General features: G+C 72.4%; 53 protein-coding genes, 2 tRNA genes and 2 pseudogenes (1 of these 57 only partly in view). 36 read left to right on the top strand and 21 right to left on the bottom strand.

Annotated elements, in window-relative coordinates; genetic code table 11:
• The 4 genes from AC0666_RS04395 to AC0666_RS04380 all read left to right on the top strand — a co-directional run.
• A protein-coding gene (locus tag AC0666_RS04395) for a helix-turn-helix domain-containing protein (protein WP_478707066.1) crosses the window boundary here: on the top strand, positions 1–1,136 show its 3' portion. The gene continues 535 nt to the left of window position 1, outside the view; 1,136 of the gene's 1,671 nt are visible here — the last part of the coding sequence; the start codon falls outside the window, past its left edge; it ends in the stop codon at positions 1,134–1,136.
• A gap of 100 nt (positions 1,137–1,236) precedes the next feature.
• Entirely contained in the window at positions 1,237–2,394 is a 1,158-nt protein-coding gene (locus tag AC0666_RS04390; protein ID WP_361713498.1) for an acyl-CoA dehydrogenase family protein, read from the top strand.
• A gap of 19 nt (positions 2,395–2,413) precedes the next feature.
• A complete protein-coding gene (locus AC0666_RS04385; protein ID WP_478707065.1) occupies positions 2,414–3,295 on the top strand; it encodes an acyl-CoA thioesterase in 882 nt (293 codons plus the stop codon).
• Positions 3,296–3,363: 68 nt separating this feature from the next.
• Positions 3,364–3,849, top strand: a complete 486-nt coding sequence (locus AC0666_RS04380; RefSeq protein WP_478707064.1) for a hypothetical protein — start codon at positions 3,364–3,366, stop codon at positions 3,847–3,849.
• Here the strand turns inward: AC0666_RS04380 and AC0666_RS04375 are convergent.
• Entirely contained in the window at positions 3,815–4,288 is a 474-nt protein-coding gene (locus AC0666_RS04375; protein WP_468968137.1) for a MarR family winged helix-turn-helix transcriptional regulator, read from the bottom strand. The two genes, AC0666_RS04380 and AC0666_RS04375, sit on opposite strands and share 35 nt — an antisense overlap.
• 91 nt (positions 4,289–4,379) lie before the next feature.
• Between AC0666_RS04375 and AC0666_RS04370 the strand changes: the two genes are divergently transcribed.
• Entirely contained in the window at positions 4,380–5,228 is an 849-nt protein-coding gene (locus AC0666_RS04370) for an SDR family NAD(P)-dependent oxidoreductase (protein ID WP_478707063.1), read from the top strand.
• On the opposite strand, the gene AC0666_RS04365 is transcribed toward AC0666_RS04370, so the two are convergent.
• Both AC0666_RS04365 and AC0666_RS04360 read right to left on the bottom strand, forming a co-directional pair.
• Positions 5,225–6,031, bottom strand: coding sequence for a phosphatase (locus tag AC0666_RS04365; protein ID WP_468582880.1), 807 nt, complete (start codon positions 6,029–6,031; stop codon positions 5,225–5,227). The two genes, AC0666_RS04370 and AC0666_RS04365, sit on opposite strands and share 4 nt — an antisense overlap.
• A gap of 64 nt (positions 6,032–6,095) precedes the next feature.
• On the bottom strand, positions 6,096–6,674 hold the full coding sequence (locus AC0666_RS04360; protein ID WP_468582878.1) for an SACE_7040 family transcriptional regulator: 579 nt from the start codon (positions 6,672–6,674) through the stop codon (positions 6,096–6,098).
• Between the two features lie 108 nt (positions 6,675–6,782).
• Here AC0666_RS04360 and AC0666_RS04355 point away from each other — a divergent pair, with 108 nt between their 5' ends.
• The 10 genes from AC0666_RS04355 (at position 6,783) to AC0666_RS04310 (ending at position 20,051) form a co-directional block, all read left to right on the top strand.
• Entirely contained in the window at positions 6,783–8,399 is a 1,617-nt protein-coding gene (locus AC0666_RS04355; protein WP_468968143.1) for a carboxyl transferase domain-containing protein, read from the top strand.
• Between the two features lie 16 nt (positions 8,400–8,415).
• Positions 8,416–10,503, top strand: coding sequence for an acetyl/propionyl/methylcrotonyl-CoA carboxylase subunit alpha (locus tag AC0666_RS04350; protein ID WP_468968145.1), 2,088 nt, complete (start codon positions 8,416–8,418; stop codon positions 10,501–10,503).
• Positions 10,500–11,432, top strand: a complete 933-nt coding sequence (locus AC0666_RS04345; protein ID WP_478707062.1) for a hydroxymethylglutaryl-CoA lyase — start codon at positions 10,500–10,502, stop codon at positions 11,430–11,432. The genes AC0666_RS04350 and AC0666_RS04345 overlap by 4 nt, the downstream gene beginning before the upstream one ends.
• 7 nt (positions 11,433–11,439) lie before the next feature.
• Positions 11,440–12,600, top strand: coding sequence for an acyl-CoA dehydrogenase family protein (locus AC0666_RS04340; protein ID WP_468582870.1), 1,161 nt, complete (start codon positions 11,440–11,442; stop codon positions 12,598–12,600).
• 148 nt (positions 12,601–12,748) lie between these two features.
• Entirely contained in the window at positions 12,749–13,789 is a 1,041-nt protein-coding gene (locus AC0666_RS04335; protein ID WP_468968152.1) for an ABC transporter substrate-binding protein, read from the top strand.
• Between the two features lie 3 nt (positions 13,790–13,792).
• Positions 13,793–14,695 (top strand): siderophore-interacting protein, encoded by a 903-nt coding sequence (locus AC0666_RS04330; RefSeq protein ID WP_478707061.1) that lies wholly within the window; start codon positions 13,793–13,795, stop codon positions 14,693–14,695.
• A 140-nt stretch (positions 14,696–14,835) separates the two neighbouring features.
• Positions 14,836–16,344, top strand: coding sequence for a pyridoxal phosphate-dependent decarboxylase family protein (locus tag AC0666_RS04325; RefSeq protein ID WP_468968157.1), 1,509 nt, complete (start codon positions 14,836–14,838; stop codon positions 16,342–16,344).
• 73 nt (positions 16,345–16,417) lie between these two features.
• A complete protein-coding gene (locus tag AC0666_RS04320; protein ID WP_468968539.1) occupies positions 16,418–17,689 on the top strand; it encodes a lysine N(6)-hydroxylase/L-ornithine N(5)-oxygenase family protein in 1,272 nt (423 codons plus the stop codon).
• Complete coding sequence (locus tag AC0666_RS04315) at positions 17,686–18,273, top strand: GNAT family N-acetyltransferase (RefSeq protein ID WP_468968160.1); 588 nt, start codon at positions 17,686–17,688, stop codon at positions 18,271–18,273. The genes AC0666_RS04320 and AC0666_RS04315 overlap by 4 nt, the downstream gene beginning before the upstream one ends.
• Complete coding sequence (locus AC0666_RS04310; RefSeq protein WP_468968163.1) at positions 18,270–20,051, top strand: IucA/IucC family protein; 1,782 nt, start codon at positions 18,270–18,272, stop codon at positions 20,049–20,051. The genes AC0666_RS04315 and AC0666_RS04310 overlap by 4 nt, the downstream gene beginning before the upstream one ends.
• A gap of 4 nt (positions 20,052–20,055) precedes the next feature.
• Here AC0666_RS04310 and AC0666_RS04305 read toward each other — a convergent pair whose 3' ends face one another.
• Positions 20,056–21,639 carry a beta-N-acetylhexosaminidase gene (locus tag AC0666_RS04305; RefSeq protein ID WP_468968166.1) on the bottom strand — a complete coding sequence of 528 codons (1,584 nt, stop codon included), beginning with the start codon at positions 21,637–21,639 and terminating at the stop codon, positions 20,056–20,058.
• Positions 21,640–21,690: 51 nt separating this feature from the next.
• Here AC0666_RS04305 and AC0666_RS04300 point away from each other — a divergent pair, with 51 nt between their 5' ends.
• The 3 genes from AC0666_RS04300 to glmS all read left to right on the top strand — a co-directional run bounded on the left by AC0666_RS04300 (position 21,691) and on the right by glmS (position 24,850).
• Positions 21,691–22,587: a DUF4429 domain-containing protein gene (locus tag AC0666_RS04300; RefSeq protein WP_468968169.1), complete on the top strand. Its 897-nt coding sequence runs from the start codon at positions 21,691–21,693 to the stop codon at positions 22,585–22,587.
• 119 nt (positions 22,588–22,706) lie between these two features.
• A complete protein-coding gene (locus tag AC0666_RS04295) occupies positions 22,707–22,982 on the top strand; it encodes a hypothetical protein (RefSeq protein ID WP_356846763.1) in 276 nt (91 codons plus the stop codon).
• A 50-nt stretch (positions 22,983–23,032) separates the two neighbouring features.
• On the top strand, positions 23,033–24,850 hold the full coding sequence (glmS, locus tag AC0666_RS04290) for a glutamine--fructose-6-phosphate transaminase (isomerizing) (protein WP_468968173.1): 1,818 nt from the start codon (positions 23,033–23,035) through the stop codon (positions 24,848–24,850).
• A 126-nt stretch (positions 24,851–24,976) separates the two neighbouring features.
• On the opposite strand, the gene AC0666_RS04285 is transcribed toward glmS, so the two are convergent.
• Complete coding sequence (locus AC0666_RS04285) at positions 24,977–25,543, bottom strand: GPR1/FUN34/YaaH family transporter (protein ID WP_468582855.1); 567 nt, start codon at positions 25,541–25,543, stop codon at positions 24,977–24,979.
• Between the two features lie 99 nt (positions 25,544–25,642).
• Complete coding sequence (locus AC0666_RS04280; protein WP_356846768.1) at positions 25,643–26,173, bottom strand: universal stress protein; 531 nt, start codon at positions 26,171–26,173, stop codon at positions 25,643–25,645.
• Between the two features lie 445 nt (positions 26,174–26,618).
• On the opposite strand from AC0666_RS04280, the gene AC0666_RS04275 reads away from it, so the two are divergent.
• The 4 genes from AC0666_RS04275 (at position 26,619) to AC0666_RS04260 (ending at position 29,349) form a co-directional block, all read left to right on the top strand.
• Positions 26,619–26,951 (top strand): hypothetical protein, encoded by a 333-nt coding sequence (locus AC0666_RS04275; protein ID WP_468968178.1) that lies wholly within the window; start codon positions 26,619–26,621, stop codon positions 26,949–26,951.
• Between the two features lie 374 nt (positions 26,952–27,325).
• Positions 27,326–28,498 (top strand): helix-turn-helix domain-containing protein, encoded by a 1,173-nt coding sequence (locus AC0666_RS04270; RefSeq protein WP_468968180.1) that lies wholly within the window; start codon positions 27,326–27,328, stop codon positions 28,496–28,498.
• 68 nt (positions 28,499–28,566) lie between these two features.
• Complete coding sequence (gene orn, locus AC0666_RS04265) at positions 28,567–29,169, top strand: oligoribonuclease (RefSeq protein WP_468968183.1); 603 nt, start codon at positions 28,567–28,569, stop codon at positions 29,167–29,169.
• 107 nt (positions 29,170–29,276) lie between these two features.
• A tRNA-His gene (locus AC0666_RS04260) sits at positions 29,277–29,349 on the top strand.
• A 97-nt stretch (positions 29,350–29,446) separates the two neighbouring features.
• Here AC0666_RS04260 and AC0666_RS04255 read toward each other — a convergent pair.
• The 4 genes from AC0666_RS04255 to AC0666_RS04240 all read right to left on the bottom strand — a co-directional run bounded on the left by AC0666_RS04255 (position 29,447) and on the right by AC0666_RS04240 (position 34,017).
• The gene (locus AC0666_RS04255; RefSeq protein ID WP_478707060.1) at positions 29,447–31,276 is read right to left on the bottom strand and encodes a transglycosylase family protein; all 1,830 of its coding nucleotides are present in this window, start codon (positions 31,274–31,276) and stop codon (positions 29,447–29,449) included.
• A gap of 108 nt (positions 31,277–31,384) precedes the next feature.
• Positions 31,385–33,409, bottom strand: a complete 2,025-nt coding sequence (locus AC0666_RS04250) for a CHAP domain-containing protein (RefSeq protein WP_478707059.1) — start codon at positions 33,407–33,409, stop codon at positions 31,385–31,387.
• A 137-nt stretch (positions 33,410–33,546) separates the two neighbouring features.
• Positions 33,547–33,816, bottom strand: a complete 270-nt coding sequence (locus AC0666_RS04245; RefSeq protein WP_478707058.1) for a hypothetical protein — start codon at positions 33,814–33,816, stop codon at positions 33,547–33,549.
• Between the two features lie 6 nt (positions 33,817–33,822).
• Positions 33,823–34,017: a hypothetical protein gene (locus AC0666_RS04240; RefSeq protein ID WP_478707057.1), complete on the bottom strand. Its 195-nt coding sequence runs from the start codon at positions 34,015–34,017 to the stop codon at positions 33,823–33,825.
• A 271-nt stretch (positions 34,018–34,288) separates the two neighbouring features.
• On the opposite strand from AC0666_RS04240, the gene AC0666_RS04235 reads away from it, so the two are divergent.
• Positions 34,289–35,275 (top strand): helix-turn-helix transcriptional regulator, encoded by a 987-nt coding sequence (locus AC0666_RS04235; RefSeq protein ID WP_361723054.1) that lies wholly within the window; start codon positions 34,289–34,291, stop codon positions 35,273–35,275.
• 143 nt (positions 35,276–35,418) lie between these two features.
• Here the strand turns inward: AC0666_RS04235 and AC0666_RS04230 are convergent, their stop codons facing one another.
• The 6 genes from AC0666_RS04230 to AC0666_RS04205 all read right to left on the bottom strand — a co-directional run bounded on the left by AC0666_RS04230 (position 35,419) and on the right by AC0666_RS04205 (position 39,507).
• Positions 35,419–35,715: a hypothetical protein gene (locus tag AC0666_RS04230; protein WP_478707056.1), complete on the bottom strand. Its 297-nt coding sequence runs from the start codon at positions 35,713–35,715 to the stop codon at positions 35,419–35,421.
• An 82-nt stretch (positions 35,716–35,797) separates the two neighbouring features.
• Positions 35,798–36,466: an NADPH-dependent F420 reductase gene (locus tag AC0666_RS04225; protein ID WP_468968198.1), complete on the bottom strand. Its 669-nt coding sequence runs from the start codon at positions 36,464–36,466 to the stop codon at positions 35,798–35,800.
• A 61-nt stretch (positions 36,467–36,527) separates the two neighbouring features.
• Entirely contained in the window at positions 36,528–37,169 is a 642-nt protein-coding gene (locus AC0666_RS04220) for a disulfide bond formation protein B (protein WP_468968200.1), read from the bottom strand.
• An 11-nt stretch (positions 37,170–37,180) separates the two neighbouring features.
• On the bottom strand, positions 37,181–37,345 hold the full coding sequence (locus AC0666_RS04215; protein WP_468582846.1) for a DUF5993 family protein: 165 nt from the start codon (positions 37,343–37,345) through the stop codon (positions 37,181–37,183).
• A gap of 79 nt (positions 37,346–37,424) precedes the next feature.
• Complete coding sequence (locus tag AC0666_RS04210) at positions 37,425–38,807, bottom strand: sensor histidine kinase (RefSeq protein ID WP_361723039.1); 1,383 nt, start codon at positions 38,805–38,807, stop codon at positions 37,425–37,427.
• A 10-nt stretch (positions 38,808–38,817) separates the two neighbouring features.
• Positions 38,818–39,507, bottom strand: coding sequence for a response regulator transcription factor (locus tag AC0666_RS04205; protein ID WP_468968204.1), 690 nt, complete (start codon positions 39,505–39,507; stop codon positions 38,818–38,820).
• A 79-nt stretch (positions 39,508–39,586) separates the two neighbouring features.
• Between AC0666_RS04205 and AC0666_RS04200 the strand changes: the two genes are divergently transcribed.
• Positions 39,587–40,132: a hypothetical protein gene (locus tag AC0666_RS04200; RefSeq protein WP_468968207.1), complete on the top strand. Its 546-nt coding sequence runs from the start codon at positions 39,587–39,589 to the stop codon at positions 40,130–40,132.
• Positions 40,133–40,309: 177 nt separating this feature from the next.
• Here the strand turns inward: AC0666_RS04200 and AC0666_RS04195 are convergent, their stop codons facing one another.
• Positions 40,310–41,185 carry a spermidine synthase gene (locus AC0666_RS04195; RefSeq protein WP_468968209.1) on the bottom strand — a complete coding sequence of 292 codons (876 nt, stop codon included), beginning with the start codon at positions 41,183–41,185 and terminating at the stop codon, positions 40,310–40,312.
• A 34-nt stretch (positions 41,186–41,219) separates the two neighbouring features.
• Positions 41,220–41,657 carry a hypothetical protein gene (locus AC0666_RS04190; RefSeq protein ID WP_468968212.1) on the bottom strand — a complete coding sequence of 146 codons (438 nt, stop codon included), beginning with the start codon at positions 41,655–41,657 and terminating at the stop codon, positions 41,220–41,222.
• Positions 41,658–41,926: 269 nt separating this feature from the next.
• Here AC0666_RS04190 and AC0666_RS04185 point away from each other — a divergent pair, with 269 nt between their 5' ends.
• The gene (locus AC0666_RS04185) at positions 41,927–43,219 is read left to right on the top strand and encodes an NsdA family TPR-like regulatory protein (protein WP_468968214.1); all 1,293 of its coding nucleotides are present in this window, start codon (positions 41,927–41,929) and stop codon (positions 43,217–43,219) included.
• A 59-nt stretch (positions 43,220–43,278) separates the two neighbouring features.
• Here AC0666_RS04185 and AC0666_RS04180 read toward each other — a convergent pair whose 3' ends face one another.
• Positions 43,279–43,881 (bottom strand): histidine phosphatase family protein, encoded by a 603-nt coding sequence (locus AC0666_RS04180; RefSeq protein WP_468968217.1) that lies wholly within the window; start codon positions 43,879–43,881, stop codon positions 43,279–43,281.
• A gap of 124 nt (positions 43,882–44,005) precedes the next feature.
• On the opposite strand from AC0666_RS04180, the gene AC0666_RS04175 reads away from it, so the two are divergent.
• From AC0666_RS04175 to AC0666_RS04160, 4 genes are read left to right on the top strand one after another with little or no spacing between them, the layout of a single operon-like run.
• The gene (locus AC0666_RS04175) at positions 44,006–44,899 is read left to right on the top strand and encodes a phosphatase PAP2 family protein (protein ID WP_478707055.1); all 894 of its coding nucleotides are present in this window, start codon (positions 44,006–44,008) and stop codon (positions 44,897–44,899) included.
• The gene (locus AC0666_RS04170) at positions 44,838–45,986 is read left to right on the top strand and encodes a hypothetical protein (protein ID WP_478707054.1); all 1,149 of its coding nucleotides are present in this window, start codon (positions 44,838–44,840) and stop codon (positions 45,984–45,986) included. The genes AC0666_RS04175 and AC0666_RS04170 overlap by 62 nt, the downstream gene beginning before the upstream one ends.
• Complete coding sequence (locus tag AC0666_RS04165; protein ID WP_478707053.1) at positions 45,974–47,557, top strand: hypothetical protein; 1,584 nt, start codon at positions 45,974–45,976, stop codon at positions 47,555–47,557. Before AC0666_RS04170 ends, AC0666_RS04165 begins: the two co-directional genes overlap by 13 nt.
• The gene (locus tag AC0666_RS04160) at positions 47,554–48,888 is read left to right on the top strand and encodes an AAA domain-containing protein (RefSeq protein ID WP_468582835.1); all 1,335 of its coding nucleotides are present in this window, start codon (positions 47,554–47,556) and stop codon (positions 48,886–48,888) included. The genes AC0666_RS04165 and AC0666_RS04160 overlap by 4 nt, the downstream gene beginning before the upstream one ends.
• A 1-nt stretch (position 48,889) precedes the next feature.
• On the opposite strand, the gene AC0666_RS04155 is transcribed toward AC0666_RS04160, so the two are convergent.
• Positions 48,890–49,363 (bottom strand): MarR family winged helix-turn-helix transcriptional regulator, encoded by a 474-nt coding sequence (locus tag AC0666_RS04155; RefSeq protein WP_468582834.1) that lies wholly within the window; start codon positions 49,361–49,363, stop codon positions 48,890–48,892.
• Positions 49,364–49,432: 69 nt separating this feature from the next.
• On the opposite strand from AC0666_RS04155, the pseudogene AC0666_RS04150 reads away from it, so the two are divergent.
• From AC0666_RS04150 to AC0666_RS04130, 5 genes and pseudogenes are all read left to right on the top strand, one after another.
• Positions 49,433–49,819, top strand: a pseudogene (locus tag AC0666_RS04150) (NADPH-dependent FMN reductase); the annotation flags it as partial.
• 77 nt (positions 49,820–49,896) lie between these two features.
• Positions 49,897–50,064, top strand: coding sequence for a hypothetical protein (locus AC0666_RS04145; protein ID WP_478707052.1), 168 nt, complete (start codon positions 49,897–49,899; stop codon positions 50,062–50,064).
• A gap of 77 nt (positions 50,065–50,141) precedes the next feature.
• Positions 50,142–50,489, top strand: a complete 348-nt coding sequence (locus tag AC0666_RS04140; RefSeq protein ID WP_361723001.1) for a hypothetical protein — start codon at positions 50,142–50,144, stop codon at positions 50,487–50,489.
• Between the two features lie 177 nt (positions 50,490–50,666).
• Positions 50,667–51,240: pseudogene (locus AC0666_RS04135) on the top strand (bifunctional DNA primase/polymerase).
• Positions 51,231–51,304 (top strand) — tRNA-Lys (locus AC0666_RS04130). The pseudogene AC0666_RS04135 and the gene AC0666_RS04130 overlap by 10 nt, the downstream one beginning before the upstream one ends.
• Positions 51,305–51,371: 67 nt before the next feature.
• On the opposite strand, the gene AC0666_RS04125 is transcribed toward AC0666_RS04130, so the two are convergent.
• Positions 51,372–52,607 (bottom strand): M6 family metalloprotease domain-containing protein, encoded by a 1,236-nt coding sequence (locus AC0666_RS04125; protein WP_361722998.1) that lies wholly within the window; start codon positions 52,605–52,607, stop codon positions 51,372–51,374.
• A gap of 347 nt (positions 52,608–52,954) precedes the next feature.
• Between AC0666_RS04125 and AC0666_RS04120 the strand changes: the two genes are divergently transcribed.
• Positions 52,955–54,886, top strand: coding sequence for a putative bifunctional diguanylate cyclase/phosphodiesterase (locus tag AC0666_RS04120; protein ID WP_468968228.1), 1,932 nt, complete (start codon positions 52,955–52,957; stop codon positions 54,884–54,886).
• 112 nt (positions 54,887–54,998) lie between these two features.
• Positions 54,999–55,275, top strand: a 277-nt coding sequence (locus tag AC0666_RS04115) for an ALF repeat-containing protein (protein ID WP_478707051.1), incomplete at its 3' end; no start/stop codon positions are given.

Genomic DNA, 55,275 nt, shown 5'->3' with positions numbered 1-55,275 from the left:
CCCAGCAGTCGCTGGCCGCGGCCGCCGCCCGCCCGGACCCGGTCCCCGCGGTCCTGCGCCGTCTGGCCACGAGCCTGGGCGGCTGGGCGGCCCTGCTGCCACCGCCCCCCGACCCCGCGGCCGACGCACGTACGGCACCGCGCGCCGCGGGGACGACCGGCACCACCGCCGCACCGGGCGCGGGGGAAGCCGCCGCAGCTGCCCCAGCCGCCGGGACACCGGGCGCCGCCGGGACGCCGGGGGCGCCCGGGGCCCCGGGGCCCGGCACGCGGGTCTCCGGCTCTGCCGGGCCCGAGCCCTCCGAGGAGGTGCTCGGGGCGCTCGTCGCGCTCGCCGGGCGGGTGGCCCCCGGGGCCGCCGCCACGGCCACCGCCGCCGTCGGCGGAACCCAGCTCAGCGCCTACGCCCTCGGCGGCGGGCACGTGCTCGGGGTCGTCGCGCCGGAGCGGGCGCCCGGCGACCACACCATCGCCTCCGTGGCGGCCGTACTGCTGACCCTGCTCACCGCGCGCCGGGCGGCCGGGACCGGTGAGGCGGCGGCCCTGACCCGGCTCCTGCTGGACGGGGACCCGGCCGGGGCCCTCGTCCCCGGCCCCTGGCGCGTCGTCCACGCCCGCGGCTCCGGTGACCCGCAGACCCTGGCGGCGGCCCTCGGCACCGTACTGCTGGACCCGGAGGGGCCGACGGCTCGCCTCCTCACCGAGCGGGAGCCCGCCCCGCAGCCCGGCTGGCGCCTCGGGGTCAGCGCACCGGCCGCACCGGCGGAGCTGCGCACCGCCCAGGCGCAGGCCCGGCGGGCCCTGGAACGGGCGGAGGCGGCCCGGACCCCGCTGGTCCGCCACACCGCGGACGGCCTGTCCGGGCTCCTGGACCCCGCGGAGGCCCGCGCGCACGCCGAAGCGCTCCTCGCACCGCTGAACCCGGCGCACGCGCAGACCCTGCGCGCCTGGCTGGCCCACCACGGCAGCTGGGACCGCACGGCCGCCACCCTCGGCATCCACCGCAACACCGTCCGCCAGCGCATCGCCCGCGCTGCGGCGCTCCTGGCCCGCGACCTCGATGACCCGGACACCCGCATGGAACTGTGGTTCGCGCTACGTACTCTGGACACCGAGGACAACCCGCCAGTAACTTAGTCTGAGCAAGCGCTTAGAGTTCGCCCTCCGCTGAGCGGCGACGGCGCGCAACCATGACCGCGAGAGCGGCGGCGGTTCAGCCGCAGAGGGGAGTCCGGCCGTGCGCCGTACCGTTTTCAACGAGGACCACGAGGCATTCCGCGAGACCATCCGCGCCTTCATCGAGGCCGAGGTCGTCCCCGTCTACGACGAGTGGTTCGCCGCCGGCCAGGCGCCGCGCGACTTCTACTACAAGCTCGGCGAGCTGGGCGTCTTCGGCATCAACGTGCCGGAGGAGTTCGGCGGCGCGGGCCTGGACACCCACAAGTTCGAGGCCGTCCTCTACGAGGAGACCTCCCGCGCGGGCGTCAACTTCGGCGGCTCCGGCGTGCACGTGCTGCTCGCCCTCCCCTACATCAAGATGCTCGCCACCGACGAGCAGAAGAAGCGCTACCTGCCGCAGTTCGTCAGCGGTGAGGAGATGTGGGCCCTCGCCATGACCGAGCCGGGCACCGGCTCCGACGTCGCGGGCATGAAGACCACCGCCAAGCTCTCCGAGGACGGCACGCACTACGTCCTCAACGGCTCCAAGACCTTCATCACCGGTGGCGTACACGCCGACCGTGTGATCGTCTGCGCCCGCACCTCCGCCCCGCGCGAGGACGACCGCCGCTTCGGCATCTCCCTGTTCGCCGTGGACACCAAGTCCGAGGGCTACTCCATAGGCCGCAAGCTCGACAAGCTGGGCCTGCGCACCTCCGACACCGCCGAGCTGGCGTTCGTCGACGTCAAGGTCCCGGTCGAGGACCTGCTCGGCGAGGAGGGCAAGGGCTTCTACTACCTCGGCCACAACCTGGCCTCCGAGCGCTGGGGCATCGCCTTCGGTGCCTACGCCCAGGCCGCCGCGGCCGTCCGGTTCGCCCAGCAGTACGTCACGGACCGCACCGTCTTCGGCAAGCCCGTCGCGCACTTCCAGAACACCAAGTTCGAGCTGGCCGCCTGCCAGGCCGAGGTGGACGCCGCCCAGGCCGTCGCCGACCGCGCCCTGGAGGCCCTGGACGCCGGCGAGCTGACCCCGGCCGAGGCCGCCTCGGCGAAGCTGTTCTGCACCGAGGTCGCGCACCGCGTCATCGACCGCTGCCTCCAGCTCCACGGCGGCTACGGCTACATGAACGAGTACCCCATCGCCCGCCTGTACGCCGACAACCGCGTCAACCGCATCTACGGCGGCACCAGCGAGATCATGAAGTCCATCATCGCCAAGTCGATGGGCCTGTAAGGAATTCAGTCTCAGTCCCATGAACGAGGCACTGACGACTCTCCTCGATCTGCTCGACCTGGAGCAGATCGAGGAGGACATCTTCCGCGGTACCAGCCGTCCTTCGCTGGTACCGCGGGTCTTCGGCGGTCAGGTCGCGGCCCAGGCGTTGGTCGCGGCCGGCCGTACCGTGCCCGAGGACCGCAGTGCGCATTCGCTGCACTCGTACTTCCTGCGCGCCGGCGACCCGGGCGCGCCCATCGTGTACTCGGTCGACCGGATCCGCGACGGGCGCTCCTTCACCACCCGGCGGGTCGTCGCCGTCCAGCACGGCCAGCCGATCTTCCACCTCTCCGCCTCCTTCCAGGTGTACGAGGAGGGGCTGGACCACCAGGTCGCCATGCCGGCCGCGCCGGACCCGGAGACCCTGCCGACGGCCGCCGAGTCGCTGCCCGCGTACCGGGAGGTCTTCCGGGACCCGGGCACGGTCGAGCGGCTGACGGAGGCACGCGGCGCGGTGGACCTGCGGTACGCGACGACCCCGCCGTGGGGCAGCGTGGGCGTGCCCCGGGAGCCCCATTCCCAGGTGTGGTTCCGCACGGCCGACAAGCTGGAGAGCGACGACGCGCTGCTCCACACCTGTCTGGCGACCTACGTCTCGGACATGACCCTGCTCGACTCGGTGCTGCTCGCGCACGGCCGGGGCGGCTGGGCCGTCGGCGACGTGGTGGGCGCCTCGCTGGACCACGCGATGTGGTTCCACCGGCCGTTCCGCGCCGACGAATGGCTGCTGTACGACCAGGAGTCGCCCTCGGCCGCCGCCGGGCGCGGCCTCGGCCAGGCCCGGATCTGGACCCAGGACGGCCGGCTGGCCGTCACGGTCATCCAGGAGGGCGTGGTCCGCGTACCGCGCGGGCGGTAACGCGCGGCGGCGCGTGGGGTGGGCCACAGGGCGGAACCGCCGGGCACGGCCGCGCGTCGCCAACTTGCATGATCCTTCTGCTTCTCGCCTTCGCCCTGCTCTCGCCGTTCGCCGGGATGCTGCTCCTCGGCCGGCTGGCGGTGCAGGTGGGGCGCGTCGTAGGGCGCCGCTCCGCCGGGGACCTGCTTGGTGGCGGCACGTTCCTGCTGGTCGCCCTCATCGCCCTGTGCGCCGCGGGATCGGCGTACGTCTGGGGCCTCTCGGCCGGTGTCTACGTGCTCGATCCCGAGGAGGTGTGCGGCTACGCCCAGTGGGGTGAGCACGAGAGCGTGGTGGTCTGGGAATCGCGGTTCCCGCTCTCGGTCCACTGCGCCGACCACCCCGGGGACCCGGGCGGGCGCCAGCTGATCCCGGGCTGGGTGAACCCGGCCGTCATCACCGCGGCCGCCACGGCCGTGGGCTTCGCGCTGGCGGCCCCGCTGGCCCCCTGGCTGCGCCGCAGGGCCTCGGCGGGCCGGGCTACGCCTGCCGCTCCGGCCGCGGAACGGCCTTGAGCTTGGCCCAGATCCCTTCCAGAGCCTCGATGTCCGCGTCGTCGAGCACGTCGTCGAAGACCTCGGCGAGGGCCTCGCGCCGGGTGGCGTCGGCCTCCGCGAAGGCGCGGCGGCCGGCGTCGGTGAGCGCGATCCCCACCGACCGGGCGTCCGTCGGGGACGGTATCCGCTCGACCAGCCCCCGGCCCCGGAGCGAGTCGACCACCCGGGACACCTGGCTGCGGCTGAGCAGCGTCATGGCGCCGAGCTCCGAGGCGGCGACCGGCTCCTCCTGGAAATGCAGCCAGAGCATGACCTCGAACCACGAGAGCGGGAGGTCGTGGCGGCGCGCGAGGGCCTGGTCGACCCGGGCGGTGAGCGTGGATCCGGCCCAGACGAGACCGTAGAAGGCATGGTCACGGGCGGTGAGACTGCCCAGGGAGAGTGCGTTGCGCGCCATGGGAGCAGCGTACCGGGACGAGGCGAATGTTGCGTGCGCACGCACGGAAATGTAATGTGTGCGTGCACACGCACTGAGATGGAGATACCCCATGACCACGAAGACCGTCCTCATCACCGGCACCTCCTCGGGCATCGGCCTGGCAGCCGCGGTCGCCGCCGCCCGGGCCGGCTGGCACACCGTCGCCACCATGCGCGACACCTCCCGCGCCGACGCCCTGCTGAAGGCCGCCGCCGAAGCAGGCGTCGCGGACCTCGTCCAGGTCAAGCGCCTGGACGTGACCGACGCGGAATCCGCGGCCGCCTGTGTGGCCGAGGTCGTCGCCGAGCACGGGCGTCTGGACGCGGTCGTGAACAACGCGGGCGCCGGCTTCGTGGGGACCATCGAGCAGCACGGCATGGAGCAGGTCCGCTCCGTGATGGAGGTCAACTTCTTCGGCGTGGTCGAACTCACCCGGGTCGCGCTGCCGCACCTGCGCGCCTCGGGCGGCCGGGTCATCACGGTGACGAGCGTCGGCGGGGTGGTCGGCCAGCCGTTCAACGAGGCCTACTGCGCGGCCAAGTTCGCCGTCGAGGGCTTCATGGAGTCCCTGGCACCGGTGGCCGCGTCCACCGGTGTCCAGGTGGCCGTCGTCGAACCTGGCGCCGTCGCCAGCGAGTTCGTGAACAACGTCCGGCTCGACGTGCCGGCCATGCTCGCCGAGGCCGGCCCGTACGCCCCGGCACTCCAGGGCTACGTCGACCACGCCATGCAGGCCTTCGGCGCAGACACCGCCCAGACTTCGGAGCAGGCGGCGGCGCCCGTCATCGAGGCGCTGACCGCCGAGACCATGCCGTTCCGGATCCAGACCTCCGAGTGGGCCCGCGACTTCGCCGCTGCCAAGCTCACCGACCTGGACGGCTCGGCCGTCCAGGCGATGACCACCGCCTGGCTGCGCTAGAGCAGGTCGGCGGCCGCCAGCAGGTACGCGACCATCGGGTCGTACCCGCGCGGGTCGCGGACGTGGTCGTCCAGCGGGACCGCCACCTGGAGGGTGCCTTCGGCCTCACCGAGGAACAGGGCCGGGTCGTTGCAGTCCGCGTACCCCACCGCGTCCAGGCCCCGCTGCGCCGCGCACCCCGCCCAGCCGTGGTCGGCCACCACCAGGTCCGGCAGCGGGCGCCCCGCCGCGGCCAGCCCGTCCAGGATCGCGGCCATCGGCTCCGGGGAGTGGGTGTGCCACAGGGTCGCGCCCCGCTCCAGCACCGCGACGTCCGCGACCTGCCACACCGCGCCCTCGTCGGCCACCAGCCCCGGCGGGATGACCACGATCTCGCAGCCCGCCGCGCGCAGGGCGCCCGCCGTGGCCCGATGGACGTCCAGCAGCCCGCCCGGGTGGCCGGTGGCCAGCAGCACGCTCTGCCGGTCCAGTGCCGCCTTGCGCAGCCGTGCCGCCATCCGGTCGAGCGCGTCGACCGTGAGTTCCGGGTCGATGGTGTCCTGGCCGTACCGGTGCGCGGCGTCGTCGACGACACCGCACCGCTCCGCCATCACCGCGAGCACGTCCTGCTCGTCCGTCCAGCGGTCGCCCAGCTCCAGGCCGAGCCAGTAGTGCCGGTCGCCGTTGGCGAGCTTGCGGTAGTGCGCGAGGTTGTTCTCGCGCGGGGTGGCGACCTGTCCCGCGATCCGGCTGCGGACGAGATGGTCGACGAGTTCGGCGCGGCTGGGGACGGGCTGCTCTATCGGCTTCGGCATGCGCCCCATTCTGCCGCCGCGCACGCGGAGCCGCGCCGTCCACCCCGGCCGGTGGCCCGGGCGTGTCACCGGGTCATCCCGACAGCGCCCCGAAGGCGCCGTGCGCAAGACGCCTGAGCAGCGACTCCGTCGCCTCCCGGCCCAACGCCGCCAGGTGCGGGGTGGAGTTCAGCAGGCCGAAGACGGCGTGTACGGCCACGCGCACCTCCGCCTCGCCGACCTCGGGGTGCAGTTCCCGTACGACCGCCACCCAGAGCTCGACGTACTGCCGCTGGAGCTGGCGCACGAGCTTGCGGTCGGCCTCCCGCAGCCGGTCCAGCTCCCGGTCGTGCAGGGTGATCAGCGCCCGGTCGTCCAGGGCGAAGTCGATGTGGCCGTCGATCAGCGAGGCGAGCACCGCGGACGGGTCCCCCGCCGCCTCCTCCACGCGCCGGCGGCCGCCCGTCAGCAGCCGTTCGCTGATCCCCACCAGCAGCTCGGCGAGCATGGCGTCCTTGCCTGCGAAATGCCGGTACAGGCCGGGGCCGCTGATGCCCACCGCGGCCCCTATCTCGTCGACGCCGACCCCGTGGAATCCGCGTTCGGCGAAGAGGCGAGCGGCCTCGTTGAGGATCTGCTCGCGACGGGTCGGGGCGGCCGCTCTGGTGCTCATGGGAATCCATTCTAGACAGGGCCGTTAGCGCTCGTTAACCTAGGCTGCATCAGTGTTAACGCTCATTAACCGCGTTGACCGCGTGGACCGAGCAAGGGAGCTCGACCGATGCAGCAGGCACCAGTGCTGACGAGCGCCGCGGACCCGGCGTCCGAGGCCTGGCGGACCAACGAGGCCGCCCACCGCGAGCTCGTCGAGGGGCTGCGCGCCCGGCTCGGCGCGGCCCGCCTCGGAGGCGGCGAGAAGGCCCGCGCCCGCCACACCGCCCGCGGGAAGCTGCTCCCCCGCGACCGCGTGGACACCCTCCTCGACCCCGGGTCGCCCTTCCTGGAGCTGGCCCCGCTGGCCGCCGAGGGGATGTACGGGGGCGCCGCCCCGGCCGCCGGGGTCATCGCCGGCATCGGCCGGGTCAGCGGGCGCGAGTGCGTGATCGTCGCGAACGACGCGACCGTCAAGGGCGGCACGTACTACCCGATGACCGTCAAGAAGCACCTGCGCGCCCAGGAGGTGGCCCTGGAGAACCGTCTCCCCTGCCTCTACCTGGTCGACTCGGGCGGCGCGTTCCTCCCGATGCAGGACGAGGTCTTCCCCGACCGCGAGCACTTCGGCCGCATCTTCTACAACCAGGCGCGGATGTCCGGCGCCGGCATCCCGCAGATCGCCGCCGTCCTCGGTTCCTGCACGGCGGGCGGGGCGTACGTCCCGGCGATGAGCGACGAGGCCGTCATCGTCCGCGGCCAGGGCACGATCTTCCTCGGCGGCCCGCCGCTGGTGAAGGCCGCCACCGGCGAGGTCGTCACGGCCGAGGAGCTCGGTGGCGGCGAGGTCCACTCCCGGGTCTCCGGCGTGACCGACCACCTCGCGGAGGACGACGCGCACGCGCTGCGGATCGTCCGGAACATCGTGGCGACCCTGCCCGAGCGCGGGGCCCTGCCGTGGTCGGTCGAGGCTCCGGAGGAGCCGAAGGTGGACCCGTACGGCCTGTACGGCGCGGTCCCGGTCGACTCCCGCACCCCGTACGACGCCCGGGAGATCATCGCCCGTGTCGTGGACGGCTCCCGATTCCAGGAGTTCAAGGCGGAGTTCGGGCAGACCCTGGTCACCGGCTTCGCCCGGATCCACGGCCACCCCGTCGGGATCGTCGCCAACAACGGCATCCTGTTCTCCGAGTCGGCGCAGAAGGGCGCGCACTTCATCGAGCTGTGCGACCAGCGCGGCATTCCGCTGGTCTTTCTCCAGAACATCTCCGGCTTCATGGTCGGCCGGGACTACGAGGCCGGCGGCATCGCCAAGCACGGCGCGAAGATGGTCACGGCGGTGGCGTGCACCCGCGTCCCGAAGCTGACGGTGGTGGTCGGCGGCTCGTACGGGGCGGGCAACTACTCGATGTGCGGCCGGGCGTACTCGCCGCGGTTCATGTGGATGTGGCCCAACGCCAAGATCTCGGTGATGGGCGGCGAGCAGGCCGCGTCCGTCCTGGCGACGGTCAAGCGCGACCAGATCGAGGGCGCGGGCCAGGAATGGCCGCTTGAGGACGAGGAGTCCTTCAAGGCCCCGGTCCGCGCGCAGTACGAGGAGCAGGGCAACGCCTATTACGCCACGGCCCGGCTGTGGGACGACGGCGTCATCGACCCGGTGGAGACCCGGCAGGTGCTGGGACTGGCCCTGACCGCGTGCGCGAACGCCCCGCTGGGCGACCCCGCTTTCGGCATCTTCCGTATGTGACGTGAGGACCTCTTCGATGTTCAGCACTGTTCTGGTCGCCAACCGGGGCGAGATCGCGGTCCGGGTCATCCGCACGCTGCGGGAGCTCGGTGTGCGGTCGGTGGCCGTCTTCAGCGACGCGGACGCGGACGCCCGTCACGTACGGGAGGCCGACACGGCCGTCCGGATCGGCCCGGCGGCCGCCGCCGAGAGCTACCTGTCGGTGGAGCGGCTGCTCGACGCGGCCCGCCGCACGGGGGCCGAGGCGGTCCACCCGGGGTACGGGTTCCTCGCGGAGAACGCGGCCTTCGCGGCGGCCTGCGCGGAGGCGGGCCTGGCCTTCATCGGGCCGCCGGCCTCGGCCATCTCCCTGATGGGCGACAAGATCCGCGCCAAGGAGACCGTCCGCGCCGCCGGTGTCCCGGTGGTGCCCGGCTCCTCCGGCAGCGGCCTGTCGGACGCCGATCTGGTCGCGGCGGCCGAGAAGATCGGCATGCCGGTGCTGCTGAAGCCCTCCGCGGGCGGCGGCGGCAAGGGCATGCGCCTGGTCCGGGACGCGGCCGTGCTGGCGGAGGAGATCGCGGCGGCCCGGCGCGAGGCCCGCTCCTCCTTCGGCGACGACACCCTGCTCGTGGAGCGGTGGGTGGACCGGCCGCGGCACATCGAGATCCAGGTGCTGGCGGACGCGCACGGCAACGTGGTCCACCTCGGGGAGCGCGAGTGCTCGCTCCAGCGGCGCCACCAGAAGGTCATCGAGGAGGCCCCCTCGGTCCTCCTGACGCCGGAGCTGCGGGCGTCCATGGGCGCGGCGGCCGTGGAGGCGGCCCGCTCGTGCGGCTATGTCGGCGCGGGCACGGTGGAGTTCATCGTGCCGGGCGGGGACCCGTCCTCGTACTACTTCATGGAGATGAACACCCGGCTCCAGGTGGAGCACCCGGTCACGGAGCTGATCACCGGCCTGGACCTGGTGGAGCAGCAGCTGCGGGTGGCGGCGGGCGAGCCGCTCGGCTTCGACCAGTCCGGGGTCCGGCTCACCGGGCACGCCATCGAGGCCCGCGTCTGCGCGGAGGACCCGGCGCGCGGGTTCCTGCCGTCCGGCGGTACGGTCCTGGCGCTGTCGGAGCCGTCGGGCGGTGCGGTGCGCACCGACTCGGGCCTGGTGTCGGGGGTGGACACGGGGTCGACGTACGACCCGATGCTGTCGAAGGTGATCGCCTACGGGCCCGACCGGGCCAGTGCCCTGCGGGTGCTCCGGGGGGCGCTCGCCGACACGGTGATCCTCGGCGTCCAGACCAATGCGGGGTTCCTGCGCAGGCTGCTGGCACACCCGGACGTGGTGTCCGGGGACCTGGACACCGGGCTGGTGGAGCGGGACCTGGCCACGCTCCTGCCCGACGGCGTCCCGCCGGAGGTGTACGCGGCGGCGGCCCTGCTGTCGCTCGCCCACCCCGCCCCTTCCGGAAAGGGGCCGGCCGGGCAGGCCGGATGGGTCGACCCGTTCGACACCGCCAGCGGCTGGCGTCTCGGCGGCACGCCCGCCTGGACGGTCCACCACTTCCGCCTCCCGGGCCTCGACCCGGTCGAGGTCCGCACCCGCGCACGCGGCTCGGAGCAGGAGTTGCTCCTCGCCGACCCCGCCGGGGCGGAATCAGCCTCGCCGGCGATGGGGGCGCGGGGCCTGGGGCAGAGCCCCGGCGCACCGGCGCGCGGCCGGATCGTGGCCCGCACCACCCACGACCTCACCATCGAACTCGACGGCATCACCCACCGGTTCAGCCACGCCGCCTCCCCGGAGGGGGTCTGGCTCGGGCGCGACGCCGACTCCTGGCACGTGCAGCACCACGACCCCGTCGCCGCGGCGCTCACCGGCGCCGGCCGGTCGGGCGCCGACACCCTCGCCGCGCCCATGCCCGGCACCGTCACCGTCGTCAAGGTGGCCGTCGGCGACAAGGTGACCGCCGGGCAGAGCCTGCTCGTGGTCGAGGCCATGAAGATGGAGCACGTCATCTCCGCCCCGCACGCCGGCACCGTCACCGAGCTGGACGTCTCCCCCGGCACCACCGTCGCCATGGACCAGGTCCTGGCCGTCGTCACCCCGGACGAAGAAGAGGAGGAGGCGGCATGATCGGCCTGCCCATGACCGTCCCGGCCCCCGGCCTGCCCGCCCGCGTACGGATCCACGAGGTCGGTGCCCGCGACGGCCTGCAGAACGAGAAGACGGCGGTTCCCACCGCCGTCAAGGCGGAGTTCATCCACCGCCTCGCGGCGGCGGGCCTGGACACCGTGGAGGCCACCAGCTTCGTGCACCCCAAGTGGGTGCCCCAGCTGGCGGACGCGGAGCAGCTGTTCCCGCTGCTCTCCGACGTGGACGCGGCCCTGCCCGTGCTGGTCCCCAACGAGCGCGGGCTCGACCGGGCGCTCACCCTCGGGGCCACCCGGATCGCCGTCTTCGGCTCGGCGACCGAGACCTTCGCCTCCCGCAACCTCAACCGCACCGTCGACGAGTCCCTGGCCATGTTCGAGCCCGTCGTGGCGCGGGCCAAGGAGGGCGGAGCGCACGTGCGCGGCTACCTCTCCATGTGCTTCGGGGACCCCTGGGAGGGCGCGGTCCCGGTCCCCCAGGTGGTCCGCGTCGCCAAGGCCCTGCTCGACCTGGGCTGCGACGAGCTCAGTCTCGGCGACACCATCGGCGTCGCGACCCCGGGCCATGTCCGGGTGCTGCTGGAGGCGCTGGGCGAGGAGGGCGTCGCCGTCGACCGGATCGGCGTCCACTTCCACGACACCTACGGGCAGGCCCTCTCCAACACCCTCGTCGCGCTGCAGTGCGGCGTGACCACCGTCGACGCGTCCGCAGGCGGCCTCGGCGGGTGCCCGTACGCCAAGAGCGCCACCGGCAACCTCGCCACCGAGGACCTGGTGTGGATGCTCGACGGCCTCGGCATCGAGACCGGGGTCGACCTGGCCGCCCTCACCGCCACGAGCGTGTGGATGGCCGAACAGCTGGGGCGGCCCAGCCCCTCCCGTACCGTCCGCGCCCTCTCCCACAAGGAGTAAGAACACCATGGCCCTCGACCACCGGCTCACCCCCGAGCACGAGGAACTCCGCCGCACCGTCGAGGAGTTCGCGCACGACGTCATCGCTCCCAAGATCGGCGACCTGTACGAGCGGCACGAGTTCCCGTACGAGATCGTCCGCGAGATGGGCCGGATGGGCCTGTTCGGGCTGCCCTTCCCCGAGGAGTACGGCGGCATGGGCGGGGACTACCTCGCCCTCGGCATCGCCCTGGAGGAGCTGGCCCGCGTCGACTCCTCGGTCGCCATCACCCTGGAGGCCGGCGTCTCCCTGGGCGCCATGCCCATCTACCTCTTCGGCTCCGAGGAGCAGAAGCAGGAGTGGCTGCCGAAGATGTGCTCGGGCGAGGTGCTGGGCGCCTTCGGCCTGACCGAGCCGGGCGCGGGCAGCGACGCGGGAGGCACCCGCACCACCGCCGTGCGCGAGGGCGACGAGTGGGTGATCAACGGCTCCAAGTGCTTCATCACCAACTCCGGTACCGACATCACGGGTCTGGTCACCGTCACGGCGGTGACCGGCCGCAAGCCCGACGGCCGTCCGGAGATCTCCTCGATCATCGTCCCGTCCGGCACCCCCGGGTTCACGGTGGCCGCCCCGTACTCCAAGGTCGGCTGGAACTCCTCGGACACCCGCGAGCTGGCCTTCGACAACGTCCGGGTGCCGCTCGCCAACCTGGTGGGCGAGGAGGGCCGCGGCTACGCCCAGTTCCTGCGGATCCTCGACGAGGGCCGCATCGCCATCTCGGCGCTCGCCACGGGTCTCGCGCAGGGCTGTGTGGACGAGTCGGTGAAGTACGCCAAGGAGCGGCACGCCTTCGGCAAGGCGATCGGCGACAACCAGGCCATCCAGTTCAAGCTGGCGGACATGGAGATGCGCGCCCACATGGCCCGCATCGGCTGGCGCGACGCCGCCTCCCGGCTCGTGGCGGGGGAGCCGTTCAAGAAGGAGGCCGCCATCGCGAAGCTGTACTCCTCGACCGTGGCGGTGGACAACGCGCGCGACGCCACGCAGATCCACGGCGGCTACGGGTTCATGAACGAGTACCCCGTGGCCCGGATGTGGCGCGACTCCAAGATCCTGGAGATCGGCGAGGGCACGAGCGAGGTGCAGCGCATGCTCATCGCGCGCGAGCTGGGCTTCGCCGGCTAGCCGCGTCCCCGCACCACCGGAGGGGACCCTGACGCGTTGTGAGTTAGGGTCCCCTTATCGCCTTCAGGGAAGGTTAGGCTAACCTTCCTCGCGAACGGCCCCCGGCGCACGCCCGTGGCCGCCGGCTCGCACGAAAGCGGACTTCGACATGCCCACGTCCCGTATCTCACCCCTCTCCCGCCGCGGACTCCTCGCAGCCGGCGGCGCCCTCGGCCTCGTCGCGGCGCTGGCCGCGTGCGGCGGCTCCGACTCCGCGAAGGACGGGCCGGGCGACACCGACAAGGGCACCGCCGCCTCGGGCGCCTGGACCTTCAAGGACGACCTCGGCAAGGAGATCAGCCTCAAGGCCAAGCCGAAGAACGTCGTGGCCTTCACCGGCACCGCCGCCGCGCTGTACGACTACGGAATCCCCGTCAAGGGCGTGTTCGGCCCGACGAAGACCGCCGACGGCAAGCCCGACGTCCAGGCCGGCTCGCTGGACGTCTCGAAGGTCGAGATCCTCGGCAACGCCTACGACGAGTTCAACGTCGAGAAGTACGCGGCCCTGCAACCCGAACTGCTGGTCACCAACACCTGGGACGGCACCTACTGGTACGTCCCGCAGGCATCACGGGAAAAGATCCTCAAGCTGGCTCCGGCCGCCGCGATCTCGGTGGGCGGCGACGCCTCCCTCGACAAGGCCCTGGAGCGCACGGCCGACCTGGCCAAGTCCCTCGGCGCCGACCTGAACAGCAAGAAGACGGCCGACGCGAAGGCCCGCTTCGAGGCCGCCGCCGGCAAGGTGCGCGAGGCCACCAAGGCCAACCCGGGCGTGAAGGTGCTCGTCGGCTCCGGCTCCGCCGACCTGTTCTACGTCTCCACCCCGAAGACCTCCGCCGACCTCAAGTACTTCGAGCAGCTCGGCGTCCAGTTCGTCATCCCGGAGAAGCTGGACCAGGGCGGTTTCTACGAGAGCCTGAGCTGGGAGAACGCCGGCAAGTACCCGGCCGACCTCATCCTGCTCGACAACCGCACCGGCACCCTCCAGCCGCAGGACCTCAAGGCCAAGCCCACCTGGAACGAACTGCCCGCGGTCAAGGCCGGCCAGGTCGCCCCGCGCGTGACCGAGCCGATCTACTCGTACGACAAGTGCGCCCAGATCCTGGAGGACCTCGCGAAGTCCATCCAGAACGCCAAGAAGGCCGGCTGACCCGTGACCGTGGCCGACTTCCGCTTCTTCACCCTCGAAGTGGTCCGCACCCTCCGGGTCGGACACTCCTTCCTGCGGGTCACGTTCGGCGGCGAGTCCCTCGCGGGCTTCCGCTCGGGCGGCTACGACCAGAGCCTGTCGCTGTTCCTGCCGCCCCCGCACCGGGAACACACCCGGCTCCCGTCCACCGACGAGGACACCTGGTTCGCGGCCTGGCGGGCGATGCCCGACGAGGAACGCCCGGTGATGCGCTCGTACACCGTCCGCGAGCAGCGGGGTACGGGGACGGACACCGTCGAGCTCGACATCGACTTCGTCCGGCACGGAACCGGGACGTCCGCCGCCGGCGCGGCGGGCTCCCCCGCCTCTTCCTGGGCCGGGCGCGCCCTCCCCGGCCACCGGATCCAGGCGATCGGTCCGGCCGTCGCGCAGAACAAGTCCGTACGCTTCCAGCCGCCTGCCGGGACCGACGCGCTGGTGATGTACGCCGACGAGACCGCCCTCCCGGCGGCCGCCGCGATCCTCGAACGCCTCCCGGAGGGCAGGCGGGTCACCGCCTGGTTCGAGGTACCGCACCCGGACGACCGGCTCGCCCTGCGGACCCCTGCCGACGCGGACATCACCTGGATCGTGCGGGAGGAGGGCGCGGGCCGTGAGCGTACCGAGCGACTGCTGGAGGTGGTCCGGGCGGCGGAACTGCCCGCCGCCGAAGCGCCCTACGCCTGGGTGGCGGGCGAGGCGGGGACGATCCGCGCCGTACGCCGCCACCTCGTGAAGGAACGTTCCCTCGACCGGCGCGCCGTGCGATTCACCGGCTACTGGCGGCTCGGCGCGAGCGAGGAGGAGCTCCTCGCGGAGGCCTACGCGGGGCGGGCGCCCAGCGAGGAGCCGACCGCCGAACTGTAGCAACGCTGCTCGTTTTCAGAAGAGTTCAGAAGGGCCCCGGCTTCCAGCCGGGGCCCTTCCTCTGGTTGGCCAAGAAGTTAGGTTAGGCTAACCTAAATAACAACTTCCCCAACCACCCGCCCCCTGCCGGAGGAACGTTGATGCGCTCGCATCTGCTGAATGAGTCGACCGCGGACCTCTACCGGCGCTCCGTCACCGAAGGCGTCGAGCGCGTCGCCGCCAAACTCGCCTCCACCCGGCGGCCCCACACCGGCCGCTCCGTCGACGCACTCGCCCCGGTCATCGACGGGATCGACCTGGACCGGCCGCTCGCCGACCCGGCCGCCGTCCTCGACGAGCTGGAAGAGGTCTACCTGCGCGACGCGGTGTACTTCCACCACCCCCGCTACCTCGGCCACCTCAACTGCCCGGTGGTCATCCCCGCCGTGCTGGGCGAGGCCGTCCTCTCGGCCGTCAACTCCTCGCTGGACACCTGGGACCAGTCCATCGGCGGCACGCTCATCGAGCGCCGCCTGATCGACTGGACCGCCGAGCGCATCGGCCTCGGTCCCGCCGCGGACGGCGTCTTCACCTCGGGCGGCAGCCAGTCCAACCTCCACGCGCTGCTCCTGGCCCGCGACGAGGCCTGCCGGTCCGTCGTGCAGAACAGCCCGCGGGCCCTGCTCAAGTCCGAAGTCCTCCCGAAGCTGCGCATCTTCACCTCCGAGGCCGGCCACTTCAGCGTGCAGAAGTCGGCCGCCCTGCTCGGCCTCGGCCACGAGGCGGTCATCGCCGTTCCGGTGGACCGCAACCGCCGCATGGACACCGCGGTCCTGGCCCTGGAACTGGAGAGCTGCGCCCGCGAGGGCCTCGTCCCGATGGCCGTCGTGGCCACCGCCGGTACCACCGACTTCGGGTCCATAGACCCGCTTCCCGAGATCGCCCGCCTGGCCGCCGAACACTCCGCCTGGATGCACGTGGACGCCGCGTACGGCTGCGGACTGCTGGTCTCCCCCACCCGCCGGCACCTCCTCGACGGCATCGAGCGCGCCGACTCGGTGACCGTGGACTACCACAAGTCCTTCTTCCAGCCGGTCAGCTCCAGCGCCGTACTGGTCCGCGACCGCGACACGCTGAAGCACGCCACGTACCACGCGGACTACCTCAACCCTCGCCGGATGGCCGAGGAGAGGATTCCCAACCAGGTCGACAAGTCCCTCCAGACCACCCGCCGCTTCGACGCGCTCAAGCTGTGGATGACCCTGCGCGTGATGGGCGCCGACGGCATCGGATCCCTCTTCGACGAGGTCGTCGACCTGGCCGCGGCGGGCTGGGAGGTCATCGCCGCCGACCCGCGCTTCGAGGTGGTCGTCAGACCGCAGCTGTCCACCCTGGTCTTCCGCTACTCCCCCGGCCACCTCCGGGAGGGACCCCCGGCCGCGGGAGACGTCCGGGCGGACCTGGTCGACGAGGCGAACCTGCACGCCCGCAAGGCCCTGTTCGCCTCGGGCGAGGCCGTCGTCGCGGGCACCCGGGTGGACGGGCGCCAGTACCTGAAGTTCACCCTGCTCAACCCGCAGACCACGACGGCCGACATCGCGGCAGTCCTCGACCTCCTCGCGTCCCACGCCGAGCAGTACCTGGGAGAATCCCTTGCAGTCATCTCGTGAGCCCCGTGCTCTCCGTGAGCCTCGTGGCCCTCGCACGCGTGAGCCCCGTGAGCCCCACCGGCCCCACGACTTCATCGGTATCGGCCTCGGCCCCTTCAATCTGGGGCTCGCCTGCCTGACCGCGCCGATCGGCGAACTCGACGGCCTCTTCATCGAGACGAAGCCGCACTTCGAGTGGCACGCCGGGATGTTCCTGGACGGCGCCCACCTCCAGACGCCGTTCATGTCGGACCTGGTCACGCTGGCCGACCCGACCTCGTCCTTCTCCTTCCTCAACTACCTGAAGGACCGGGACCGGCTGTACCCCTTCTACATCCGGGAGAACTTCTACCCGCTGCGCACCGAGTACGACGACTACTGCCGGTGGGCCGCCGACCGCCTCGACAACGTCCTGTACTCCACCTCCGTCACCGAGGTCACCTACGACGAGCGGGCCGGCCTGTACGAGGTCCACACCGACCGCGGCGGGACGCACCTCGCCCGCCACCTGGTCCTGGGCACCGGCACCCCGCCCTTCGTTCCCGAGGCCTGCGCCGGCCTGCCCGGCGACTTCACGCACACCAGCGGCTACATGCACCACAAGGCGGAGCTGCAGAAGAAGAAGTCGATCACGCTGGTCGGTTCGGGCCAGAGCGCCGCCGAGATCTACTACGACCTGCTCGGTGAGATCGACGTCCACGGCTACCGGCTCAACTGGATCACCCGATCCCCCCGCTTCTTCCCGCTCGAATACACCAAGCTGACGCTGGAGATGACCTCACCGGAGTACGTGGACTACTTCCACGCGCTGCCCGAGCACACCCGCCACCGCCTGGAGACGCAGCAGAAGAGCCTCTTCAAGGGCATTGACGGCGAGCTGATCAACGCCATCTTCGACCTGCTCTACCAGAAGAAGGTCTCCTTGCCGGGCCCCGTCCCGACCACCCTGCTGACCAACACCTCGCTCAACTCGGCGGCGTACGACACCACGGCCGGCGCCTACACCCTGGGGCTGCGCCAGGAGGAGCAGGAGCGCGACTTCTCCCTCACGACCGAGGGCCTGGTCCTCGCGACGGGCTACGCGTACACCCTCCCGGACTTCCTCGCCCCGGTCCGCGACCGCCTCCGTTTCGACGGCCGCGGCCGTCCCGACGCGGCCCGCAACTACAGCATCGACGTGACCGGCCGCGGGGTCTTCCTGCAGAACGGCACGGTCCACAACCACTCCGTCACCTCGCCCGACCTGGGCATGGCCGCGTACCGCAACGCGTACATCATCGGCGAGCTCCTCGGCCGGGAGTACTACAAGGTCGAGAAGTCCATCGCGTTCCAGCAGTTCGGGGCCCCGGAAGGGATCAGCGCATGAGCACCACCGACATCCTCTTCAGCCGGACGGACCCGGCCCTGGGGACCTTCTCCCTCCGCTCCCTGGACCCCCTCGCCGACGCGGAGCTGCTCCACGGCTGGGTCACCCACCCCAAGGCCGCGTTCTGGCTGATGCAGGGCGCCACGCTCCCGGACGTCGAGCGCGCGTACATGAAGATCGCCGCGTCCGAGCACCACGACGCCTTCATCGGCCTCCACGAGGGGGAACCGGCCTTCCTGATGGAGCGCTACGACCCGGGCCGGCTGGAACTGGTCGGCCTGTACGACGCCCGGCCCGGCGACGTCGGCATGCACTTCCTGGTCGCGCCGAGCGACCGGCCCCTCGGCGGCTTCACCCGCGCGGTGATCACGACGGTGATGGCCGCCCTGTTCGCGGACGCGGCCACGCAGCGCGTCGTGGTCGAACCGGACGTCGGCAACACGGCGGTCCATGCGCTCAACGAGGCGGTGGGCTTCGTGGCGGACGGCCCGATCCGCAAGCCGGAGAAGGAGGCCCTGCTGAGCTTCTGCACCCGCGCCGGCTTCGAGGCCGCCACCGGCATCACGACGGGAGCCCCGGCATGAGCCTCGCCGACGCCGTCTCCCATCTCTCCCCCGAGCCGTGGGCCCGGGCCAACCGCGCCCTGGTCCGCAAGGCCGTGGCGGAGTTCTCCCACGAGCGCCTGCTGACCCCGGAACCGCTGGGCGAGGACCGCTGGGTGGTCCGGAGCGACGACGCCTCGGTGGAGTACCGCTTCTCCGCGCGCCTCCACGCCCTGGAGCACTGGTCGGTGGACGCGTCCTCGATCACCCGGCACCGGGACGGCACCGAGCTCCCGCTGGACGCCCTGGACTTCGTCATCGAGCTGCGCGAGACGCTGGGGCTGAGCCCCGAGGTCCTGCCGGTGTACCTGGAGGAGATCTCCTCCACCCTGGCGGGCGCGGGCTTCACGTACACGAAGCCGCAGGTGTCGGCGGCCGTCCTCGCGAAGTCCTCGTTCCAGGACATCGAGACGGGTATGACGCAGGGCCACCCCTGCTTCGTCGCCAACAACGGCCGCCTCGGCTTCGGCCTGCACGAGTACCTCTCGTACGCCCCCGAGGCGGCGAGCCCGGTCCACCTGGTGTGGGTGGCGGCCCGCAAGGACGTGTCCACCTTCACGGCGGGCTCGGGCCTGGACCACGACGCCTTCATGCGGGCGGAGCTGGGCGAGGAGACCCTCGCGGCCTTCGAGGCCCGCATGTCCGGCCTCGGCCTGGACCTGGCGGACTACCACCTCCTGCCGGTGCACCCCTGGCAGTGGTGGAACAAGACCACGGTCACCTTCGCCTCCGAGATCGCGAACCGCCGCCTGGTCCTGCTCGGCGAGGGCGCGGACTCCCACCTCGCCCAGCAGTCCATCCGCACCTTCTTCAACACCAGCGCCCCCGCGAAGCACTACGTCAAGACGGCGATCTCGGTGCTGAACATGGGCTTCATGCGGGGGCTCTCGGCCGCCTACATGGAGGCCACCCCGGCGATCAACGACTGGCTCCACCAGCTCGTCGGGTCCGACCCCGTCCTGCGGTCGGTCGACTTCTCGATCATCCGCGAGCGCGCGGCGATCGGCTATCACCACCGCCAGTACGAGCGTGCCACCGACCGGCACTCCCCGTACCGCAAGATGCTGGCGGCCCTGTGGCGCGAATCCCCTGTGGCCTCCCTGCGCCCCGGCGAACGCCTGGCCACCATGGCCTCCCTCCTCCACGTCGACGCGGAGGGCCGGTCCTTCGTCGGCGCGCTGATCGAGGAGTCGGGCCTGCCCCCGCGGGAGTGGCTGCGCGCGTACCTGCGCGCCTACCTGGTCCCGCTCCTGCACTGCTTCTACCGGTACGACCTCGCGTACATGCCGCACGGCGAGAACACGATCCTGGTCATCGAGAACGGGGTCGTGAAGCGGGCGGTCTTCAAGGACATCGCCGAGGAGATCGTGGTCATGGACCCGGACGCGGTCCTGCCGCCCGCGGTGGAACGCATCCGGGCGGACGTCCCGGAGGAGATGAAGCTGCTGTCGATCTTCACGGACGTCTTCGACTGCTTCTTCCGCTTCCTCGGCCCGATCCTCGCCGCGGAGGGTCTGTGCGAGGAGTCGGTGTTCTGGCAGGCGGTGGCGGACTGCGCCCACGCCTACCAGGAGTCGGTGCCCGAGCTGGCGGACCGCTTCGCCCGGTACGACCTCTTCGCCGAGGAGTTCCGGCTGTCCTGCCTCAACCGCCTCCAGCTGCGCAACAACCGGCAGATGGTCGACCTCACCGACCCCTCGGCGGCCCTCCAACTGGTGGGCACCCTCAAAAACCCCGTCGCGCCCTTCGCCCGGCGGTGACGGCTCACCCCCAGGGCACGTCCGGGGAGCGGTAGTACGTGGTGTCCTGGGCGTCCAGGCGGGGGGCCTGGACGGCCAGGCGCTGGCGGTAGGAGGGCCAGTCCACGGGGCCCGGGGACCAGCCGAGTTCGGCCAGGCCGAGGATCCGCGGGAAGGCCATGAACTCCAGGTCCGGGCGGGTCGCGATGGTCTCCGTCCACAGGGGTGCCTCCACCCCCAGGACCGCGGACTGCGGGACTCCGGACGCGGCCAGGTAGGTGCCGGGGTTCCAGTCGTAGGCGCGCTTGACCGGGACGTAGCCCGCCCAGGCCAGGCCCGGCTTGGTGGTGGTGTCGTACTTCATGTCCAGGTACAGCCGGTCCGCCGGGGAGAGGATCAGCGGGTGGCCCGTCTTCGCCGCGGCGGCCACCGCCGCCTTCTCCGCGGCCGGGGTCCGGTCGTGGCCCCAGTACTGGAGGACCGCGCCCTGCGCCGGGCGGGCCGCGGCCAGCTGGTGCCAGGCCACCACCGTCTTGCCGTGGCGGCCCACGACCTCCTGGGCGCGGTCCATGAATGCCGCGTAGTCCGCCGCCGGGGTGGAGTGCGCCTCGTCGCCGCCGATGTGGAGGTAGCGGCCCGGCGTCATCTCGGCGAGTTCGCCGAGCACCTCGTCGATGAACTCGTACGTCCGCTCCTTGCCGACGCACAGCGAGCTGAAGCCGACCTTGGTCCCGGTGTAGCGCTCGGGCGCCTTGCCGTCGCAGTTGAGTTCCGCGTAGGAGGCCAGGGCGGCGTTCACGTGCCCCGGCATGTCGATCTCCGGGACCACGTCCACGTAGCGCCGGCCGGCGTAGGCGACCAGGTCCCGGTACTGGTCCTTCGTCCAGTACCCGCCCGGGCCCCCGCCGACCTCGCTGCCACCCCCGTACTCCGCCAGCCGCGGCCAGCCGTCGACGGCGATCCGCCAGCCCTGGTCGTCGGTGAGGTGGAGGTGGAGCGTGTTGACCTTGTAGGCGGAGATCTGGTCGACGTACCGCTTCACCTGCTCCACCGTGAAGTAGTGGCGGGCGATGTCGAGCATGGCCCCGCGGTACGCGAAGCGGGGCGCGTCGGTGATCTCCCCGCCCGGCACCGTCCCCGGCCCGGTCACCGGGAGCAGCTGGCGCAGGCTCTGGCCGGCGTGGAAGAGGCCCGCCGGGGTCCGGGCGGTGAGGGTGACCCCGCGCGGGTCGGAGTGCAGCCGGTAGCCCTCCTCGCCGACCCCCTCGGCCCCCTCGTCGAGCAGCAGCCGCACCCCGTCGCCCTCGGAGCCGCCGACCACCGGGAGCGGCAGCCCGCTGGAGGCCCGGAGCTGTTCCGCGAGGAGCTCGCCGACTCCCCGCACCTCCTCGTCGCCGCCCGGGCCGGTACGGATGACCGTGCCCGCCCCGAAGAGGTAGCCGGCGCCCTCGGCGCGGGCGGAGGCGGGCGCCGGCAGGAGCCGTTCGTAGGGGGCGAGGACGGCGGGGCGCACGGTCCCGGGTCTGGCGTCGTCGCCGGGGGCGGGGGCGCAGGAGACGGCCGCGCCGAGGAAGAGGAGGGTTCCGAGCGTGCGTCGCAGGACTCTCATGGCCCAGGTATAGGCCAACTGGCCTTCCAGGAGCGGTGCGAGAATCGCTGGATGGCGGAAATCATCCAGAAGGACGGCACATGGACCTTCGAGGGCGACGTGGTGCGGATCGTGCCCGGCCGCGACAAGGGGGTGGGGCTGTTGCGCCAGACCCTGGGCGAGGTGGTCGTACCGCTGCGGGCGCTCGCCGGGGTCTCCTACGAACCGGGCCGCAAGGCGGGCCGGCTGAGACTGCGGCTGCGTGACGGTGCGGACCCCCTGCTCCAGGTGACGGGCGGGCGGCTGCCGGAGGCCTCCGACCCGTACCGGCTGACCGTGGAGGCGGACCGGAGCGGGGTGGCGGAGTACTTCGTGGACGAGGTGCGGAACGCCCTGCTGCTGGAGCAGGTGGCCCCCGGCCCGGTCGACGCGTACCTGCTGCCCGGCCCGGCCGTGCCGATCACGGTCGGCGCGGGGGACGGGACGGTGGCCTTCGACGGCGACCGGGTGGTCCTGGACTGGAACTGGACGACGGAGGAGGCCAAGAGCTCGGGGGGCCCGCGCGAGTTCCGGGTCGCGGACGTGGAGGCGGTCGAATGGTCCCCGTCGAAGGGGCTGGAGAACGGCTGGATCCGCTTCACCCTGGCGGGTGCCCCGCCGGCTCCGGCGCCGAAGTACGACCCGCACACGGTGGAGCTGTTCGGTTTCAAGAAGGACCCGCTGATGGCGCTGGTCGCGGCGGCCGTGGCGGTGCGGATGCCGCATCCGGCCACCCCGCCCGAGCCCGCGCCGGTCATGGCGGTGGCGCCGGTGGCGGAGCTTGCGGCCGCGCCTCCCGGGCCGGCGGCCGCCGAGGACCACGACGCGCTGCTGCGTCGGCTGCGGGAGCTCGGCGAGCTGCACCAGACGGGCATCCTCACGGCTGACGAGTTCACCGCGGCCAAGCAGGCCGTTTTGCGCCGCTTCTGACCGCTTTTGCACCCTTTTCCAACCGGATGAAAGGATTCCCCTGGTCCAGACCAGAGCGATCCTGCCCGGAATCGGGCAGGATCTTTGCTTTCCCAGGGGAGTCCGGTCAGTATCTACGGGTGCTCGATCGCCGCCCGTCCCATGACGACCTCGTCGACCACCTGGTGCGCAGCACCTCGCTGCAGCGCGGCGAGGCCGCCCGGGTGGTGCTCGACGTACTCGCGTACTTCGACGAGACGACCGAGGAATTCGTCCGCCGCCGGCACCGGGAGCTCCAGTCCGGCGGCGCGGTCAACGCGGAGATCTTCGAGCGCATCGCGGCCGAGCTGCCGCACCGTGCCGTGGCACCGCCACAGCTGTCTCTGCGGCAGCTGCGCCGCATCGTCTACGGCTGAGCACCGGCGCGACCGGCACGGCAACCGAACCTCAGGAGGGGCAACACTTTATGTGCGGAATCGTGGGATACATCGGCAAGCGTGACGTGGCACCGCTGCTGCTGGAGGGCCTGCAGCGGCTGGAGTACCGCGGATACGACTCCGCGGGCATCGTCGTCAACAGCCCGAAGTCCGCGGCGCTGAAGGTCGTCAAGGCCAAGGGCCGCGTCCGCGACCTGGAATCCCGCGTGCCCAAGCGCTTCGCCGGCACCACCGGCATCGCCCACACCCGCTGGGCCACCCACGGCGCCCCGAGCGACATCAACTCCCACCCGCACCTCGACGCCGACAACAAGGTCGCGGTCGTCCACAACGGCATCGTCGACAACGCCGCCGAGCTCCGCACCAAGCTGGAGGCGGAGGGTGTGGTCTTCCTCTCGGAGACCGACACCGAGGTCATCGTCCACCTGATCGCGCGCTCCGTGGCCGACACGCTGGAGGAGAAGGTCCGCGAGGCCGTCAAGGCGATCGAGGGCACCTACGGCATCGCCGTCATGCACGCGGACTTCCCCGACCGCATCGTCGTCGCCCGCAACGGCTCCCCCGTCGTGCTCGGCATCGGCGAGAAGGAGATGTTCGTCGCCTCGGACGTCGCCGCGCTCGTCGCCCACACCCGCCAGGTCGTCACCCTCGACGACGGCGAGATGGCCACCCTGAAGGCCGACGACTTCCGCACCTACACCACCAGCGGTGCCACCACCACCGCCACCCCGGAGACCGTGGAGTGGGAGGCCGCCTCCTACGACATGGGCGGCCACGACACTTACATGCACAAGGAGATCTCCGAGCAGCCCGACGCGGTCGACCGCGTGCTGCGCGGCCGGATCGACGACCGCTTCAACACCGTCCACCTGGGCGGCCTGAACCTGGACCCCCGCGAGGCGCGCGGCATCCGCCGCGTCAAGATCCTCGGCTGCGGCACCTCGTACCACGCGGGCCTGATCGGCGCCGGCCTCATCGAGAGCATGGCCCGCATCCCCGCGGACGCCGAGCCGGCCTCCGAGTTCCGCTACCGGAACCCGGTCGTGGACCCCGACACCCTCTACATCGCGGTCTCCCAGTCCGGTGAGACCTACGACGTGCTGGCCGCCGTGCAGGAGCTCAAGCGCAAGGGCGCCCGCGTCCTCGGCGTGGTCAACGTGGTCGGCTCCGCGATCGCCCGGGAGGCGGACGGCGGCGTGTACGTGCACGCCGGCCCCGAGGTCTGCGTCGTCTCCACCAAGTGCTTCACCAACACGGTCGTGGCCTTCGCGCTGCTCGCCGTGCACCTCGGCCGCATCCGCGACCTGTCGGTGACCGACGGAAAGCGGATCATCGAGGGCCTGCGCAGGCTGCCCGCCCAGATCGAGGAGATCCTCAAGGGCGAGGAGGACATCAAGCAGCTGGCGGCCGAGTACGCCGAGGCCAAGTCGATGATGTTCATCGGCCGGGTCCGCGGCTACCCGGTGGCCCTGGAGGCCTCGCTGAAGCTGAAGGAGATCTCCTACATCCACGCCGAGGCCTACCCGGCCTCCGAGCTCAAGCACGGCCCGCTGGCGCTCATCGAGCCGGCGATGCCCACGGTCGCGATCGTCCCGGACGACGACCTGCTGGAGAAGAACCGCGCGGCGCTGGAGGAGATCAAGGCCCGCAGCGGCCGGATCCTGGCGGTCGCCCACCGCGAGCAGGAGAAGGCGGACCACACCATCCTCGTGCCCAAGAACGAGGACGAGCTGGACCCGATCCTGATGGGCATCCCGCTCCAGCTGCTGGCGTACCACACGGCCCTGGCCCTGGGCCGGGACATCGACAAGCCGCGCAACCTGGCGAAGTCCGTCACCGTCGAGTAGTCGGCAGGCCGGTCGCCGACCAGGCATGAGCGGACCCCCGGGCGCCCTGCGCCCGGGGGTCCTGCCGTACTGCGGTATTGCCGTACCGCAGTACTGCCGTACCGCGGTGCCGTACCGCGGGTGCGCTCAGCTCGCGGCGACCGCGCCCCTGCGGGACCTGCCGAGCGCCATCGGCCAGTGCGCGAGGGCCGCGGTGGCCCCGTACCAGGCCAGCAGGCCGGACACGGCGGCGACCCAGCCGCCGGCCTTGGCCAGTACGCCGCTGTCGGCGAACGAGGCGATGGCCAGCAGGAGGAGGGACAGGGTCAGCAGGGCGTACATGCCCTGGCCGAAGACACCGCTCGCGGCGGCGAGGGTGAGGGTCAGCGCGAGCATCGCGAAGAGCACCAGGAACGTTCCGGCGGCCTCGTCGGAGACCGACGCGCCCGCGCCCTTGGCCCACGTGAACCAGAAGATGCCGAGGCCCGCGAACGCGGTGCCGTTGAACCCGTTGCCGCCGCGGTACTCCAGGAGGCCGAGGAGGAAGAGGGCTGCGCCGCCGACGTACATCGCGAGCGACACGGAGCCGGCAGCGGACACGCCGTCGATGATGCCGGTGTGGCCGATACCGAATGCGAGAAGGGTGAGACCCAGGGCTATGTGCCCGAGGGTCGAAGTAGAGGCTGTGCTTCCCGCAGAGACACCATTGTCCACGGCGGGCTCCCTTCGATCTGCAGTTGTTTGCTGCGTCCCAGCAGCACTTATCTACCCTTTACATGGGGGTTCACAACCGCACAACCGGCATACAGCGGGTTACGGAATGACAACAACGGGTCGCTGGGCCCGCTTGGCCAGCCGCCCCGCCACCGAGCCGAAGATCCGGCCGACGATCCCGTGCGTGGAGCCGACCACGATGGCGTCCGCCGAGTACTCCCGGCCGACCTCCTCCAGCTCGTGGCAGATGTCCCCGCCCCGCTCGACCAGGATCCAGGGCACCTCGGCGAGGTAGTCGGCGCAGGCGAGTTCCAGCCCCAGCACCTCGGTGCGGTGGTCCGGCACGTCCACGAAGACGGGCGGCTCGCAGCCCGCCCACACGGTGGTGGGCAGCCGGTTCGCCACGTGCACGATGATCAGGCCCGATCCGGACCGGCGGGCCATCCCGATCGCGTACGCGAGGGCGCGCTCACTGGACGTGGAGCCGTCGAAGCCCACCACGACCCCGTGCCGGAAGGCCGGGTCGCAGGCGTGGCGCGTCTGTTCCACCGCGCGCAGGTCGCTCGACGCGTGGTCGGCGAGGGGTTTGCGCTTGCGGTCCGCTGGTTCGGGGAATTCGTGACCGGCCATGGATGTCTCGGCGAAGAGGTCCTCGGGCGAAGGGACAAGGCGAGGGGGCGGCGATGGGCGAAAACGACGACTCAGGGTGACGGAGCTCTGTCCGGGAAGCATCTTCCCAAGCCCGTTACCCCCAGGGTACGGCGACACTCCTGTCCTGCACAGGGCTTGCCGCCCTTGGAGAGCGTCCCAGGGAGCATGCCGGAGCGAGGGCTCCTTGGCAATGGCCGCTGCTCCCTACAGCCAGTGACGAGCCGCCCGGTTCGCCACCCGTGAGCGCAGTGACCGAGGCCCTGCGCACGCCGTTGGACAGGCGTCCGACCGTCCAGGAAGAGCCCGCAGGGAGCACGCCGTGCCCGGCCATCCGGTTCACCCCGTCCAGCCCGCCCAGTCCGCTCGGTCCGTCCACCGCGTCGACACGACACCGCATTTCACGCCCTCCCCCCTTCACCCGTCCGTGCCATCCGCCCGGCGCCCGCATGACGACCCCGCGGGTGACGTGGTGCGCTGGGCGGCCTTCAGCTGCCTGCTGGTCCCGGTGGTGCTCGTCATCTACGGGACCTCCTTCGGCGGGGCCGTCGTCGCGACCCTCGGGCTGGCCGCCGTCACCGCGGTGTGCCGGGCGTTGCTGCGCCGCTCCGAGAAGGCCGAGCGGGCCGCCGCCATGGTCCTGGCCGGGGGCCGGCCGGGGGCCCGCCGGCGCCGCCGCCGTTCGCGCGGCGGGAGCGCATCCGGGGGCGGCGGACACCGGGGCCGCTCCGGTCCCGGCGGCATCTCCCCTCAGGACTGACTTATTCGCACACCCACACCCGCACGTTTTCAGCCAACTTCCCGGCAGGGTGCCGGTCTTGCCGGAATGTCCCCCCAACCCCCCCACCACCAGCGACGACGAAGCCAGGGGGGCGCCACGACCCTATGGGTACTGGCCACGGCCGGAGCGCGAGCTTCCCACTTCGGTAGCGGAGTGGAACGCTTCCTGATCGAATGCTTTTCGCCAAGTTGCCAAGTCGACATAGCGCTGCGTGCTGAACTTGTCACGCCGACACCACGGGACGCAGTAGATTCGATCATGTATTTACGGCGGGGGATCCACGTGCAAGGCCGAGGGGAAACGTGCAGGTGCGACCAGACCAAGGAGTCGCGACACCCAAGGGGGGCTTAGCCATGAGCCAGGATTCCACCGCCGTCGTCACGGACGCCGGCCGGAAGCTCGCGGGGCGTCGCCGCAGGGAGATCGTCGCGGTGCTGCTGTTCAGCGGCGGCCCGATCTTCGAGAGCTCCATTCCACTCTCCGTGTTCGGCATCGACCGGCAGGACGCGGGAGTTCCACGCTATCGACTGCTCGTGTGCGCCGGGGAGGACGGTCCGCTGCGGACCACCGGCGGGCTTGAGCTGACCGCGCCGTACGGGTTGGAGGCGATCGCCCGGGCAGGCACGGTCGTCGTGCCCGCATGGCGCTCCATCACATCGCCGCCGCCTCCGGAGGCCCTCGACGCCCTGCGTCAGGCCCACGAGGAGGGCGCCCGGATCGTCGGGCTGTGCACGGGGGCCTTCGTGCTCGCCGCCGCCGGCCTGCTGGACGGCCGGCCCGCGACGACGCACTGGATGTACGCGCCGACGCTGGCCAAGCGGTATCCGTCCGTCCATGTCGATCCGCGCGAGCTGTTCGTCGACGACGGTGACGTCCTCACCTCGGCGGGAACCGCGGCCGGAATCGACCTGTGCCTGCACATCGTGCGCACGGACCACGGCAGCGAGGCGGCCGGCGCGCTGGCCCGCAGGCTGGTGGTCCCGCCGCGCCGCACGGGCGGGCAGGAGCGCTACCTCGACCGGTCGCTGCCGGAGGAGATCGGCGCCGACCCGCTGGCCGAGGTCGTCGCCTGGGCGCTGGAGCACCTCCACGAGCAGTTCGACGTGGAGACCCTCGCCGCCCGCGCCTACATGAGCCGGCGCACCTTCGACCGGCGCTTCCGCTCGCTGACCGGCAGCGCGCCGCTCCAGTGGCTGATCACCCAGCGGGTGCTCCAGGCACAGCGGCTGCTGGAAACCTCCGACTACTCGGTCGACGAGGTCGCCGGGCGCTGCGGGTTCCGCTCGCCGGTGGCCCTGCGCGGGCACTTCCGACGGCAGCTGGGGTCCTCCCCGGCCGCGTACCGCTCCGCCTACCGGGCCCGTCGGCCGCAGTCCGAGGTGGCGCAGGTGGCGGAGGTCTCCGGCGGGCCGGTGCCGCACCAGCGCACTCCGCAGCCCCAGCGGGCGGCGGCGGCGCTCGCCGCGGCCGGACCGACGGTGACGGAGCTGTACGCCCCGGGCCGCGTCCTGCGCGAGCACGCGTAGCCGTAACCGGCAAGGTCCGCCTCCTCGGTCGTCACCGAGGGGGCGGACCTTCCGCATAAGGTGGACGCATGAACGATCGCATGGTGTGGATCGACTGCGAGATGACCGGGCTCTCGTTGACGGACGACGCACTTATCGAGGTGGCCGCGCTGGTCACCGACTCGGAGCTCAACGTGCTCGGCGAAGGCGTGGACCTGGTGATCCGCCCGCCGGAAGCGGCCCTGGAGACCATGCCCGACGTGGTGCGCGAGATGCACACGGCCTCCGGCCTGCTCGACGAGCTGGCCGACGGGATCACCCTGGCGGATGCCGAGGCGCAGGTCCTGGCGTACGTACGGGAACACGTGAAGGAGCCGCGCAAGGCTCCGCTGTGCGGGAACTCGGTCGGCACCGACCGCGGCTTCCTGCTGCGCGACATGCCCGCCCTGGAGAGCCACCTGCACTACCGGATCGTGGACGTGTCCTCGGTCAAGGAGCTGGCCCGCCGCTGGTACCCGAGGGCCTACTTCAACAGCCCGCCGAAGAACGGCAACCACCGGGCGCTCGCGGACATCAAGGAGTCCATCGCCGAGCTGCGCTACTACCGGGAGGCGGTCTTCGTGCCCCAGCCCGGACCCGACTCGGACACGGCCCGGGCGATCGCGGCCAAGTACACCCTGCCCGCCGAGTAGGACCCGGCCGGGCCCCTCCGGAGACGGGGCGGCGGAAAGGGAGGAGCGAGCACCCTCTCGGACCCTGTACCCTTTTCTTCGGCCGGTCGGTTTCCCGACCGGACATGGTGGGTGTAGCTCAGTTGGTAGAGCACCTGGTTGTGGTCCAGGTGGCCGCGGGTTCGAGTCCCGTCACTCACCCTGAAAGAGGGCCCCGGTCCGCGTGAGCGGACCGGGGCCCTCTGCTTTCCGACACCCGAGGCAGTAACGCCTGGGGTGCGACCGTGCCCCTTACGGGTCAGGCGAGGTCGCTGCGGAACCAGTTCCAGGAGCCGGTGCTCTCCCATTTCTTCAGCGGGGCCGCAAAGCCGCTGCCGTTGCTGGTGAAGGACCACAGGCCGGTGCGGCTGGTGCCGTCGCCCTGCTGTCCGTAGTTGTAGAGCACACCGACGTCGGTCCTGCCGTCCCCGTCGAAGTCGCCGGCGGTGACCTTGCTCGCGTCGGCGTTCCAGCTGTTGCTGCCGGAGTCCCACTTCTTGACGGGGCCGCTGAAGCCGGCGCCGGTGCTGGTCATCGTCCACAGGGCGGTGTGGTTGGTGCCACCCGCGTCCTGCCCGTTGTCGTACAGCACGCCGACGTCGGCCTTGCCGTCACCGTTGAAGTCGCCGGCGACGGGCTTGGAGCGGTCCCAGTTCCAGGAGCCGGTGGACCGGTCGTCGTTGTCCCACTTCTTGACCGGGCCGTTGAAGCCGGCACCGGTGCTGGTGAAGGTCCACAGCGCGGTGATGTTCGTGCCGTCGGCCTGCCGGCCGTTGTTGTAGAGCACGCCGACGTCGGCCTTGCCGTCACCGGTGAAGTCCCCGGCCACCACCTTGGAGCGGTCCCAGTTCCAGGAGCCGGTGGTCCGGTCGTCGTTGTCCCACTTCTTGACCGGCGCGTTGAAACCGGAGCCCGTGCTGGTGAAGGTCCACAGCGCGGTGATGTTCGTGCCGTCGGCCTGCCGGCCGTTGTTGTAGAGCACGCCCACGTCGGTCTTGCCGTCGCCGTCGAAGTCACCCGAGGTCAGCTTGGAACGGTTCCAGTTCCAGGAGCCTGTGCTCTCCCACTTCCGGACCGGGTTCGCGAAGCCGCTGCCGGTGCTGGTGAACGTCCACAGCGCGGTGTGGTTGGTGCCGTCCGCGTCCTGGCCGTTGTTGTACAGCACGCCGATGTCCGACTTGCCGTCCCCGTTGAAGTCACCCGTCGTCACCTTCGAGCGGTCCCAGTTCCACGAACCGACCCCGGCGCTCACGTTGTCCCACACCTTCACCGGCGCATTGAAGCCGGCCCCGGTGCTGGTGAAGGTCCACAGCGCCGAGTGGAAGACCCCGCCGTCCTCCTGGCCGTAGTCGTACAGCACACCGACGTCGGCCTTGCCGTCGCCGTTGAAGTCGCCCGAGGCCTGGGTGGCCGTGGACCGGTTGGCGGTGAAGAAGGAGACCCCGGCCGAAGCGGGCCCGGTCTGGCCGGCGTCGTTCACGGCCTTCACGGTGAGCGTGTGCGGGCCGTCGGCCAGACCCGCGGTGTCGAGGGTGACCGTGTACGAGGGGCCGGCGCCGGTGTCCGTGCCCACCGCCGTGCCGTCCACGTAGAACGTGGCGCCGGTCGGCGTGCCGACCGCGTCCGTCACCGAGGCGGTGAGCGCGACCGGGCCGGTCAGAACGGTGCCCGCGCCCGGGCCAGTGACCTTGGAGACCGGCGGGACCGGGTCGGGGTACGGGTCGGCGTGGTCCGCCCCGAGCCCGGAAGACGGCCCGCACAGCGGCCAGGCCCGCTCGCCCTGCCCCTTGAGCACCTTCTCGCCGATCAGGATCTGCTGCTGCTTCGTTGCGCGGTCCGCCCGCGAGGCGTAGGACAGTCCTCCGTACGCCTGCCAGGTGGACTGGGAGAACTGGAGGCCGCCGAAGTAGGTGCCGGTGGGGTCGATCGCCTGCCAGTTCCCGGTGGCCTCGCACTGGGCGACCTTGTCCCAGGTGGAGAGCGAGGCGGCCGTGGCGGGTGCGGCGGCCAGGAGGGCGCCGGCCATGCCGGCGACGGAGGCGAGGGAGACGGCCGCGGCGAGGCGGGTGCGCGGGGCGGGGCGGGACATCGGGATTCTGCTCCTGGAGCTGGAGGTGTGGCGGCGCGGGGCGGGAAACGGGGCCGGGGCGGCGGGGAGTGGGTCCCCGCCGCCCCGGTACGAGGGGCGGTCGACCTGTCAGGCGAGCTTGCTGGCGTCCCAGTTCCAGCTGCCGAAGGTGGTGGCGCTGTCCCAGCTCATCGCCGGGTTGTTGAAGCCGGCACCGGTGCTGGTGAACTTCCACAGGCCGGTCCGGTTGGTGCCGTCGTCCTGCTGGCCGTAGCCGTAGAGCACACCGACGTCGGTCTTGCCGTCGCCGTTGAAGTCACCCGAGGTGATCTTGCTGCTCTTGGAGTTCCAGCTGTCGCTGCCGGAGTCCCACTTCTTTGCCGGGCCGTTGAAGCCGGAGCCCGTGCTGGTGAAGGTCCACAGCGCGGACACGTTGCGGGAGTCCTCGGTCTGACCGTTGTCGTAGAGGACGCCGACGTCGGCCTTGCCGTCACCGTTGTAGTCGCCGACCGTGACCTTGGAGCGGTCCCAGTTCCACGAGCCGGTGGTGGTGTCGTCGTTGTCCCACTTCTTGACCGGGCCGTTGAAGCCGGCACCGGTGCTGGTGAAGGTCCACAGCGCGGTGATGTTCTTGCCGTCGCTCTGCTGGCCGTTGTCGTACAGCACGCCGACGTCGGCCTTGCCGTCACCGGTGAAGTCCCCGGCCACCACCTTGGAGCGGTCCCAGTTCCAGGAGCCGGTGGTCCGGTCGTCGTTGTCCCACTTCTTGACCGGCGCGTTGAAACCGGAGCCCGTGCTGGTGAAGGTCCACAGCGCGGTGATGTTCGTGCCGTCGGCCTGCTGGCCGTTGTTGTAGAGCACGCCCACGTCGGTCTTGCCGTCGCCGTCGAAGTCACCCGAGGTCAGCTTGGAACGGTTCCAGTTCCAGGAGCCGGTGCTCTCCCACTTCCGGACCGGGTTCGCGAAGCCGCTGCCGGTGCTGGTGAACGTCCACAGCGCGGTGTGGTTGGTGCCGTCCGCGTCCTGGCCGTTGTTGTACAGCACGCCGATGTCCGACTTGCCGTCCCCGTTGAAGTCACCCGTCGTCACCTTCGAGCGGTCCCAGTTCCACGAACCGACCCCGGCGCTCACGTTGTCCCACACCTTCACCGGCGCGTTGAAGCCCGTGCCGTTGCTGGTGTAGGTCCACAGGCCGGTGCGGAAGCCGCCGCCGTCCTCCTGGCCGTAGTCGTACAGCACGCCGACGTCGGCCTTGCCGTCACCGTTGAAGTCCGCCTGGAAGGTGGAGGTGGCCTCGCCGTTCGAGGTGATGACCTGGGTACGGGAGGTACCGGTGTTGCCGTTGGTGTCGGTCGCCTCGACGGACACGATGTGCTTGCCGTCCGGGACCCGGCTGCTGTCGAAGGCGTAGCCGTACGGAGCCTTCGTCAGCTTGGGGCCGACCGGCTTGCCGTCCACGTAGTACTGGACGGAGGCGACCGGGTACGTGCCGGCCGTGGTCGACGCGGACAGGTTCGCCACGCCGGAGGCGGTGGCGCCGAGCCCGCTCAGGCTGACCTTCGGCGGGGTGGCGGCCTGGAGCTTCGGCGAGATGTAGGCGCTGATGGTCTGGCCCCAGGGCGCCTGGCCCACCCGGTACGAGGTGGTCGAGTAGGTGCTGACGATGCCCTCGGGGTTGGTGCTGTGGCCCTGGTTGCCGCCGGTGACGGTCACCACGTCGCCGTTGACCGCGGTGACCATGGCGACGTGCTGGGCGTAGCCGTTGGAGTACCCGTAGACGACGGCGTCACCGACGTGCGGGGTGCTCGACTTGGTGCCGTACTTCACCCCGTACTCGTAGAAGCTGGCGGCGCCGTCCGTGAGGGTGCTCATGCCCGTGACGTTGTAGTGGGACCAGACCCAGCCCACGAAGTCGGCGCACCAGGCGTGCGACTGGCCGCCGTAGCCGTCGCAGCTGTTGTTCTGGTTGATGTTGTCGTCGTAACCGCCGTTGGCGCACGGCCCGTTGCCGTTCTGGCTCTTGGCCAGGGCGGCCATCTGGTCCAGCTCCGAAGCGGCGTGTGCGGGCGCCATGCCGAGACCGGAGATCGCGGCGGCGGCGACGAGGGCGGCGAGGCCGTTCTTCAGACGGAGCGGGTTGTTGGTGCTGGACATGGAGGTCTCCTGGAATCGGGCACAGCGGTGCCCTCGCAGTGGCGTGCGGTGGTGGGAGTGCGTGGTGCGTACTTCAGTGCTGCGTCGAGGCGTCGACGCGGGGCATGACCCGGCGGCGCGTGGCGCGCGCCGGAAGTTCAGGGGGCGGCGACGGTGAAACCGTGCGCGGCGATGGGGGTGTCGGCCCGGGTGAGCAGCGTGCGCATCTGCTCCATGGCCGACGCGTCGCAGTGGGCGCGGACGAAGAGGTAGAGGTCCAGACCGTGCTTGGTGGGGCGGGGCCTGATGTGCTCCAGGCCGTCGGCGAGCGTGGCGTGCGCCCAGAGCAGGTCGTGGATGAGGGGAGCGGCGCCCTGGGGGGCCGGTCCGGGAAGCGTGCGGTGCAACGAGGCCTGGATGACCCGCATCCGCGTTCAGTCCCAGCCGATGACGCGCTTGTCGGCGGCGGCCGAGTCCCAGCCGATGACGGGGGCGCCGGCGGCGACCGCGTGGTACGAGTCCCAGCCGATCACGCCGGAGCCGGCGGACGGAGCGACGACGGCGGCGGCGCCGACGGAGAGCAGAGCGGTGAGGCCGGCGGCAGCGACGAGGTGCGTGGTGCGAGACATGGTGTTCCCCCGAGCATGGAGTGGTGTGGTGCGGGTGGTGCGCGCTGCTCCGGCACGGCCTTTCGGCCCTGGCCTTGGGGGGGCTTTCCTGCCCCGCCGTCCCGGTGATCAATATCTTGCTGGCCGGTCCGGACCTCGGGAAGGTGCTCGGCCTGTCACCAGGCTGCATGGCAGCTTGGTGCCTGCGACCGGGTTGCCGCAGGGGGCCGTTTAAGATCATCTACGGGCGGTCTGACCAGCCCGTCTGTACCGAACAGCTGGGGGGCTGAGCATGCTGGAAGCACTGGGGCTCGATGGGGACGTGGAGTCCGTGTACCGGGGGATGCTGGCGGATCCGTCCGGCGGACTGGCCGAACTGGGCGCGCGTGTCGGCCTCCCGGAGGGCCGGGTAAGGGACGCGTTGGACCGGCTCGTCGACCTGGACCTCCTGACCCCCTCCCGGGAGAGCTCCGGCGGACTGCGCGCCGTCAGCCCCGAGGTCGGCCTGGAACTGATCCTGCGCCGTCAGGAGGAGGAGCTGGCGCGGCGCCAGCAGGAACTCGCCGCCGGCAAGGCGGCGGCGGCCCGGGCCATCGCCGAGTACGCCGGCCTGCGGCCGAACACGGAGACCGACGGCACGGAGCGGCTGGTGGGGATGGACGCCATCCAGTCGCGGCTGGAGCTCCTGACCCGTGACCTGGCCGCGGAATGCCTCGCGATCATCCCGGGCGGCGCGCAGTCCCAGGCCAGCCTGGACGCCTCGCGCCCGCTGGACGAGCAGGCCCTGGCCCGGGGCGTCGAGTTGCGGGCCGTCTACCAGGACAGCGTCCGCAACGACCCGGCCACCCTCGGCTATGCCCAGTGGACCACCGAACGCGGCGGCCAGGTGCGCACCAGCCCTGTGCTCCCGCCGCGGCTGCTGGTCTTCGACCGTACGACCGCCGTCGTCCCGATCGACCCGGCCAACTCCCGGCTCGGCGCGCTGTGCACCACGGCGCCGGGCATCGTCGCCTCGCTGATCACTCTCTTCGAGCAGACCTGGGAGACCGCCGTACCGCTCGGCGCGGACCTCAAGCAGCCGGCGGAGGACGGGATCAGCGCCGGCGAGCGGGAGCTGCTCAAGCTGCTGGCGTCCGGGCTGACGGACGAGGTGGCGGGCAAGCGCCTCGGCGTCTCGCTGCGCACCGTCCGCCGCCAGATGGCCGGGCTGATGGAACGCCTGCACGCCACCAGCCGCTTCGAGGCCGGCCTCAAGGCGGCCCAGCGCGGCTGGCTGTGACGGTATGACGTACCCCCCGCCGTGGCCCTACCGGGCGGCCTCCGCGGGGGTGTGCGCGGCGGCCGCCGCCTCCGCCGTGCCGGCGTGGGCGGCGACGCGGGCGACCGCGGTGACTCCGAGGCCTACGACGGCTGCTACGGCTGCTACGACGACTTGATCGCCGCCAGTCCCTTCGCCAGTTCCTCGGCGTTCATCACCGGACCGACCTCGACCTCGGCGTTGAACTGCTGCAGCAGTTCCCAGGTCAGCGACGGCACCTGTGAGCTGTCCTGCAGGTCGAAGACGATCCAGCAGGAGCGCACACCCTCGTGGAGTCCGAAGTAGGCCGCTTCCGGCTTGACCTTGTCCAGCAGCCTCTTCATCGCCTTGGGCAGGGCCCCGGTCGTGATGCCTTCGTTGCTGGCGGCCGTGTCCATGTGTGCCCTGAGCATGACCTTCATGCGCGGCTCCTTCCGTCACGCCCACCCTCGGGGCGGGACGGGGGCGCAGCAACATTTGCGCCCCCGTCCGGGCAGGGCGCTCCTAGCGCGTCGCGCCCTGGATGTGGAAGTTGAAGTCCGTGTGCCCGAGGGGGCCCATCAGGCGGAGCCAGATCGGCAGCAGCATCTCGGTGCCGCGGGCCGTCTCGATCCCGCCCAGGTCGAGGACGGCCGCCTCCGGCCAGCCGAAGGAGTGCAGCAGCTCCCGTACGTCCTTCTTGGCCTCGGCGTCCTCGCCCGACAGGAACACGTGGTGCTCGCCCGCCACCCGGGCCGGGTCGACCATGACCTGGCAGTTCATGGTGTTCAGCGTCTTGACCACCCGCAGGCCGGGGAAGGTGCGCTGGATCAGCTCACCCAGGCTGTCCTTGTCCACCGGGTCCAGGGTGGGAGGGAAGCCGTGCGAGAAGTCCAGCGGGTTCGCGATATCGATGAGGATCTTGCCGTCCAGGTGCGCGGCGTCCGCCTCCGTCAGGGCCGCGATGCTCACCTGCCCGGCCGTCGCGTTGACAAGCGTGTCGCCCCGCCGGGCGGCCTCCGGGAAGGCGGCGAGGCCGGCCTGCGGGTTGGCCCGCTGCCAGTCGGCGAAGTCGGCACGGGCGCGGGTGGCCCCGGGGTCCCGGGTGCCGATGACCACCTCGTGGCCCAGGGAGACGAGGCGGGCGGCCACCGTACGGCCGACGATGCCGGTGCCGAGGACTGCGTAGCGCATGACCATTCCATTCGGATCGAGGGGAAGGACCGACCACAACCAACCACCCCGTACGGTATGCCTAGTCGAGGATGCCGATGTCGTGGAAGAACTCGTAACGGCCGGGATCGTCCGGAAGGAACCAGTGCAGCCCTTCCTCCAGGAAGACGGCCACCAGGTTCACGGCGATCACCAGTCCCAGGAACCACAGGGCGAACAGGCCCACGGTCCGGTACCACCCCGGCCCCGTCGCCGGAATGGCCCGGTCCGCCGTCGTGTGGGCGAAGGCGAGCACCACGCCGATCGCCACCACCGACACCTGGAAGAGGATCCACGCCCACACGTACAGGTGGAGTCCGAGCACCTCGCTGCCGTACCCCTTGGCCCCGGGCAGGACGTGCAGCATGGTCTGCCGCCACGAGGCGAAGGAGCCCGCGATCAGCGCGACCAGGGCCAGGCCCCAGCCCGTCATGTAGTCGCGGCCCGTCACCGCCCCGTCGGAGAGCGCCGTCCGCACGATGTACGCGGCGCCCGTCGCCGCCAGCAGCATGAACATCCGCTGCACGAGGCAGAGCGGGCAGGGGTACTCCCACAGGCCGAACTGGTAGAAGAGCCCGCCGCAGACGACGCCCGTCCAGCCGATGGTGAAGAAGCAGGCGAACCAGAACTGGACCCGCCCCAGGAGGCCGCCCTCCAGCGGGGTCTCCGGAACGATGCTGTGCATCACGGCCATGGTCAGTAGCTCAGGGTCAGGGCGAGGCTGCCGGTGAGGTGGTGTGCCGTCAGCAGGAGCACGACGAAGAGCAGGATCCACCAGGCGGCGAGCACGACGGTCCGGGACGACTCCCGGTACAGGGCGATCAGTGTGGCGAGGAGCCCGCCGAAGATGAGGGTGTCCATGGCGCGGACCGTACCGACGCACGGCCACGCACCCGTCGAGGCGCGCCCCCGACCCGCATGGGTTACGTCGGTTGCCCGGTCAGCCGCTGCGCCGCCGGCGTCGGGGACCCCGCCGGCTCCGGGCGGCTCCCGCCCCGCCCCGGGCCCGGTCGTCCAGGGCGATCCACAGCCTGACCTCCGTGCCGCCGAGCACCGAACGGCCGATCCGCACGTCGCCGCCGGTCGATTCCGCGACCCGGCGCACGATGTCGAGGCCGAGGCCCGTCGAGCCGTCGCGGGCGCCGTCGTTGCCCCGGCGCAGGGCCGCGTCCGGGTCGGCGATGCCCGGTCCCCCGTCCGAGACGAGCACGATGACCGCGTCGCCCGCGTCGTGGACGTCCACCGCGAAGCGGGTGCCCTCGGGGGTGTGCCGGAAGACGTTGCCGAGCAGGGCGTCGAGGGCGGCGGCCAGTTCCGGCCGGGCCACGGGGATCCGTACGGTGCGGTCCACCCCGGCGAGCCGGACCTCGCGGCCCTCGTCCTCCGCGAGCGCCGACCAGAACGCCATGCGGTCGCGGATCACCTCCGAGGCGTCGCAGCCGACGCCGGTGACGCCCTGGGAGGCGGGGCGCTGTTCCCGGGCCGTACGGATGATCGTGTCGACCTCCCGTTCCAGCTGCTCCACCGCCGCCCGCGTCTGGTCGGCGGCCGGTCCCTCCCCGAGGGAGGCCGCGTTGAGCCGCAGCACCGTCAGTGGCGTCCGCAGCCGGTGCGAGAGGTCGGCGGCCAGCTCCCGCTCGTTGGCCAGGAGTTCGACCACCTGGTCCGCCATCGCGTTGAACGCGACGGCCGCCGAGCGCAGTTCCTTCGGCCCGGCCTCCGGCACCCGCGCCCCGAGCCGGCCGTCGCCCAGCTGGTGGGCGGCGTCCGCGAGCCGCTCGGCCGGCCGCACCAGCCGGGCCCCGAGCCGGTCGGCGACCGCCACCGAGCCCACGATCAGGGCCAGGCCGACGCCCGCGAGGATCACCCAGGCGGTCGCGACGCCGTTGCTGACCTCGCTCTCCGGTACGAAGATCTCCACCACCGCGATGTCGCCGGAGCCGAGGGCGGTCGGCTGGAGCAGCGCCGAACCGCCGCCCGCGACCGAGACCGTCATGGCCCGCCCGATCCGCCGGGTCTGCTCCACGGCGTGCGGCCCGGCCCAGCCCGCACCGATCTCCACCGCCACCTTGCCGTCCATCGGGGGCACGTGCACGGCCATCCGCTGGGCCGCGCCCATCTGCGTGGACTCCACGGCCTTGCGCAGCTGCACGGGGTCGGTGGTGATGGACAGGGTCGGCCCGATGGTGGCGGCCTGCCGCTCGGCGTTGGAGAAGGCCCGGTCGCTGGCCATTTCCTGGACGACCAGCCCGAGCGGTACGGCGAAGGCCACGACCACCATGGCGGTGACCGCGAGGCACACCTTGACCAGGGCCCATCTCACTGCGCTCTCCTCACCGGGGCGGCTCCAGCTTGACCCCGACCCCCCGCAGCGTGTGCAGGTAGCGCGGGCTGGCGGCGGTCTCCCCGAGCTTGCGGCGCAGCCAGGACAGGTGCACGTCGATGGTCTGGTCGTCGCCGTACGACTGCTGCCACACCTCGGCCAGCAGCTCGCGCCGCGCGACGACCACCCCGGGCCGCCCGGCGAGGAAGGCCAGCAGGTCGAACTCCCGCCGCGTCAGGTCAAGTACGGCCCCGTCCAGCTCGGCCTGCCGCCGCAGCGGGTCGATGGCCAGCCCGCCCACGCGCAGCACCCGCGAGGGCTGCTCGGCCCCGGCGGCGGAGCGGGCCCGGCGCAGGACGGCGGCCATCCGGGCGGACAGGTGCTCCACGGAGAACGGCTTGGTCAGGTAGTCGTCCGCGCCGTCGTTGAGCAGCCGGACGATCTCGGCCTCGTCGTCGCGGGCGGTGGCGATGATCACGGGCACGTCGGTGATGCCGCGCAGCATCTTCAGCGCCTCCGACCCGTCCAGGTCGGGCAGCCCGAGGTCCAGGATGACCACGTCGAACCGGTGGTGTGCGACCTCGCGCAGGGCCTCCAGGGCCGTGCCGACGCTGCGCACGGCGTGCGAGGCGTCGGTGAGGTGCCGGATCAGAGCGGATCGTACGAACTGGTCGTCCTCGACCACGAGCACACTTGCCATGGCCCGCACCGTAGTCCATTCGGGGGACCGGGCGGGGTGTCGGCCGGCCCCTGGGACGCGTGGTGCAGTATGTGCGCTGATGCACCGAGGACTTGTACATGTTTTCGCCTGGACGCTGGCGACCGGGGCGGCGGTGACGCTGTCCTGGTGGGGCGTGCACACGGTCATGTCCGGAACCGCCTACGATCCCCCGCTGGCGGTGCCGCTGGCCACGCAGCCGCTGTCCTCCTCCACGCAGCGCCCGTCCCCGCCGGACGCGCCGTCCCCCTCCGCCTCGCCGTCCGAGAGCCCGGCCCCGTCCTCATCGGCGTCCCCGTCGGCGGACCCCTCTCCCGCCAAGTCCGCGCCGAGGGCGGCGGCACCGGCCACGCGCCCGGCCGGGCAGCCGCCGGCGGGGGATCCGGACCGGGTCAAGGGCTACACGGTCTCGGGCGGCCGGGTCGTCTTCGACCTCGGGACCTCCTCGGCCGAGCTGGTCTCGGCGACCCCGGCGGCGGGCTGGCGGATGCAGGTGTGGAAGCAGGACTTCTGGATCCGGGTCACGTTCACCCTCGACAACCGCGAGGTGTCGGTGTTCTGCACCTGGCACGACCATCCGCCGACGGTGGAGATCGTCGACCCCTGAGCCGGATCTGCGGTGCCTAGTGCTGTGGCCGGGAAGGTTTGCCGGGTCGCGTTGTCCGGTGCGGTGCATCGCAAGGCGGAGGCCCGCGGCTCGTACTGGACGTACTTGCGCGGTCCGACAACGCAGCGAGGTGCCGTGCCGGGCGGCGCGACCCGGTGGACCTTTCCGGTCACAGCACTAGCGGAACACCGACGGCGGAGGCTCGGGCGAGGCCACTGCGGAGGCGTCCGCGACCGCTGCCGCGCCGCCCGTGAAGTCCGCGAGGGCCCGGCCGTGCTCGACCCGGCCGGGGTGCGGGTCGCTCGCCACCCGGCGGGTGAACTCGGCCACCGGAAGCTCCCGGTCCGCGGCCAGCAGCACGGCGTTGCCGAAGCGTTTCCCCCGCCACACCACCGGGTCGGCGGCCAGCGCCAGGTGGGCGAAGCGGGAGGCGGCCGTGGCGATCTGGCCGCGCAGGTGCGCCAGCGGCGGGCCGTCCGCGAGGTTGGCCACGTACCACCCGCCGGGCGCGAGGGCGCGGCGTACGTCGTCCAGGAACTCGGCGCTGGTCAGGTGCGCGGGGGTGCGCGCCCCGCTGAACACGTCGGCGATCACCAGGTCCGCCCAGCCGTCCGGCACCTTGGCGAGCCCCGCGCGCGCGTCCACCGCCCGGACCCGGACCCGCGCCTGCTGGTCCAGCGGCAGGTGTTCCCGTACGAAGGCCACCAGGGCGGCGTCGATCTCCACCACCTGCTGGGTGGAGCGGGGGCGGGTGGCCGCCGTGTAGCGGGCGAGGGTGAAGGCGCCACCGCCCAGGTGCACCACGTTCAGCGGCTGCCGGGCGGGCGCGACGAGGTCGATCAGGTGCCCGATCCGCCGCTGGTAGGCGAAGTCCAGGTGGCGCGGATCGGCCAGGTCCACGTGCGACTGCGGCGCCCCGTCGATCAGCAGGGTCCAGGCGTCGGCACGCTCACGGTCCGGGAGCAGTTCGGCCCGGCCGCCGTCCACCTCTCCGACGACCGCCTCGGCGGCCCCCCGCCGTTGCTGCTGCTTGCCTTTTCCCTTGCCTGCCACCACCCCATTGTCACCGGTCAGGAGCCCGCCGCCGTCAGCGGCAGTTGTCCGCGGCCTCGATCAGGCGGGCCGCCTCGCCGAGCGCGGCGCGCAGCACCTCCGGGTCGGTGACCGGCCCGACGGCCTCGGGCGGGAGCAGCCAGCCGGTGGCGCCCGCGGAGGGCGAGACGTCCCCGAAGCGCATGCCGCGCCCGTTGGTCTGCGTACACGCACTGCCCGGCAGGTCCCAGCCGTCGGCGGTGCCGGGCGGGACGAGGAAGCCGAGGGTGCCGCCGGAGCCGTCGTGCAGGACCGGGCCGACCCCGCCGGCCGGGCTCGCGGCGCGGCGGATGATGTCCACGGCCTCCAGCCCCTGCCGGGCGGGCACGGTCACCAGGTCCGGTGCGTCGGCGGCCACCACCGGGAGGATCGAGACGAGCGGGACAGGGGGCGCGCCCGGTGCGGGCGCGGTGTTCGTTCCAGTGCTCTCCATGCCGCCCTCCGCCATCGGGACCTCCTTCATCCACGTACGGACAGGGCGGGAGTCGCCTCCCGCCCCCACCCGTCCAACGCACGGAAACGTCAACGGGTGCGGCGCCAAGACGCTGCAAAGGATGGCACTTCATGGCGGATCGTGGGTGAGATATCCGTTTTGTAGGCAAACACCGCCTCAAGAGGCCTGCTCTGGCGGTACGTTCATGCGCGCCGGACCCAGGTCGTCACAGGACCGGCGGTGCGTCCCTTGCCAGAGAGGCCACGTCCATGGCGGCGTTCCCCCACTCACCCAACCAGACGTTCCGGCGGCTGCGCGGCCAGCACTCCCCGGCCGAGTTCGCCGCCCTGGTGCGCCGGGCGGCGAAGGAGATCGGAGAAACGGTTTCCTGCGACGCCCGCTACATCGGCCGGGTCGAGTCCGGCGAGATCCGCTGTCCCAATTACGCCTACGAGCGGGTCTTCAGCCACATGTTCCCCGGCCGGACCCTGGCCGACCTGGGATTCTCCCCGCGCGAGGCGGTCCGGGGCCGCTCCGCGCAGCGCCACCCCACCCCACCCAAGGAGAGCGACGTGCTGCGTCGCGCGTTCATGGCGGGCGGCTCCGCGACCGTGGCGGCCGCGACGCTCGGCCTCACCCTGCCCGGCGACACCCGCCGGGCGCCCTCCCGAGCCGGCGAGGCCGAGGCCGCCGCCGTCGAGGACGCCGTACGCCGGATCCGGCTGCTGGACGACCGGCACGGGGCCGACGCCCTGTACCGCAGGGCGGCCGAACCCCTGCGCACCGCCTACGCGTTGCTCGACGCGGGCACGTCGCGGCAGTCCACCGAGGACCGGTTGCACGCGGGCGCGGGCGAACTGGCCATCTCCGTGGGCTGGCTGGCCCACGACTCCGGCCGTTTCGACGACGCCCGCTCCCACTACGCGGAGGCACTGGCCACGGCCCGGGTCTCGGGGAACGCGGGCCTGGAGGCGCACGCCTTCAGCAACATGGCGTTCCTGGCCCGGGACTGCGGGCGCCCGCGCGAGTCGGTACGGGCGGCCCAGGCGGGCCGCCGCGCCGCCCGCTCCCTCGGTTCCCCGCGGCTGCTGTCCCTGCTGGCCCTGCGGGAGGCCGGCGGCTGGGCCGGGCTCGGTGACCGCAAGGCCTGCGAGGAGGCGCTGAACCGCGCGCACACGGAGTTCTCCCGGGGCCCGGCGACCGCCGACCCGGAGTGGATGTCCTTCTTCGGCGAGGCCGAGCTGGAATCGCTGGAGTCGCGGTGCTGGGCGGCCCTCGGGGAGCATGCCCGTGCCGCCCGGCACGCCCGTCGCGCGGCGGACCTCCAGGATCCGCACTTCGCCCGGAACGTGGCCCTCTACACCGCCGAGCTCGCGGACAACCTGGCTCGCGCGGGCGCCCCCGACGAGGCGGCCTGGGCCGGCGGCCGGGTCATGGACCTGCTCACCGAGGTCCAGTCGACGCGGATCCGCTCGATGCTGTCGGAGACGGCCCGCACCCTGGTCCCCCACCAGCGCAGCCCCCGCGTGGGCGCCTTCCTGACCCGCCACGCCTCGGTCTGACCCGAAGGCCCCGCCCCGGCGGCCGGGGCCGGGTTGCGGCGGGGCGGCGGGGCGGCGGACTACGCGTCCAGGTCCAGGTGGCCCGTGTCGTTCCACCGCTCCAGCGCCGGGGCGCCGTACGCCCAGCCCAGCACCGACAGGGAGGTCGGGTCGAGCCGGATGCGGGCCCCGAAGGAGGCCTCCAGGCCGAGCCAGCGCGCGGCCAGGGTGCGCAGGATGTGGCCGTGCGCGAAGACCAGCACGTCGCGCTCCGCCGAGCGGGCCCAGGCGACGACCTCGTCCGCGCGGGCGGCGACGTCGGCGACGGTCTCCCCGCCCGGCACGCCGTCGCGCCAGATCAGCCAGCCGGGGCGGACCGCCTGGATCTCGGCCGGGGTCATGCCCTCGTACTCGCCGTAGTCCCACTCCATCAGCGCGTCCCACGGCTCCGCCCGGACGCCGAAGCCGGCCAGCTCGCAGCTCTCGCTCGCGCGGGCCAGCGGGCTGGTGCGGACCTCCACGCCCGGCAGCCCGCGCCACGGGTCGCGGGCGAGCCGCTCGCCGAGCAGCTTCGCGCCCTGCCTGCCCTCCTCCAGCATGGGCACGTCCGTCCGCCCGGTGTGCTTGCCGAGGCGGGACCACGCCGTCTGGCCATGCCGGGCCAGGAGGATGCGGGGGGCCATGCGTTTTCTCCGGTTCTGAGAAGTTCATTCCGATTCATGTCATGACATCGTCCGACCATCATCCATCAGATGAACACCACGCGGCCCAAGCAACCCATCCGGTCGAACAGCCGTCTTACGCCGTATGACTAACCGGCAGAAGCCCACCCGCTGGTGGGCCGAACTGCTGCTCCTGGGGCTCGTCTACGGCGCGTACTCCGGCGGCAGGCTCCTCGCCCGCGGCGACGTCCACCTCGCCGTCGACCACGGACTCGCGATCCTGCGGGCCGAGGAGTTGCTCCACATCGACTTCGAACGCCCCCTCAACCGGCTGTTCTCGCACCACGGACCGCTCGGCATACCCGCCGACTTCGTCTACGCCTCCCTGCACTACCTCGTCACCCCGGCGGTGCTGGTCTGGCTCTACCTGCGCCGCCCGCAGCACTACCGGGCGGCCCGCAGCTGGCTGGTGGTCTCCACCCTGCTCGGGCTCGTCGGGTTCTCGCTGATGCCCACCTGCCCGCCCCGGCTGCTCGACGCGGCGTACGGGTTCACCGACACCATGGCCCAGTACAGCCCGTACGGCTGGTGGGGCGCCGAGGCCAGTGCCCCGCGCGGGTTCGGCGGGCTCACCAACCAGTACGCGGCCATGCCGAGCCTGCACGTCGGCTGGGCCCTGTGGTGCGGGATCCTGCTGTGGCGGCACGGGCGCCACCCGCTGCTGCGGGCGCTCGGCATCGCCTACCCCGCCCTCACGACGCTCGTGGTGATGGGCACGGCGAACCACTACTTCCTCGACGCGGTCGCGGGGGCCGCCGTCATGGGCCTCGGGTACGCCCTCGCACGCCGCCCGCCCGCCGGAGCCGCGGCCGCCGGGCCCACCGGGCCGGCCGCCGGGACCACCGCATCGGCCGCCGGGACGGCCGGTTTCCGCAGGAAGACCACGATTGTCAGTGGCGGATGGGACACTTCCGCCCGTGAGCTCCTACCCGCCCAGCGGCCCGCCTCCGACGACGACTCTGCGGCAGCGGCTCGCTGACCTGCGCGGCCCCGCCGTGCCGCCCCGTCCGCTCGACGCCCGTGCGATCGCGGCGCTCGCCGCCAACCCCGGCTGCCGTAGACGCGCCCTCCTGGACGGCGCCGGGGTGGACAAGAACGCACTCGCCTCGGCGCTCGGCTCGCCCGCAGCCTTCGGCCAGTCGCAGTTCGCCATCGTCCGCGGGAACTCCTTCGAGGCGAAGGTCAAGGGCGACGGCGGAGCCGAGCTGCTGCGGCTGGTCCACGAGCACCTGGGCGCGGGCGCCGGACCGGGAGCCGCCGAGCCGCCCGGCCCGGGCGCCCTGGTCCCCGATCTCACCGCCGCCGGGCCCGAGGGCCGCGCCGCACGCACCGCGCTCGCGCTGCGCGAGGCCACGGCCGCGGGGGCCTGGACCCTGCTGGACCATCCGATGCTGGCCCTGGAGGTCGCGGGCACCCCGGCCTACCTGGAGCCCGACGCCGTCGTGGTGCATCCCGACGGCCGCTGGACCGTCGTGGAGATCAAGTCGTTCCCGCTGCTCGACGGCGCGGCCGACCCCGCCAAGGTCGGCGCCGCCGCCCGGCAGGCCGCCGTGTACGTCCTCGCCCTGGAGAAGACCGCCGCGAAGGTCCCCGACGCCGAGGTCGGGCACACCGTCCTGCTCGTCTGCCCCAAGGACTTCTCCAACCAGCCCGCCGCCGCAGCCGTGGACGTCCGCCGGGAGCGCGCGGTCACCCGGCGCCAGCTGCACCGGCTGACCGGAGTGGAGGAGCTCGCCGCGGCCCTGCCCGAGGGGCTCGGCTTCGATCCCGCACGGCCCGCCGAGGAGCTCGCCGAGGCGGTCGCGGCCGTCCCCGCCGCCTACGCCCCCGAATGCCTGGCCGCCTGCGAGCTGGCCTTCCACTGCCGTGAGCGGGCCCGCGCCGCCGACGAGGTGAGCGCGCTCGGCCGTTCCGTACGCGGGGAGCTGGGCGCCCTCACCACCGTCGAGCAGGCCCTCGCGGCCGCCGCCGGGGCCGGCTTCCCCGAGGACCCGACCGCGGCCGCGCTCCAGCGGGCGGCGCGGCTGCGCGCCGAGGCCCTGGAGGCGAGCGCATGTCCCTGCTGAGCACCCTCGCCCGGCTGGAGGCCGTCCGGGCGGGCCTGGCCCGGCCGCTCGCGACCGTACGGCACCGGCATCTGAGCGAGCGCCCGCTGGTCTTCGTACCGCTGACCACGGCAGGCGAGACCGGGGCTCCGCTGGGCGCCCTGGTCGGCACCGATCCGGCCGAGCCGCGGCTGCTGGTGGTTCCGCAGCCGCGCGACCGGGACCTGCGCTGGGCGTTCCTGGCGGACCTGGCCGACCTGGTGCTGCCGTACGTGGAGGCGTACGCGGACGAGGTCGAGTACGTGGAGCGGACCGAGACCGACCCGGAGACCGGCGCGCGGAGCAAGGTCGAGGCCGAGCTGTGCCTGGACGCCCCGCAGCTCATCGTGCCGAGCCGGGCGGGCATCGAGTACGTACGGCTGCTGGGGCGGTCGATGCGGTTTCGCCGGACGGCGGAGGAGGATCCGGAGAACCCGTATCCGGCGCCCGCCCGGGTGCCCCTGCTGGGCCGCTGGCTCACCCACCTCGGGGAGCGGGCCCGGGTCCCGGGGGCGTCGATGCTGCTGGCGGCGACGGACCTGCTGGGCCGGCACTGGGCGACCGGCCAGAGCAACCTGGAAGACCAGCACCTGGGCGCGCTGCTGGCGTGGATAGCCCCGCCGGAGGGGGAGACGGGCGCGGAGGCCGCCCTGCGGGCCGAGCTGGAGCGCGACCGGGAGGGCCAGCTGCTGGTCCCGCCCGCGGGCCCGGCCACCGACCCGGCCTTCGACAACAGGCTGCTGGCCCCGGCGATGGCCCGCTACGACGCCGCGCGGGCCGACGGGCCGCCCGACGCCCGGGCGCTCGCGCGCGCCGAGGACGGGGTGCGGGCGCTCGTGGAGCGGCAGATGCGGCCGACCTGGGACGCGGTGTGGCGGTCCCTGGAACTGCTGCGCGCGCTGCCGGCCGGGGAGCGGGCCGAGGAGCGCTGGACCCGCGACCGCTGGTCCTACACCGGGCACCGGGACCGGGTCCGGGCGGGCGAGCCGCCGCAGCCGCGCCGCGACGACGCGGTGACCGCGGCACAGAAGCTGGCCACCCGGGAGACCGAGCAGGTCCGGCTCGACGCGCAGGAGGCACTGGACGACCCGCTGGTGATGGCGGGTCGGCGCCTTGCGGGCGAGGCGTTCGCGGGCGAGGTCACCGAGGTGCTGATGGAATGGACCGACTCCAAGCGGCCCAGCCCCCGGCCGCTGGTCACGGTGGCCACGGAGGACCGGCCGCAGCTCGCCGAGGACTACGGCGACCGCGGCCCGAAGGTGTTCCGCTCCTTGGACGGGCGCCCGCAGAGCGCCCAGTTCGTACGCTGGGAGGACGACGGGCGGCTGGTGTTGCGGCTGCTCGACAAGATGGGCCGGGGCAGGGAGCCGGAACCGGGCTCGGTGCCGGAGAAGGGCGACCGGGTGTGCTGGACGCTGTTCGAGCACGACGCCCGCGGCGGCCCGAAACTCCCGGAGCCGGAGCGGACCCCGTGGACCCACGGCGGCCCGCCGGGATCAGGGCCGGCCGCCGCTCCGCTGCCCGACGCCGTGACCGACGAGGACCTCCTGTGAGCACCGTTTTCGATCCGGGCACCGCCGCCGCCGAGGCGACCGCCGCCATCCTGCGCGACACGCTCCACGGCACCGAGCGGGGCGTGGTCGTCGACTCCCCGCCGGGCGCCGGGAAGTCCACGCTGGTGGTGCGGGCCGCCCGGGAGCTGGCCGCGGCGGGGCGGCGGCTGATGGTGGTGGCGCAGACCAACGCCCAGGTCGACGACCTGGTGCTGCGGCTCGCCGACAAGGACCCGGAGCTGAGGGTCGGCCGCCTGCACAGCAGCGACGGGGAGGCGTACGACCCGGCGCTGCGTGAACTGCCCTCGGTGACGCTTTCGGCCAAGCCGGCGGATCTCGCCGAGCTGCCGGTGACCATCTCGACGGCGGCGAAGTGGGCGTACGTCAAGGACGCCGAGCCCTGGGAGCACGCCATCGTCGACGAGGCGTACCAGATGCGCTCCGACGCGCTGCTGGCCGTGGCGGGCCTGTTCGAGCGGGCCCTGTTCGTTGGGGACCCGGGGCAGCTGGACCCCTTCAGCGTGGTCGGCGCGGAGCAGTGGGCCGGGCTGTCCTACGACCCTTCGGCCTCGGCCGTGTCCACCCTGCTGGCGCACAACCCGCAGCTGCCGCAGCACCGGCTGCCCGTGTCCTGGCGGCTCCCGGCGACGGCCGCGCCGCTGGTGTCGCGCGCCTTCTACCCGTACACGCAGTTCCGCAGCGGCACCGGGCCGGGCGAGCGGCGGCTCGCCTTCGGGGTGCCCTCGGACGGGAGCGGCCCGGACCGCGTCCTGGACGAGGCCGCCGAGTCGGGCTGGGGGCTGCTGGAACTGCCGGCCCGGCACACCCCGCGCACGGACCCGGAGGCGGTGCGGGCGGTGGCCCTGGTGGTGCGGCGCGCGCTGGACCGCGGGGCGGTGACCACGGACGAGCAGTCGGCGCTCCCGGGTGCGCTGACGGCGGACCGGATCGCGGTCGGGACCGCCCATCGCGACCAGGCGGCCGCGGTCCGCGCGGCGCTCGCCTCGCTCGGGGTCCGGGGGGTCACGGTGGACACCGCGAACCGGCTCCAGGGCCGGGAGTACGACCTGACGGTGGTGCTGCACCCGCTGTCCGGGCGCCCGGACGCGACGGCCTTCCACCTGGAGACGGGCCGGCTGTGCGTGCTGGCCTCGCGGCACCGGCACGCCTGCGTGGTGGTGGCGCGGGCGGGGATAGCGGAGCTGCTGGACGAGCATCCGTCCACGGAACCGGTGCAGCTGGGGGTGACGGTGAAGTTCCCCGACGGCTGGGAGGCCAACCACTCGGTGCTGGCGCACCTGGCGGAGCACCGGGTGGTCTGGCGGCCCTGAGTCACCTCTTGCGCTGGATGCCCCTGCGTTCGCGGAGCAGCTCGCCCACTTCGGCGAAGGTGCGCAGCTGCTCCGGGTCGAGCAGGTCGATCAGGTGGCGGCGTACGGACTCCACGTGCAGGGGGGCCGCGGTCATGATCGCCTCCACCCCCGCATCGGTGAGGACCACCTCGGCGCCGCGGCCGTCGGTGGCGACCTCCTCGCGGCGGACGATGCCGCGCTGCTCCATGCGGGTGAGCTGGTGGGAGAGACGGCTGCGGGACCACTGCATGTGTCCGGCGAGGGTGCTGATGCGCAGGCGGTGGCCGTCGGTGGAACCGAGCACCGACAGTACGTCGTAGTCGGCCTCCGAAAGGCCGCTGTCCTGGTTGAGGTCGCGGGCTATGTCGGCGTTGACGAGCGGGAACATCCGCCGCCACGCGTACCAGGCGTCCTGTTCGGCGGGGGTGAGCCAGCGGGGCCCGGGTGCGGTCATGTGCTCACCCTAACCGAGTGGATGACACATCACCTACCTGGTTGACATGTCACCTAGTAACCGGCTTCTATGGCTGACACGTCAACAAAGGAGCTCGACATGACCGCCATGACCACCATGACCACCCCTACCGCCGCGTCCGGGTCGCCCCGCCTGCTCGTCCTCTCCGCCTCCGTCCGCCCCACCTCCGCCGCCCGGCCGGTCGCCGACTGGGTCGCCGGGCAGGCGCGCGCCCGCGGCGGCTTCGAGGTGGTCGAGGTGGACCTCGGCGAGCTGGCCCTGCCGTTCCTGGACGAGCCGGAGTACGCCTCCAGCGGGATTTACACCCACCAGCACACGCGCGACTGGAGCGCGGTGGTCGACGCCGCCGACGCCTTCCTCTTCGTCCTGCCGATGTACAACGCCGGCTTCACCGCCCCGTTCAAGAACGCCCTCGACTTCCTCTACCGGGAGTGGCAGGGCAAGCCGGTGGGCCTGGTCAGCTACAGCGGGGGCCCCTCCGGCGGCGCTCCGGCCGTGAGATGCTCCGGCCGGTGCTCGACCGGATCGGCATGCTGCCGGCGGAGCGGTCGGTGGCGATCCCCTTCATCGGCGAGCTGGTCGACGGCGGGACCGGGGGGTTCCGGGCGCCGGAGGGCCTGGCGCAGGAGCTGGCGGGCGTCCTGGACGAGGTGGCGGCGAAGGCGGCGGTCACGGCGTGAGGCGAGGCCCTCTTGCACGGCGTTGGACAATGGAGGGTGGCCCGGAAGGAACCCGAACGCGCAGCAGGAGGACACGCATGGCAGAGCCCGAGCGGACCGAGCGGAGGCTGCGGCCCGCGCCGCTGCTCTTCGAGCCCTCGGAGGCGGCCGCGGATCCGGAGCACTTCTTCGATCTGGAGTCGATCGAGGACCCGCGGGAGCTGCTGGCCCGGGCCACCGAGCTGACGCTCGCCTTCAGGGCGGCGCAGGAGCGGGCGATGGAGTTCCAGGCGGTGGCGGCGGCCCAGCTGGCCGACCCCCGCCGCTTCGACCGGCTGCCCCCGGCGGTGATCGCCGAGGAGGCCGAGTGGACCGAGGACTACGCCCTCAAGATGATCGAGTTCGGCGAATCCCTCCAGCGCGGCACATCCCCGGACGCGGACTAGGGGAGGACAAAGGGGCCGTCCGGGCGCGGCCGAGGAGACGCCGGGCGGGGCGGCATGGGCAGACCGCCGGAGGCAGGTGGCATATGCGGGGCGCAACATAGCCCAGCAAAACCCTTCCTGTCCCGGTTTTCCGTAACTCCCGGAAACCGGGCCGCTACCCCCGGTACACCGGAAGGCATGACGACGCTCACCACCGCCTCCGCCCGCGACACCCGCACCCCCGCGCACGTCACCCCCCAGGGCGCCGCCTGGCTCACCTCCGCCTGCGCCCATCCGCGGAGCACCCTCGCGCTGTGGGAGGCGCGGGCTGCCGCGCCCGCCGTGCTGCCCTGCGGGACCGCCTTCGACGTCGTCAACGTCCCGCTCGTGGTCGGGCGCCGCATGCTCGACCTGCTCTGGGGCGAGGGCCCCGGCTCCGGGCCCGTCGCCGTGCACCGCGGCCGGATGCTGCTCTTCGCCGCCACCGGGACCGCCCACCGGCTGCCCGCCCTGCTGGAGTGGGAGGAGTGGGGCAGGCCCGTGCCCGCGCCGCTCTGCCACGGCCGCGGCGACGCCGTCACCGTGCCGCCGCTCGACGCGTCCGCCCCCGGCCCGTCCCGCTGGCTCGTCGCACCCGACACCCGGACCCCGTGGCTGCCCGGACCGGAGGCCCTCCTCTGGGCGTACGTCCGCGCCGCCCGAGCTGCGGATATCGATTTTTCCTTCCGGGCCCCGGCCTGCTAATGTCTACCTCGTCAGCAAGCGCCGCTAGCTCAGTTGGTTAGAGCAGCTGACTCTTAATCAGCGGGTCCGGGGTTCGAGTCCCTGGCGGCGCACAGACGGAAGAAGGCCTCCACGCGAGTGGGGGCCTTCTTCGTCGTACCGGGAGCCGGCCGGCGCCCGTCACGTGGTGATCTTCACCGTGAACGCGCCGGACGGGGTCCGGTCCGCCACCTCGATGCGGATCCGCTCCCCGGGGACGGTGAACGACTGCCCCACCTCCAGCGGGGCATCCGCCAGCGGCGGGAACACCGACCGGTCCCAGCACGCCTCCGTGCCCGGATGTCCGTCCAGCACCTCGATCGGCCCGCCGCCCGACGCCGCCTCGTTGCGGACCCGGTAGACCAGGACCCCTTCGGTGCAGGCGTCCCCGTCGTTGCCGGCCGAGCCCCGCGCCTCGACCGCGACCGCACTGCCGGGCCCTGTACGGATCACCGCGAGCCGGGTCCCGCCCGTACCGCCCGGCTGCGGGGACTGCCCGAGCGGCTGGAGGGTGTGCAGCGAGGAGCCCGACTGCACACAGTCCACCTGGGAGGCGTCCAGCCAGCCGAGCTTCCACTTGTGCCAGGCGAAGAGGTCCGGGGACATCCCGAACTGGCTGCCCATGACGTCCCAGTCGCCGACGTACGTGTCCCAGTCGCCCTTTCCGTCCGTCGGCCGGTGATAGAGGTCGGGCAGGTCGAAGACGTGCCCGGTCTCGTGCGCCAGCACGTTGCGGTCGGGCGGGTGGTGCTCGAAGACGGTGACGATGCGGCGCAGCTCCGTCCCGTCGGCGGTGATCGGCCGATCGAAGTTGACGACCTTGGTGGCATCGGAGTCCACTCCGGGCGCCTCCGGGTCCGCGACGAAGTACACGACGTCGTACTGGGCGAAGTCCACCCCCGGGTCGGCGGCGGCGACCGCGTCCCGCAGATAGGCCGCCCGGTCCTCCGCGGCCCAGTCGCGCTGTATCCCGTACGCGGTGGACGGCCTGGGCATCTGGATCCACTGCTTCTGCGGATGCGGGACCAGGCGGAACCTCCCGTAGGAGGCCCGCTCGAAGAAGTCGCTGGTGGCGGGGAAGTAGTCGCCGCTCAACTGCTCGGGTGTCAGGGCGGCGCGGTGGTCGGGGAAGGAGAGGAAGACCATGACCGCGTTGAGGGTGCGCTGCGGCCGCGGGTAGGCCCGGTTCCAGGTGTCCAGCCCGAGGGAGTGGTGCGCCGAGGTACGGGCGAGCGCGCACGGCCCGGCCCCGGTGTCGGCCACCGCGGGCCCCGCGACGAGCGACATGGCGGCGAGCGCCGTCAGGGAAGTGAGCGCAGCCGCCGTGCTTCTGACGCGGGAGCGGTCCACTCCCCCGGGTGTCTGCTGTCGCGGCACATCGACCTCCGGTGGTGGATTCGTACCATTTCGGTCCACCTTGAGGGGATTGTCTTACTAATGCCCTGTTCCACTGCCCCACACGAGTGAGCAATACGGCAAGTCGGTGACCCCGGTGGTTCACTCGATTGCCTACAGAACGTCACGACCGATCACGCGAGATCAGTGAGGGCCTTCGGACGCTCACAGCTGCGCAGAAACGATCGAGCCCGAACCGGCCGACGAACCGTCAGCACGCCGAAGTGTCGCCCCCCACACGGCGACGCCGCTGGATAGGGCCGTCCGGCTGCCTCTATGATCGGCACACTTTCCTGCACGGACACCGACGAACACTGCGGGAGCCAACGGTGAGCGGAACCTCAGAAGGAACCGGTTCGGCGGCCGACAGCATCCGATCGGCCATTACGCAGCGTCACCCAGCAGTGCCGGCCATGCCGACCACACCGACCCGCACGGAGTCCGAACTGCGCGACTACCGGGCCGCATTCAACGCGGCCCACCTCGCCATGGCCGTCGTCGACCGCGAGGGCTACGTCGTCGCCGCCAATGCCGCCCTCGCCGGGCTCCTCGGCACCGAGCCGCACGCCCTCGTCGAGCAGTGCGCGGCCGACCTGGTCGACCTGGCCGCCGAGACCCGTACCTGGCAGGCCTACCAGGAGGTGCTGCGCGGCCGGCAGGCCCGGCTGCGCTGCACCCGCCGGCTCAAGCACCCCGACGGGCACTCGCTGTGGACCGAGGTCATCCTCGGGCCGGTACCGGGCACCCGGGACGTCCTGCTGTCGGTGGCCGACATCAGCGACCGGCGTGATCTCCAGGCCCGGCTGCGCCACCTCCAGATGCACGACCCGGTGACCCGGCTGCCCAACCGGGCGCTGTTCTTCGAGCGGCTCTCCGCCGCCCTGGAGGCCTCCTCGTTCGAGCACGGCGGCACGGGCCGGATCGGGCTGTGCTACCTGGACCTGGACGGGTTCAAGGCGGTCAACGACACCCTGGGCCACCGGGTCGGGGACCGGCTGCTGACCGCCGTCGCGTCCCGGCTGACCCAGTGCGCCGACCAGTCCGGCTACGGGCGTACGGGCGGGCACCTGGTGGCACGGCTCGGCGGCGACGAATTCGCCCTGCTGGTCGAGGACTCCACCGGCACCGAGCAGCTCGCGGACCTGGCCCGCAGCGTCCTGGCCGCCGTGCAGGAGCCGTTCGAGCTGGCCGGGCAGCGGCTGTCGGTCTCGGCCTCCATCGGCGTGGTGGAACGGGCTGCGGCCGGAACCTCGGCGACCGGGCTGATGCAGGCCGCGGACACCACGCTGTACTGGGCGAAGGCGGACGGAAAGGCCCGCTGGACGCTCTTCGACCCGGAGCGCAACGCCCACCGGATGACCCGCCAGGCCCTGAGCTCCACCCTGAGACCGGCGGTGGAGCGGGGGGAGTTCGAGCTGGAGTACCAGCCGCTCGTGGACCTGGAGAGCGGGACCGTGCGCGGAGTCGAGGCGCTGGTGCGCTGGAACCACCCGCAGTTCGGCATGTTGACGCCGAATCGGTTCATCGGAATTGCGGAAGAGGACGGGTCCATCGTCCAGTTGGGGCGGTGGGTCCTCCAGACCGCCTGCCGGCAGGCCCGGCGCTGGCAGATCGAGCACCCCGGCGACACCCCGGTCTTCGTCTCCGTCAACGTCGCCGTGCGGCAGGTCTGGGACTCCGACCTGGTCGGCGACGTGGCGGAGATCCTCGCCGACACCGGTCTGGCCCCGCAGCTGTTGCAGCTGGAGCTGACCGAATCGGCGGTGATGGGCTCCGCCGGGCGGCCCCTGCAGGCACTCCAGGCGCTCAGCGACATGGGCGTGCGGATCGCCATCGACGACTTCGGCACCGGCTACTCGAACCTGGCCTACCTGAGCCGGCTGCCGGTGTCCGTGCTGAAGCTGGACGGCTCCTTCGTCCGCGGCTTCCGCTACGAGGAGGGCACCCACCCGAACCCGGCCGACGAGACCATCGTCGAGGCCCTGGTGCAACTGGCGCACCGGCTCGGCCTGACGGTGACCGCGGAGTGTGTGGAGACCGCCGGTCAGGCCGCACGCCTGCGGCGCGTCGGGTGCGATACGGGGCAGGGCTGGCTGTACTCGCGGGCCGTGGCCCCGGACGTGATCGCCCGCATGATCCGGCGCCAGGCGGCCGACGCCGCTTCCGCCTCGGGCGCGGGCGCGGCACCGTTCCGTCCGCCGGACCTGCCCCGCACCCCCTGGTGTGACAGGGGTGCGGGGCGGGCTGGCCCGGAAGTATGAGACTCGCCCGAGAGCGGAACCGAAGGGCCGAGCTTTGTGGGCCATTGTCAGACCCCCTTGCGAAGATCGTCTGGCTGTCGAGACCCGGACAGCCTTTCGACTGGGGGGAACCATGAAACTGACCCGAGCCGCGCTCGCCCTGACCGCCGGCGCCCTGGCTCCGGCCCTGCTGCTCGCCACCCCGTCGCCGGCCGCCGCCGCGCCGGTCACGGCGTCGGCGTCGATGCCGGCCGGCACGGTGGTGGGCTCGGACACGGAGAACGCCGTGGCCATCGCCAAGATCCTGGCCGACCCGGCGTCCGGCAAGTCGGTCATACGGGAGGCCAACGCGGCTCTGAACGGCACCCCGGAGGACAGGGTCGCGTTCCTGACCACCGGCCTCGCCAAGG

The organism is Streptomyces sp. NPDC043680 (assembly GCF_056436685.1).
Note: the sequence above shows the minus strand (reverse complement) of the source record. Positions and strands in the feature narration are given on the sequence as shown.

Excerpts from the sequence above, each read along its gene's own strand:
- AC0666_RS04180 (WP_468968217.1), bottom strand. The coding sequence starts at position 43,881 with ATGGCCCCCCGCATCCTCCTGGCCCGGCATGGCCAGACGGCGTGGTCC.
- AC0666_RS04165 (WP_478707053.1), top strand. The coding sequence starts at position 45,974 with ATGTCCCTGCTGAGCACCCTCGCCCGGCTGGAGGCCGTCCGGGCGGGC.
- AC0666_RS04325 (WP_468968157.1), top strand. The coding sequence starts at position 14,836 with ATGCGCTCGCATCTGCTGAATGAGTCGACCGCGGACCTCTACCGGCGC.
- AC0666_RS04270 (WP_468968180.1), top strand. The coding sequence starts at position 27,326 with ATGAGCCAGGATTCCACCGCCGTCGTCACGGACGCCGGCCGGAAGCTC.
- AC0666_RS04305 (WP_468968166.1), bottom strand. The coding sequence starts at position 21,639 with ATGAGAGTCCTGCGACGCACGCTCGGAACCCTCCTCTTCCTCGGCGCG.
- AC0666_RS04175 (WP_478707055.1), top strand. The coding sequence starts at position 44,006 with ATGACTAACCGGCAGAAGCCCACCCGCTGGTGGGCCGAACTGCTGCTC.
- glmS (WP_468968173.1), top strand. The coding sequence starts at position 23,033 with ATGTGCGGAATCGTGGGATACATCGGCAAGCGTGACGTGGCACCGCTG.
- AC0666_RS04230 (WP_478707056.1), bottom strand. The coding sequence starts at position 35,715 with ATGAAGGTCATGCTCAGGGCACACATGGACACGGCCGCCAGCAACGAA.
- AC0666_RS04360 (WP_468582878.1), bottom strand. The coding sequence starts at position 6,674 with ATGAGCACCAGAGCGGCCGCCCCGACCCGTCGCGAGCAGATCCTCAAC.
- AC0666_RS04140 (WP_361723001.1), top strand. The coding sequence starts at position 50,142 with ATGGCAGAGCCCGAGCGGACCGAGCGGAGGCTGCGGCCCGCGCCGCTG.
- AC0666_RS04255 (WP_478707060.1), bottom strand. The coding sequence starts at position 31,276 with ATGTCCCGCCCCGCCCCGCGCACCCGCCTCGCCGCGGCCGTCTCCCTC.
- AC0666_RS04225 (WP_468968198.1), bottom strand. The coding sequence starts at position 36,466 with ATGCGCTACGCAGTCCTCGGCACCGGCATCGTCGGCCGTACGGTGGCC.
- AC0666_RS04240 (WP_478707057.1), bottom strand. The coding sequence starts at position 34,017 with ATGTCTCGCACCACGCACCTCGTCGCTGCCGCCGGCCTCACCGCTCTG.
- AC0666_RS04300 (WP_468968169.1), top strand. The coding sequence starts at position 21,691 with ATGGCGGAAATCATCCAGAAGGACGGCACATGGACCTTCGAGGGCGAC.
- AC0666_RS04380 (WP_478707064.1), top strand. The coding sequence starts at position 3,364 with ATGATCCTTCTGCTTCTCGCCTTCGCCCTGCTCTCGCCGTTCGCCGGG.
- AC0666_RS04220 (WP_468968200.1), bottom strand. The coding sequence starts at position 37,169 with ATGCACAGCATCGTTCCGGAGACCCCGCTGGAGGGCGGCCTCCTGGGG.
- orn (WP_468968183.1), top strand. The coding sequence starts at position 28,567 with ATGAACGATCGCATGGTGTGGATCGACTGCGAGATGACCGGGCTCTCG.
- AC0666_RS04235 (WP_361723054.1), top strand. The coding sequence starts at position 34,289 with ATGCTGGAAGCACTGGGGCTCGATGGGGACGTGGAGTCCGTGTACCGG.
- AC0666_RS04385 (WP_478707065.1), top strand. The coding sequence starts at position 2,414 with ATGAACGAGGCACTGACGACTCTCCTCGATCTGCTCGACCTGGAGCAG.
- AC0666_RS04350 (WP_468968145.1), top strand. The coding sequence starts at position 8,416 with ATGTTCAGCACTGTTCTGGTCGCCAACCGGGGCGAGATCGCGGTCCGG.
- AC0666_RS04370 (WP_478707063.1), top strand. The coding sequence starts at position 4,380 with ATGACCACGAAGACCGTCCTCATCACCGGCACCTCCTCGGGCATCGGC.
- AC0666_RS04365 (WP_468582880.1), bottom strand. The coding sequence starts at position 6,031 with ATGGGGCGCATGCCGAAGCCGATAGAGCAGCCCGTCCCCAGCCGCGCC.
- AC0666_RS04250 (WP_478707059.1), bottom strand. The coding sequence starts at position 33,409 with ATGTCCAGCACCAACAACCCGCTCCGTCTGAAGAACGGCCTCGCCGCC.
- AC0666_RS04340 (WP_468582870.1), top strand. The coding sequence starts at position 11,440 with ATGGCCCTCGACCACCGGCTCACCCCCGAGCACGAGGAACTCCGCCGC.
- AC0666_RS04200 (WP_468968207.1), top strand. The coding sequence starts at position 39,587 with ATGCACCGAGGACTTGTACATGTTTTCGCCTGGACGCTGGCGACCGGG.
- AC0666_RS04345 (WP_478707062.1), top strand. The coding sequence starts at position 10,500 with ATGATCGGCCTGCCCATGACCGTCCCGGCCCCCGGCCTGCCCGCCCGC.
- AC0666_RS04335 (WP_468968152.1), top strand. The coding sequence starts at position 12,749 with ATGCCCACGTCCCGTATCTCACCCCTCTCCCGCCGCGGACTCCTCGCA.
- AC0666_RS04215 (WP_468582846.1), bottom strand. The coding sequence starts at position 37,345 with ATGGACACCCTCATCTTCGGCGGGCTCCTCGCCACACTGATCGCCCTG.
- AC0666_RS04315 (WP_468968160.1), top strand. The coding sequence starts at position 17,686 with ATGAGCACCACCGACATCCTCTTCAGCCGGACGGACCCGGCCCTGGGG.
- AC0666_RS04245 (WP_478707058.1), bottom strand. The coding sequence starts at position 33,816 with ATGCGGGTCATCCAGGCCTCGTTGCACCGCACGCTTCCCGGACCGGCC.
- AC0666_RS04375 (WP_468968137.1), bottom strand. The coding sequence starts at position 4,288 with ATGGCGCGCAACGCACTCTCCCTGGGCAGTCTCACCGCCCGTGACCAT.
- AC0666_RS04310 (WP_468968163.1), top strand. The coding sequence starts at position 18,270 with ATGAGCCTCGCCGACGCCGTCTCCCATCTCTCCCCCGAGCCGTGGGCC.
- AC0666_RS04280 (WP_356846768.1), bottom strand. The coding sequence starts at position 26,173 with ATGGCCGGTCACGAATTCCCCGAACCAGCGGACCGCAAGCGCAAACCC.
- AC0666_RS04155 (WP_468582834.1), bottom strand. The coding sequence starts at position 49,363 with ATGACCGCACCCGGGCCCCGCTGGCTCACCCCCGCCGAACAGGACGCC.
- AC0666_RS04205 (WP_468968204.1), bottom strand. The coding sequence starts at position 39,507 with ATGGCAAGTGTGCTCGTGGTCGAGGACGACCAGTTCGTACGATCCGCT.
- AC0666_RS04355 (WP_468968143.1), top strand. The coding sequence starts at position 6,783 with ATGCAGCAGGCACCAGTGCTGACGAGCGCCGCGGACCCGGCGTCCGAG.
- AC0666_RS04185 (WP_468968214.1), top strand. The coding sequence starts at position 41,927 with ATGGCGGCGTTCCCCCACTCACCCAACCAGACGTTCCGGCGGCTGCGC.
- AC0666_RS04190 (WP_468968212.1), bottom strand. The coding sequence starts at position 41,657 with ATGGAGAGCACTGGAACGAACACCGCGCCCGCACCGGGCGCGCCCCCT.